A 55,863-nucleotide genomic window follows, 5' to 3' on the forward strand; every position below is an offset into this window, starting at 1 on the left:
ATCTTACCAACATAAAATGTGAACAAACACCGAAAATAAAAATAAAAATCCACTTATAAGGTTTCGAACACTCAAGGGTGTAAACCCATCGCTATCCGGAAAACCGATAATCAGGTTTCAGAAAAATTCTGATAATTCTTTAATTCGATAAATTCCGGTTCAGAAAAAAATCAAATAATTAAAACAAAAGCCCCAAAGTGCAATTCACCACTGACCACTGACCACTGACCACTGACCACTGACCACTGACCACTGACCACTGACCACTGACTATTCAATAATTATTATCCTCGGTTCATCTAACGCGGCTTCAAAACCATTATCAATATCCATATACTGTTTAAAGTTCTGTACGTCCTGATCTACCATTTTTTTGAAGATCGGATTTAAAACTTTAGCAATACCTGCTCCAACGCCGCCCGCCGGAGGTTGGTAGCTAATTACAATATCCACCACGGTACCTTTCCCATCAATAGAATCCTGGAAACGTACTTTACCGGCATTGTTAATAACCGAATCGGGCAATGAACTCCAGCCAATCATTTCATTGGGTTCGTCTTTAACAATCTCGGCGTGCCAGCTTACCGTGGCTACATCTGCAGGCAATTTTAGTACCCATTGTGAATATTGAGAATCGATAACCTCCACACTTTCCAGGTGTTTCATAAACAATGGCAGATTATCAAGCTTACGCCAAAAATTATAAACCTTGTGCCGCGGCTGGTTTACCGTAAACGACGACCGAATGTTTACATTAATTGGGCTGGTAGATAATTTACCAATGCGTTTATACAGTTCACAATGCCCTGTAATGCCCCGGTTTAAAAGATAACCGCCCGCGCCGATTTTCAAAATACTTGAAAACGGATTTGAAAAAATATTTTTAAATCCCGACCACCCCAGTTTTACACCGCCAATTACCGATGTATAACGCTCCGGCCAGTTCAGATTTATCCTGTCGTCGCCATATAATACGGGGTAGTTGTCGGTATATTCAATTATTGTGCTTGCCATGTTCGTTTAAATAGGTGTTAAATTTAAACGCCAAAAAGGGAGGTAAGTTTTGAGCAGTCGAATTTTATTTAACCATTCTGTAATTAAATTTAAATTTGATTAAATCAGAAGAGTGCTTCCTTTGTCTTTTCAGCTCATATTTATATATCACCTGGCCCAGGTTTTTCAAAAAGGGAAGGCAAACGGTAGCGTATTCGTATTTATTATCGTTGTAAACACCATCTTCGTTTGATTGTACAACTGCGGTCAGCATAAATTCTACGTTATGTTTGGTATCCACGATGTAGGCATTGTCGATATCGTAGCCATAACTATCGCCATATTTATTAAAAATCCTGATGTCGGGGTTGATCACCGCGGCGCTGTCGGCGCCATAAAAAAGCAGCTTGCTCATAGCCGGGTAATTTTGCGGCCTGTTGTAAGTTGGCTTCACACTTTCGGTAGGGTACATGCTCATGTATTTATAAATGAGTTGGTAATCATCGGGCATTAAATTAAACCGTTGCGCCTTTGGGAATATCTCCGGGAACAATAATCGTTTTAATACGGCCTGCTGATCTGCAATAGTATAAACATTTTTCTGGCTAAAGTCGAAAGGTTTGTTTACCAGGCGATCACTGCTATCTAAGTAGGCTTTTCCTTGCAGCATGTTGTCAAGGTGCATGGGATAATCCAAACTATCGTACAAGGCCGGCTTCTTGTAAGTTAATTGACTGCCATTATAAAAAGCTACCGGGTTGGTATGCCTGGTACTTTCGCCGGCGTCGCCAACGGCAAGCCTGCCCACTATACGGGTATTGGTTAGTCCGTACTTTTTTAGTTTCTGGTTGATTTCGGCGCGGCCGGTAAATTCATACAGCCTATTGTAAGCATCATTATCACTTACCAGCAATATCTTTTTGATATAATTTTCAATAGACGGAAGGCCGTTTACCGATGAGGTATCCTTGTTCACCTTAGTTTGCCCGGCAAAAGAGCTGTCGGTTATCATGGTTGACAGTTTAGTTAGACCTTCAATTTTCAATTCGTTGATCTTCTCTAAAGCAAAAATCAAAGTAGGCAGCTTTACAGTGCTGGCTGGGTAAAAATATCGTTTAGCATTAAGGCGATAACTGTATGATTTGAAATGCGGTATATTGTTTTTATCCCTGTTTACCTGGGTGTAAAGTATTTGCACTTCGTTTTGGGTTGGGTGCTTTAAAATTCCGCTAAATAATTCGGGGTGGGATTGAAGTAAGCTTTTCAACAGCACGGTATCGGTACTTTGTGCCGTTGCCGCGTAATTTATCATCATAAATAAAAAAATCAACCGGTATTTCATGCCTATATTTATATCAAATTTATTCCTTGCTACCATGATAAAAACCATTAAAGACTTTAATCCAGCTAAAATTAAAGATTTAGAGGGATTATACACTTATGGCGCATATAAAGATGGCTATAACCTAACCACCAGTCTTGATAACAAAGCAAAAGCCGACTTTGATCAGCAGATAATTAACGAGATAGTATTGTGGAAAGTAAACCGCTATGTTAACGTTGAAAATGCCGATTGGATGGATGATTTTAATAAACTCAAATTCATTGACGAACTGGATGGCAATCAAACGTTTGTTAAAAGTATTTTAAGTAAAATGCTCAAAACTCATGGCATCAGGCTACCTATGGCCAGTACTATGCTGCGGTTTCGTAATCCCAACGTTTTCCAGATTATTGATGTACGCACATTTAGGGTAATTTATGGTGATGACGCGCAAAAGAAAAAAATAATGGATGCTAATGACGATAACAGCATCGAGCTTTATTTTGAATACCTGCTCACCTTAAAAAAAGTATGTGCCGAAAAGGGAATAGTTTTTAGCGATGCCGACAGGATTCTTTATCAGTATGATATTGAGGAGAATAAATAAGAATTTTACTAATTGGAGCGAATGAGAACAAATTCGTTTAAATTGATTCGATCAGTTTTATCTCAAATCAAATTAGGGCCAATTCGCTCCAATTAGTAAAATTAATGTTTAATGAAACACCGGAGTTGCCGGGTAAAGATAACCTGTAAAAGGAATATCTTTAATTAAGGCGCTGGTGATAGGGTTATAAAATGCCAGATCGTTAACAGAATCATTTACACCATAGCCCGATTTGATGATATTAACTACCAGTTGGTTAGTTGCCGGGTTGTAAGCAACACCTGCACCATAAGTTATTTTTCCCGCTGGTAAAGTAATAAAAGGCCCGGTTAATAAAGCAGGAATGCCATCAGTGTATTTGTATATCAGGTTAGCGCCCTGATAAAGGTCGTTTTTAGCTATGTATACGGTTAGGTCGGTGGTTGAGGCAGTAATTGAACCCGGATGCCATGCGCCCCAGGTATCATTTACTGTAAACGGAAGCGCTACAGTAGTTGTGGCCAGGGTAGCACTGTTAATTTTTACCAGCGATGTACCACCCGCAGCCCAAACCGAACCATCAAAGGTTTTAGCGAAACCAACACTTAAGCCCGGGATTTTTTTAGCTACCGAATAGTCGGCCGCGTTTAAGATCACAACGCCATCAGTTTCTGTTTCGATAAAAATATAGTTACCTACTTTAATCATATCGCCGGCCTGGCCGGTTACACCTGCCAGTTTGCCACCCAATGCAAGAGTTTGCAAGGTGATAGGATATACGCCGTTACCTGTACTTACAAGGCCTTTAGTTGCATCAACACCTAAAAAAGCGCGCCAATCATTGGTTGGTGCCGAGGCTATCCTGCCGGTTTCTTTTAATGTTGAGGCATCGGTTACTACCAATGGACCACCTGATTTTGACAGCAGGTATAATTTGCTGTTATACACCGTACCAAACTCCAGAGTTGTTACAGCTGTACCAAGCTTTAAACCGCTGTTTTCGGTAGTAAAAATGCTATCGGTAGTGGTTTGTGTTTCGGTACTGTAAAAACTTACAGAACCTGTAGCGTGACCGTACCAGCCTTCGTTAACCACAAAAAAACCCTGGTCATATTTTCCATGTCCTTCGGGTACAATTTTATGATCCTTGTGACAGGAGGTTATGGTTACCAGCAGTATAGCCGGCAACATAAAAAGTAATAATCTGGAGGTAATTGATTTTTTCATATTGGTGTTAAATTAGTGAAATACTACGATAGATGGAAAAAAGTAACCGTTATACGCTACATCATTGATCAAAGCACCCGTAGTTGCGTTGTAAAAACAAAGGTCGTTAAAGCTAAAGTTAGTTGTAAAGCCAGAGTGAACGGTGTTAACAATGAGTTGATTATGAGCAGGATCATAACCAATGCCCGAGCCATATAACTCACGCCCCGTTGCAACAGTTAAAAACGGTGTGGTAAATGATGCGCTGTTAGCTGCCGTATACTTGTAAACATTGGTACCGCCAGAGCTTGTAGCGTTTTGGGCGATAAACACAGCATTTTCTGTAGTGGACGCAGTGATAGATCCCGGGTGCCAGGCCGACCATGATCCATAAATTGAGAACGGAATAGTTACGGTAGTTGTAGTTAAGGTAGATGGATCAATGCGTACAAGCTGCGTGCCGCCGGCTGCCCAAATAGCGCCATCCGGAGTACGTGCAAACGCGCAAAGCATGCCGCTTATAGTTTTGGCAACAGCATATGTTGAAGCATCCAGTACAACTACGCCATTGGTTTGCGATAATACAAATACATAGTTGCCCGCTTTAATCATGTCGCCAACCTGTCCGGTAACTGTGGTTAATTTAGTGCCAAGCGCCAAAGTTTGCAGGTTAACCGGGTAAATGCCCGAGTTGGTGCTGATTAATCCTTTAGTAGTATCTATCCCCACAAAAGCCCGGAAATCGTTACCGCTTTTAGCAGCTATGCGGTTAATTTCAACCAGGGTATGGGAGTTAGCAACCACAAACGGACCGCCAACTTTGCTTACCAAAAACAACTTATCGTTAAAAATAGTACCGTATTGCAAAGTGCTTGATGTAGGGTTAAGGTTTTTACCGGGATTCTCTTTAGTGAAAGTGCTATCGGCAATAGTACCAGTAGCAAAATTGTAGAAACTTACATTGCCGGTTCCGTGCCCGTACCAGCCTTCGTTAATAATAAAGAAGCCGTTATCATATTTGGCGGTGCCGTTAACTTTTAATTTGCTATTTGTAGCGTTGGTAATAGTTTGGGGCGCGCTGTTATCTTTTTGACAGGAGCTGATAACACTTGCCGCAAACAGCACGACAGCTAAAGGCAAGGCTTTAATAAAGTGAGATGTTTTGGTGTTCATTTATTTAGATTTGGTTTTAGATAGATTTGTGTTGTTATTATGGCTTCAATAAACTCAAGTCCGCCGCACCGGTAAATTCGGTTGATTGCTCGCCAAGCCAGCCCATGTTGGCCAATATGCCTGTTTGTACTTTTATAAAGTCGATACCCTTAAGTGTTACCGGGTTTCCTTTGGCATCAATAGCACTGGCAATATCAATTTGATCGCCGCCGGCGCTATTATCACCATAACCGTAATCAAAAGAGGCACTGGTAATATATGATGGATCATCCATGTTGATATTGCTTGATGGTAGCAAGGTACCAGTGTAAGTAGCCGTGTTGCCCTTTATGCCGAGCGGAAAGTATGGGTGTACGTTATAAATATTAGTTTGTACAACACCCGTGTTGCCTTTATTATCTTTCCATGGCACGCTGCAGGTGTCGCAAGCGGGCCTGGTATAGGTTACCGAGTAATTGCGGGTGTAGCCATCTTTGTAATAAGCACTGCCTTTTATTTCATACCAGGTATCATCGGGCTTGCCGTTACCGTTGGTATCCTGCATTACCCAAATTACACCGGGCTCAGCAAAATTTGCAAAAGCATTGCCGTAAACTACAAAGTCTTTTTTGCCGTCAACATCCATAACGGTATGGTCAAAGCCAACCACAATATAACCACCCCAGGCGCCTAAACTTACCAGGCCCTGGTCGGTTTTTAAAGTTGCTTTGGCGGCGTTTGTATCGGCAAGGGTAGTGTTAATGAACTGGCCTGGTGCAGGGTTAAAATCAAACAAGGCAGTAACATAAGCATTGCTTGAGGCCGTAGTAGGGTGGATGGTTACTGTTGGCGCAACAACGACAGGCTTATCCTTAGTACAGGAGGCCAAGGCTCCAATACCCAACAAAAGCGCTACCGCAAGATTTCTTTTTAAGTTAGTTTCGATCATTTTTGGTTGATTTTATATGTAGATGAATTATTTCTTTTTAATAGGTAACTATTGATTTAAATCCTTATTGGACAGTTATTTATATGCAAATGCAAAATGCCCAGGAATATCGCCAGTGATTGCCTGCCATTTCTTTTTACCCGATGGATCAAAAACATAAACCATACCTGGAGTTACATAGTCTTTAGCATCGGTTACCAAAACCTCTTTGGTATAGGGGTTTACAGCAATGCCGTAAGGCACTTTTATTAACGCCTCGGTGCCATCGGTAATAAATTTGGTATTGAGCACAGTCTCATCCTTAACGTTAAGCATGCTGTAAGTTGTGGTATTTTTGCCGGTTTTATAGCTAAACTCGAAGCTGTACATATAGGCAGTATCATCGTCAATCCAAAGGTTGCTCACCCCAAAATCAAACTCTTTTTTTACCGCATCGGTCTTTGTATCGATCACGAACAGTTTTGAAGGGATGTCATAATAGTCACCACGGGAGGTTACGTAGATGTCGCCATATTTATCGGCCTTAACCCGGTCAAGGTTTATCGCTACGTCTATACGCTTGATCTCGGTAAAAGAAGCCAGGTCAACCACAGATACCGTACGTTCGTAATTCGGCGGACTATAGCCACCGGAATTAGCCACATACAATTTTTCGCCCACAATAGCCATTTCTTCGGGCTGTCGGCCAACGGTAACCTTGCGGGTAATTTGCAAACTTGTGGTATCAATTTCATCTACAGCGCCATTTGGGGCTTTAGGATCGCCAACGGTACCTAAATAAGCGCTCACGTAAGCTTTACCATTATGAAAAGTAACGTACCTGCAATTGGCAATATTAACCTGGGTAATGCGCTTGCCTGTTGTAGCATTCAATACCTCAACCTTGTTTGAAACATTTACCACTACGTAAACTTTGTTCCCATAAATGCCAATGTCATTACCTACATCGCCCAGGCTTTTAACAATGTCGGGATTCAGCTCGCCATAAATGTTTTTATGGTACTTGCCGGTGGCGTAGTCAAAATAATCAAGGGAGGCTTTATTTGAGCCCATATTGCCCTCATTTAAAAGATAAAAACCTTTAATAGGATTAACAGTAGTATCCGGAGGTGCAACTGGGGTTACAACCTCTTTAACAGGGCCGGTATCTTTACGGCAGGAGCTATATGCAAGCACCAAAATGGCAGGCAGCAGATAAAGCAATTTTTGACTAATGTTTTTCATATCGATATATTAAAAACTTGAACTGATAGTAAAGCGATAATTACGCTTTGGCATAGGATAATTAAGGATTACATCATAATCCTGGTTAAATATGTTAATCACCTCGGCGGTTAGTTTTAATTTGTGTTTGTTGTAGCGCGTGCTGTAGGTGAAGCTGGCGTCGTGGGTGTAAAATGGCTGAATGTAATTTTCGGGGATGTTGGCTTTTGAGTCGTACCGCTCTCCGGTGTAAATATAACTATAGTTAAATGCCAGCTTATGCCACTCGGCACCCACCAATAGCGTGCCGCTGTTTACCGGTGTGTAGGGAATTTGCTGCCGGTAGTTAAAGTCGGTTTTATCGGTAACGTCGATAGCTTTTTGATAGGTGTAACTTATGCCTGTGTTAAGGTAGATATCTGATAGGAGTTTCCAGGTGGCTTGGGTGTTAATTTCAAGTCCTTTGATCTGTACTTTACCCAGGTTGTACATTGTCCACCGCGCAAGGTTAGTGCCAGGTACGGCTACAATTTTGTCGCTTACCTGGTTGTAATATGCATCTGTTTGAATAGCAAAATACACCAAAGCGCGTTTGTCTGAACTTTTGGTATAGGTTAAACCCAGGTCATACTGTTTAGTAAGTTCGGGCCTTAAAAAGGAGTTACCGATGAAGGTATAATACAGATCATTAAAAGTTGGCAGCCTGAAAATGTTTTTATAAAAGCCGCGTACCCTAAAATCAGGATCGCTGAGTGGTTGCCAGGAAAGGAGCAGGGCAGGGGTAAGCTTACTCTTTTTGCCGGCTGCCGATAAGGTATCCACCAAGTCTTTTACAAATGTGCCCAATAAACTTGCCTGTAAACTAAAATGTTTAAAGTGCAGATCTGTTGCCGCGGCCGTTAATATGGTGTTACGTCGTGGATGTACAAAGCGATATTGAACGGTGTCGTTTTCCAGGGCGTTTAAAGTGTTAAACTGGTAATCTGCAGATAAGCCCACATCCCAAAATGAAGTAATGCGATATTTACCAGCGGCCGAAAAGTACAGTTCCTGCTCATCGTATTGATTTTCGAGCAATCCCCGCGTGGTGGTAATGTCGGGGTCGAAATAGTGGGTATGATCGTTGGAATATTTGCCGCTCAGCATCAGGCTGTATCCTTTGCCGAAGTTTTTATTATAGGTAGATTGTACAAAAATGTTCCTGTCCCTTTGGCGCTGTTTGTTATCAAACTTATTATTGACTACCGCGCCGGGTAAGCCTCTATCAGAATTATAAAGGTAGGCTTTTGCCGTCCATGAGCTGCTGTCTTTAAGTTTGCCATATATCCCGGCCTCGATACGCTGGGCATCTATATCGGCATTATGCCTTACCGCGCTGGTATCATAAACGTGGTTGGTAGTCCTGAATTTATAACGACCATCGGCATGTATAATTTCGCCACTAATGCTGCTGTAAATGTTATCAGCTAATTTGTATTGCAATAACGCGGATGGATTAACAAGACCAAAAGAACCGGTTTTAAAACTTACTTTACCATTTACGCGACTGCCCGGTTCAAAATAAGGCTGCTTGGCTACAAGGTATATGGAACTGCCGGATGCGAAACCCTTTGCCGGTTGGAAAATGGTGCTTTTTTGGCCGTTGTATAAGGCTATTTCCTCAATATTATCTAAAGAAAACTTACCTAAATCAACCTGCCCGTTTTGCGCGTTGCCAAACTCCACACCATCATAAAATACGGCCACATGATTAGTACCCAGGCTACGTACATTGATAGTTTTTAAACCACCCACACCACCATAGTCTTTTACCTGTACACCCGAAAAAAAGCGGATAGCATCTGCAACAGAAAGGCTGTTTAGTTTTTCCAGTTCGGCACCTTTTAGCACCTGCACGGGTGTTGCCGAAGTATTGCGCGATGAAATACGACCGGCGCGTACGGATACCTCGTTAAGGGAGTGGGTTTTGATAGTGTCCTTTTTTACCCCGCTGCTATCGGCCCGATGAGATTGGGCAAACACTTTTATGCTGAACAGGCAAAAACCGGTTACAATGAAAATTAGAAATAAGTATTTGTAAAACTGCTGCAATATAATGCCCGTAAAAATCAAACAAACAGCAAACGAGGTGTGAAAAACACAGAAAATGGAAATACGCCACGGGTATTCTCATTCCAGCTTCAATCCCCGAAAGCTATGAATTAATATGTGCGATGGCAGGTCTTCTGACTTACTCCCCTTGGCCCTGTCTTCCCACCGGTTAGCTAACCGGCAGTGACTTTATGAGTGGACTTTGGTATGATGGAGCTTACAGCTGCGGGACAGTCCCGGAATTACACCGGATTCCCTTTTAATCCCGGTCGTAACTACGGGAACCAAAAGCGCAGCAAATGTAGTAAATAAGTGGGAAGTATTTTTTGGAAAAGTGGCACATTGGATTTTGCCACAAAAAACGCGCTTGCTGCCTGTGGTCGGTGTTTTCACCGCACCACAAGCATGCCCTTTACACAAATTATACCGCAGCCCCCACAAAAACCTCCATGCGCAAGGGGCTTCATCAAAGTACCTTTGACTAATAAAATTAAACTTTTATCTGATTAGTTATGGAACAAAGACATCCCTTACCGCCATTCAACCTGGAAACGGCAAAACAAAAAGTTCAATTGGCCGAAGACGCCTGGAATACAAAAGATCCTGTTAAGGTATCTCTTGCATACACCATTGATAGCGAATGGCGAAACCGTTCGGAATTTGTTAATGGCCGCCAGGAAATTGTAGCATTGTTAACTGCTAAGTGGCAAAAAGAACATCAATATAAATTAAAAAAAGAGTTATGGGCCTTTACCGATAACCGCATAGCTGTGCGCTTTGAATACGAATACCATAACAGCGAAGGCCAATGGTTTAGAGCCTATGGTAACGAAAACTGGGAGTTTGACCAAAACGGCCTGATGCAAAAACGTTACGCCAGCATCAATGACGTACCAATTGCCGAAGCTGAACGTCGTATCTTATAAACAAGTACTCACATTTATTAAAACAACAAAAGCCATTACCATGGATAGAAAAATAGCAACACCACAAATTTTACAAGCGCTTAAAAACAAAAAGATCACTTATAAAGCCGTAGCCGAACATATTGGTAAAAGCCATGTTTGGACAACGCTCGCCCTGCATGGCCAGGCTGTTATGGACGAAACCGACGCCCGTAAAGCCGGCGATTTGCTGGGTCTCGATGCCGAACTGGTTCAGTCATTACAGGAAATACCACTTAGGGGTTCGCTTGAACAAACGCCGCCAACCGATCCAACACAATATCGTTTTTATGAATTGCTGCAGGTTTACGGATCAACATTAAAAGCTATCATCAATGAAGAATTTGGCGACGGTATCATGAGCGCGATTGACTTTACCATGGATATTGACCGCGTTGAAAATCCCAACGGCGATAGGGTAAAAATAACCATGGAGGGTAAATTCCTTCCTTTCAAAAAGTGGTAAAAAATAAATATCCGAAACCACGTGGGTCTCATTTTGGTGCAGGCGCACGCGGTTAACAAACGCCTTTGTTGTATATTTAGCGCATATTACAGAATGCCATATACACGCGATGAAAAAGGAATTTCCTGTTTATGATATTTGCAAGTTTACCCATACGCAGGAAGAAGATGTTATTATAAAGCCTTTTGCGCCGTATTTGAAAGCGATGAGGAAGCTTCATTTTCCTCACCGGCACGATTTTTACCATATGGTTTTCTTTACCCGGGGCGCGGGTACCCATTCGGTCGATTTTGAAACTTTTAATATTCAACCTTATCATATCTATTTTATGGCACCCGGCCAGGTGCATGGCTGGAGCTTTGAAGGCGAAGTTGACGGATATGTGGTCAATTTTTCGGCTGGTTTCTTTAAGTCTTTTCTTTTAGATAGCCAATACCTTGATAATTTCCCCTTTTTTAGTGGTAACGTTCAATACTCGGTAATGGATATTCCGGCGGCTGAGCAATCGGCAGCAATAACCGTTATGGAAAAAGCGGTAAAGGAGGCTGACAGCCGAGGACGGTTTCGGCTGGATACGTTAAGGGTACTGTTATTAGAGTTTTTTCTGCTATTAGTTAAATCGACAGGAGCGGACAAGGCCAACAATAAAGTAGGGCATAATCACGCGCTGCTTCGCAACTATGAAAAATTAATTGAGCAGAACTACACCAATCACAGACTGCCCAAATTTTATGCAGAATTGCTTTCTATTACCCCGAGTCATCTCAACGCTATTTGTAAAGAACTTTTAGGTATTTCCGCAGGCGATATGATCAGGAACCGGATTGTGTTAGAAGCCAAACGTATGCTGGTTAACCTCGACTTGACAGTTACGCAAGTTGCTTATAGCTTAAACTTTGAAGACAACTCCTATTTCTGTAAGTTTTTCAAAAACCAGTCGGGAGTTTCGCCGGAAGCTTTTAGAAAGGGAATTTGAATTGCTTTGACAAGGCATTCTATCGTCGGATTATTTTGAGCGCAATATTTTTTATTTATTTGCACCGATAAATGAGTAATTTTACGGCATAGATAAGTTTATGAATAAAAAAGATACCATAGCCCGGAATACCATCCTTATACTGATGATCGTTGTTGCGGCCGCGTTCAGGCTTTTAGCCTTTAAATATAAAGAGCTGAGCAACTTTACCCCGGTTGGAGCAATCGCCATATTTGGCGGTGTATACTTTACAGAAAAATGGAAAGCTTACGTAACCGTATTGCTAACACTTTTTGTTACTGATATTGCTATCAACTATCTATATACCTCCAAACTGGTATTGTGGTATAGCGGCACCGAGTGGACTTACCTTTGTTTTGTACTAATGGTATTAACCGGCAGCCTTATCAAAAAGGTAAATGTTTTGAATGTATTACTGGCTTCTATTGCATCGGTATTAATCCATTGGTTAATTATCGATCTGCCGTTCCTTTACGGCTCTATGTATCCGCATACTTTGGCGGGCTACGGTAAATCATTAATTAATGCTATCCCTTTTGAACGTAACCTGGCTTTGGGTAACCTGATATTCGGTTTGGTATTATTCGGTAGCTTTGAGTTGGCTAAACGTAAATACACCTTTTTGCAAACCCAAAAACAACTGGCACTGTAACGCAATATAAAGAAATAGTAAAGCGACCTGCCGGTAAGATGCAGGTCGCTTTTTTTATGGATTGATAATTTTATCCTGATATGAAAAACCTTGTAGTATTAACCGGTGCGGGCATTAGCGCTGAGAGCGGTTTAAAGACCTTCAGAGACAGCGATGGACTGTGGGAGGGTTACAATATCGAAGACGTTGCCACGCCCGAAGCATGGCAGCGTAATCCCGCCTTGGTACAGCAGTTTTATAACGAGCGCCGTAAATCAGTGCTGGAAGCAAAGCCCAATGCCGCCCACTACGCGTTGGTTAAACTGGAGGAGCAATATAACGTAACCATCATTACCCAAAATATTGATGACCTGCACGAGCGGGCCGGCTCAACCAATGTAGTGCATCTGCATGGCGTAATTACCCGTTCACAATCCAGCATCAACCCGGAGCTGACTTACCCGATCAGCGGATGGGAGATAGGTATGGATGAAGTATGCGAATTAGGGTCGCCATTACGTGCCCATGTTGTGTGGTTTGGCGAGGCCGTGCCGATGATTGAAACGGCGGCTAAGATTTGTATGAAGGCTGAGGTTTTTATGTTGGTGGGATCGTCGTTGGCGGTGTATCCAGCGGCCGGTTTAATCAACTATGTGCGGCGCGAGGTACCCAAATATATCATCGACCCAAAGATCCCGGAGGTGAATATGAGAGGAGAATTGACACTGGTGCGCGAGAAGGCAACAATAGGGGTGCCGGAGGTAGTTAGGCAGTTGTTAGGATAGCGGTAGAAAGTAGTAAATGATGTTTAATGAATAAATAATTCAATAATTCAATAATTAATTTGAAGACCTGCATTTTTAACTGGAGCGGAGGAAAGGATAGCGCCCTGGCGCTATACCACTGCCTGCAAAATCCTGATCTTGATATCAGGTACCTGGTAACAACCATTAATGACTCCGCCGACCGTATCTCGATGCATGGTGTGCGAACAGAATTACTGATTAAGCAAGCCGAAAGCATAGGCATCCCACTATACCAGATCCGCCTGCCCGAGATGCCCGGTATGGCAGAGTACGACGATGTGATGCGCTTTCATTTAAATCACTTTAAAAATGAAGGGATTACACATTCCATCTTCGGCGATATTTTTCTTGAAGACCTTAGAGCTTACCGGGACGCCCGCTTAGCCGGAGTTGGCCTTACTGGTATTTATCCCTTGTGGAAACGGGATACAACCGAATTGATCAACGAGTTTTTAAACCTTGGCTTTGGTACCGTAATAGCTTGTACCCAGGAACGTTTAGCGCACATAGCAGGGCAGGAGTTAAGCCTTGAGTTGATAAATGCCCTGCCCCACGATGTTGACGCTTGCGGTGAAAACGGCGAGTTTCATACCTTCACTTTTAAGGGGCCTATCTTCAAAAATACCATCGCTTATAAAACGGGCATCAAGGTATTTAAAGAATACGCCGTCCCAAAAAATACAGATGATTCATGTGTTTCGTCACAGGATCAAAAACCATCCGGATTTTGGTATTGTGACCTTTTACCCGGCTAACCTCCCATTTATTTGGCAAAATATGTAACAGAATAAGATTCTTTTAAATTTTATAATAAATTATATATCAAATAAATAGCACAATTAAGTTCAACTAAAAAGTTATAGAGTAACGATTTTTTAGATGTTTTTAGTCTTTAAAAAACAACATTTACCAAATAAAATTCTGTATTGGTAGTTTTTGTTTGTTAATTTATTGAATATCAATTATTTAATGTTAAAAATTGTATCTATAATAGCTGTCCTTAAAATCGGTGCGCATATCTATAAAGCGGCTGCCAACCTTGGCTAAAAACTCCTCATCAAGCAGTTCAAAAACGCTGTTCACTCCATCAGTCAGGTCCATTTCAGGGATCTTAAAAGTTTGCTCCAATGTACCCTGTTCTATCTTGATGATAAACTTCTGGTTCATACTCAAAATCGAAATTTTAAAATCGGGGTGCGGTAATTCGGCAATAATTCTCATATCGTTATTTATTCAAAAAGTTAGTCAATGGATCTTTGCCATCCAGTGATCCAAAGCTCGCTATCGGTCTGAAACGGGCAAAAAGTTCTTCGCTATACCAGTTTTCGCTGCGGGTTAGTTTAATTACCTCGGCATGTTCGCTGCTCTTGTAGGCAAAGTTTTTTACATCATCAATGCTTTCCCATAAAGAGAAAGTCGCCTGCCTGTAAAATGGAGCTTCACCTACACCGAAAGATGTTATATATCCTTGTGCGGAACTCATGATGCTTGCCACCTCATCAACATGGCTCCAAAAGTTTCTTAGTCGGCTAATCCTGATCGTTGCCCTGGTGAGCACAGCGACCGGGCCGGTATAATTTTGTTGATCTGGTTTGCCGAACGGCTCTTTGCCATCCCATTTGCCATGGCTTTGCAAAGGTTGGCACAATACGGTGTATCCTTCGTTACCTAATACTTTCCACCAGTTGGCTATAAAAGAATGATTGTAAAAGGCTTCGAAATCCTCACGGCTTTCCCAGCAGGCTAATACCCCCCATTGCTGCCAGTCGGGTTGTAAGTCAAAGGTGCCGTTTTTGCCAGAACCAAGCAGCTTGTAAAACGTACAGCCTTTTTGCATTAACAAAGGAAGCCGGTGTATGGCCATAGCCAGCAAGGCGAACGGGATAAATAATTTACGATACCGGACTATAGTTAAGCTGACAAACATGTACCGCTAAATAAAAGATTATATATGATATTCTAAGTATATAGTATCAAGTAGTTAGTATCAAGTACATCATATCTTCATAATCCTGCCGAAGTATGATTCTGTTATTCAACAGTAAAAAGAAAAATCTTGCGGCCTGAAAATCGTTACTTGATGCTATCTTTACCAGATGGCAGAGGATTTAAACATAACTACATCAACCGATAAAACAGAACAGTATACGGCCCTGATTCCACAAATTGAAGCATTACTATATGGCGAACCTGATTTAGTAGCCAATTTGGCAAATATTTGCGCCGCGTTGAAAGAACAATTCAAATGGTTTTGGGTTGGTTTTTACCTGGTGAAAAATGGTGAATTGGTTTTAGGCCCTTTCCAGGGACCTGTGGCTTGTACCCGCATTGGCTTAGGGAAAGGAGTTTGCGGTACAGCGTGGCAAAAGGCTGAAACGCTTGTTGTACCCGATGTGGAAGCATTTCCGGGGCATATCGCGTGCAGTTCGCTTTCACAATCTGAAATTGTTGTACCTGTATTTGATAACGATGAGGTAGTGGCGGTTTTAGATGTAGACAGCGAATTATTGGATCAGTTTGATGAAATAGATGCGAAATTCATGGAACAGATTGTGAAGTTGATAAAATTTTAATGAGCCGGATTTATTTAATTGCCGGGCTGGGCGCAGACACGAGGGTTTATAACAATATCGACCTTCAAGATCACGAAGTTATAACTGTTGACTGGATAGAGCCGGCACCACAGGATACTTTAGTTGCTTACGCACAAAAGCTTATTTATCAATACAATATAAAGCCTAATTCAGTACTGATAGGCAACTCTTTAGGTGGAATTCTCTCGGTGGAGATTGCCAAATTTATGCCCATTAGTAAGGTAATCTTAATCTCCAGTATCAAAACGAGTGACGAGGCTCCAGGCTATTTTAAGTTGTTCAGGAACTTACCCATTCAAAAACTGATCCCCGGAAAATTGTTTACTTCGATGGGTTTCCTGGTAAAACCAATGTTTGGTCATATGAGTGCCGAAGATGCCTGGCTGTTTAATGATATGCTAAAACATACTTCGCCGGTATTTGCAAAATGGGCGATGAACGCTGTGTTGCATTGGAAAAATGACGTTGTCCCCCCAAATCTTTATCATATTACCGGCGATAAAGACCTGGTTTTTGATTATAAACGGATTAAAAACCCTACCATAATTAAAGGAGGAACCCATATCATGATCTTCGACAAAGCCAAAGAGATCAATAAATTATTAAAAAAGATCCTTGCTCCAAAATGAAATTGAATGAGGATTACTATTTGGGTAATGATGTAGTTGCCATGAGTAAAAACCTGTTAGGTAAGTATTTATTTACCTGTATCGACGGTGTAACTACAGGTGGCTATATAGTTGAAACAGAGGCTTATAACGGAGTAATTGACAAGGCATCCCATGCCTACGGTAACAGGCTCACCACCAGAACGCAACCCATGTTTATGCGGGGTGGTATAGCTTACGTTTACCTTTGTTATGGCATCCATGAAATGTTTAATATAGTTACTTCGGTTGAAGGCGAACCGCATGCCATACTGATACGGGCGCTTAACCCCACAGATGGCATTGACGCCATGTTGCAAAGGCGCAAGATGCAGGTTGTAAAACCCAATATCACCGCAGGCCCCGGCTCGGTTGCACAGGCTTTAGGAATTTCGAGGAATATTAACGCCATTAGTCTGCAAAGCGATACCCTTTGGCTTGAAGACAGGGGACTCAGCTTTACCGATGAGGAAATTTCCATAGGCCCAAGGATAGGCGTAAGTTATGCCGGCGAAGACGCTTTTTTGCCTTACCGTTTCTATGTGAGAGGCAATAAATTTGTAAGTAAACCCAATAAATAGGCCTTTGGGAGGATGAATTAGCCACCGGCTTTTTGTAATATTGAGCAATGGATTATCAAAATACTTTAACGTTTGCAGCGGAACAGGATGAGCAGGATGTTTTAAAAGACTTTAGAAATCGTTTTTTAATACCAAAACATCATGGCCAGGATGCCATATATCTTTGTGGAAACTCACTCGGCCTGCAGCCAAAATCATCGGCCCAGTACATTGCCGATCAAATGAAGACATGGGAGAAGCTTGCAGTAGAAGGTTGGTTTCAAGGCGATGATCCCTGGTTGGAATATCACAAACCGCTTTCATCATCCATAGCTAAGATTGTAGGGGCAAATGAAAACGAGGTTGCCGTAATGAATTCGCTTACAGTGAATCTTCACTTATTGATGATAAGCTTCTATAAACCAAGTGGTAATCGATTTAAAATCGTTATGGAAGGCGGCGCTTTTCCATCAGACCAATACGCCGTGGAAAGCCAGGTAAAGTTTCATGGCTTTGATCCTAAAGATGCCGTTATCGAAATTTTTCCAAGAGATGGCGAATTAACTTTACGCACAGAAGATATTTTAAATATTATTAACCAGCATGCAGATGAGCTGGCTTTGGTGTTATTCAGTGGTATTAATTACTACACCGGTCAGTTTTTTGATCTACAGGCTATAACCCGTGCGGCGCACCGGGCTGGTGCTTATGCAGGTTTCGATCTTGCGCACGCTGCCGGTAATGTTCCCTTAAAGCTTCACGAATGGGGAGCCGACTTCGCCTGTTGGTGTTCGTACAAGTACATGAACTCCGGTCCGGGTGGTATCAGCGGTATTTTTGTCCATGAGAAGCATTTCGCCGATACAGAAATGAACCGCTTTGCCGGTTGGTGGGGTTATCGTGCAGATAAACGCTTTTTGATGGCTCCCGGCTTTGATCCGGCAATCGGCGCTGATGGCTGGCAGGTAAGTACCAGCCCTATATTGCTCCTGGCGCTATTTAAAGCCTCTATGGCTATTTTCGATGAGGTGGGTGGTATTGATATCCTCCGGAACAAAAGTGTTGCTTTAACGGGCTATTTGGAGTTTTTAATTAATGAAATCAACAAACGGCGAGGTGATGAAGCCTTCAAGATCATTACGCCGACAGATTCCGACGCTCGTGGCGGGCAGCTTTCGGTGGTTTGCACAAAAAACGCCAAAGCTATTTTCAAGTACCTCGCAGATAATGGCGTGATTGGCGATTGGCGCGAACCTGACGTGATCAGGTTGAGTCCGGTGCCTTTATATAATTCATTCACTGATGTTTATAAAGCTGTAAAGCATCTTTCAGAAGCTTTGGAAGCCGTAAAATAATAATGCAATATGGTTTACTATAATCCTAAAGAGTGGTTTTCATTTATTTTTAAGATCAACAAAGCCGATACGCTATGGGAATTGTTCCCGCTCATTTTGTCGGTGGGCGCCTACGCGGGCGCTGTTACTTATTTGCTGATAGATTTTTGGCACCTGCCGGATACAAGTTTGCTCAGGAAGGTGAGCTATATCCATCAAACCATTGGTTTTGTATTTTCATTGCTATTGGCGTTTCGCATCAATTCGGCGTATGATCGCTGGTGGGAAGGTCGTAAAATTTGGGGTAGCATGGTAAACAACAGCCGCAATCTGGCGCTTAAACTTAAACACATGGTCAAGCCATCAGAATATGCCTTTTTCAATTATGCCATACCCATGTATTCACGCGTTTTGCGCAACCACCTTCGGGATGTATATGTACATGAAGAACAAGATTTTGTTCCCATCGATTCAAAAAAACATGTGCCTAATCAGGTAGCATCAGCCATCATTGAAAACATTTACCGGTTAAACAAACAGGGAGAAATCAACCCCGAGCAGTTGTTTAGTATAACTTCCGAAATAGGTTCATTTACAGATAATTGTGGCGCTTGTGAGCGTATCAGAAAAACACCGATACCGTACTCTTACAATGTGTTTATAAAAAAGTTTATTTTTACCTACATCATGACACTGCCTTTTACCTGGGCTTTTGAGATGAAGTATTTCACCATACCCATTATCGGTTTTGTATTGTTTGTTTTTGCCAGTATCGAAATCCTTGCCGAGGAAATTGAAGATCCTTTTGGTTTTGATCCTAACGATTTGCCGCTGGATAATATCTGCGAGAATATTCAAAAACACGTAGGCGAAATCTTCGGGTAGTTACTATGCTCAAAATAGCTTTCGATCCCATCTACGCTCATCCGTTACCCGAGGGACACCGTTTCCCGATGTTGAAATATGAGTTGATACCAGCCCAATTATTGTATGAGGGAGTTATTACTATAGACAATCTTTTTTCGCCGGGCTTGCCGTCAGAAGATGTTATTCTTAAAACACATGATCGGCAATATTGGGAACAACTACGTGATCTTACTTTACCTGAAAAAGAACAACGGCGTATAGGTTTTCCTTTATCAGCCCGGCTTATTGAACGTGAAATGAGGATTGCAAGGGGGACAATTGATGCTTGTAAATTTGCTTTTGAAAACCGCGTTGCTTTTAATGTTGCCGGCGGTACCCACCATGCAGGCTCAAATTGGGGTGAAGGTTTTTGTATGCTGAACGATCAAGCCATAGCTGCTAATTATTTACTAAACAGTAATTTATCTAAATCGATCTTAATTATAGATTTAGATGTGCACCAGGGAAATGGCACCGCTCAGATTTTTGAAAACGAACCGCGTGTTTTCACTTTCTCAATGCACGGCGATAAAAATTTCCCGTTCAGAAAAGAACGCTCTGACCTGGATGTCCCCTTGACCGACGGTGTAGAAGATGATGAATACCTTCAAATTTTAAAAAACACATTGCCAGGGTTGATCCGCAGGCATCAGCCCGATTTTATATTTTACCTGGCTGGTGTGGATATTTTAAGTACTGATAAACTGGGTAAATTAGCTTTAAGCAAAGAGGCCTGCAAAGAGCGCGACTTTTTTGTTTTTGAACAATGCATCAATAACAATATCCCTGTGCAGGTTAGCATGGGTGGTGGTTACTCACCTCAAATAAAAGATATAGTGGATGCCCACTGCAATACGTTTAAAGCCGCAATTGATCTTTATTTTTAACCCTGCGGTAAAATCGCGGAAGCTTTATCCCGATGTTTTTTACTGATGATATTAAATCGGATAAAGAGTAGGATAGAGGCGGTTACCAAACCGAGCACCAGGCCGTACCAAATGCCGCTTACCCCCAGGTTAAATACAATTCCAAGTAGGTAACCAATGGGCAAACCAATTACCCAATAGGCCAGAAAAGTAATAAAAGTTGGCACATTTACATCGCCCATGCCGCGCAGAACGCCAAGGCCCACAACTTGTGTTCCGTCAAATAACTGAAAAAACGCCGCTATGATAAGTAACTGAGCAGCAATGTCAATTACCGCTTTATCAGAAGTGAAAACCCATGGTAATAAATGCCTGCAAAGGGCAAATACAATGGCAGTAAAGGCCATAAAAACCAGTACAATATGATAATTGGAGATAGCGCCAAGGCGTAAGTTTTTATGATCGCTAACACCAAAATAGTTTCCGGATTTTATGGCCGCCGCGGCCCCAATTCCACTGGCCATCATATAAGTCATTGAGGCTAACGTAATGGTAATTTGATGCGCTGCCTGGCTAACGTAACCTATGGTGCCTACCAATAAAGCCGCGCCGCCAAAAGCACTGATCTCAAACGTGTATTGCATAGCCACCGGCGCGCCTATTTTTAATATACTTAATGAGCGCATTCTGTCGATTTTTTTTAATGCGAAGCTTTTTAAATACGCTTTAAAATTTGCCGACCTGAATACATAAATACCCATCACAGTTGCCATTAAACAACGATCAATCAGTGTGCTGTATCCAACGCCTTTAATGCCCATTGGATGCACCCCAAACAGCCCTTTTACAAATACAATTCCCAAAAAAATGTTGAGTACGTTGCCGGCTACAGATATAACCATTGCCTGCATGGTAAAGCCCAGTCCTTCGGCAAATTGTTTAAACGTATTGAACAACAACAGCGGGATAAGCGATAAGCTTAGCAGCAATAAATAGGGTTTAGCCTCCGTAACAACTGCCGGCGATTGATCAAGATGACTAATTAAAAGTGTAGTGCCAAAGTAGATACCACAAAACAAAATCACGCCGCTCAGCATATTTAAAAACAGGCTGTTTGAAAGCAATATCCCACATTCCTTGTAATCTTTTCGGCCGTTGTTTTGTGCTATCAGCGGTGTTAATCCATATGATATACCCATACCAATAACCAAAGGCATCATAAAAAGGCTGTTTACTGTTGATATTGCAGCCAAAGAAATTGTACCCGCAAAATGACCAACAATAATGGTATCTGATAGCTGCACCGTCATATGGCCAAGGTTTGATAGTACAACCGGGCCCGCCAGCTTTAAACTTTCGCTATAAAATGGTCGGTATTTTTTAAAAACGGCTTTCATAATTGATTTGCAGGGCTGCAAAAGTAACGATTAAGGCCGGGAAATTATTGGTTTAACAAGCGGTATAATACTCTTCTTTTTCGGTAGTGTTGATGCGGATCAGTCCCGAAAGTATCAAATCTACCAGGATGCGTTGCGTACGCCGGCGGCCCATTTTTAAAAGTTCGCTGCATTCTTTAATGGTGATGCGGCCTGTTTTTTCCAGGTGCCCCAGCAGTGTTTTTTCATTTTCTGAATATTCTATCAAAACACCCTCGTCACCGGCAGATCGTTTTAGAACTTCCAATACTATTTTACTGGCTAATACACTTTTGTCTTTCACCCTTACATATGCCCACCACTTGCCATCATCAGCGAGGGCGTAATGGGGTTTAAGGTCGCTTGGCAAGGTATCAACTACAAGCACAAGCTTATCATCAACGTAAACTTCCTCAAATGTTGGTTCAAGCGCTGGCCGAATAAACATATGAGCCGCGCGAGTAATCATATACCGTTCCTCGTCTTCAGATTTTACGCCTTTTATAGTACCGTCATCCGCCACGCCAATCAATAATTTTCCACCTTTGTTATTGGCAAAGGAAACCATAGTGCGCGCTATTTTTTCGCAGCTTGTAATTGTTTTTTTAAAGTCGAGCGTAACGCCCTCGCCCTCAAAAATTAGTTTTTTGATATTCATTGTAGCTCCCGGTGCTTAAACTAATTATTGAGTTTTGTATGGTGTAAATATCTCCATCCAGTTTGCAGGCTTGGCTAATGGTGTAAAACCAAAATGTTCATATAAACCATGGGCGTCGGCCGTAGCTAACGACCATCGCCTTAAACCCTGCAAATCCGGATGGTTAACAATGGTTTGAATCAGCCATTTTGATAGCCCCTTTTTTCTGAATTTTGATAAAATAAAAACATCGCAAATGTAAGCGAAAGTAGCATGGTCTGTAACTACGCGTGCAAAGCCAGCCAGTTCATTTTGAGCGTAAACTCCAAAACACATCGAACTTGCAATAGCCTTTTCCAATCTTTCGCGCTGTATACCCTGCGCCCAATACGATTCATCATTTAAGTAGTTGTATATTGTTTCAACATTTAACAGAGATTTATCTGTTGAGATCAGGAAGCCCTTTTTTATAAAAGCCTCATCATTCATAAAAATAGCCATTACTTAAAATTACAAATTTGGATCGATAAAATCCAGGTTACGCACATAAACTTCATTCATTACAGACACACACATGTCACCGCTCTTGTCATAAATGTCAACGGGGTGATGAACAGCATATTTGCCAATAGTGTTCAATATATTTTCGGCCTCTGCAATGTCTTCTTCACTCAGGCTGATTTTGAAATGCAAATCAGTTAAACCAGGTTTTAAATAATCTATTTTCGACGATTTTGACCATACCTTTAACCTGTAACCTTTTTTTGTAAGCACCTGGTAAAACAAAATAGGGTAGAAGGGATCGGCCGCGGCAAAAAGAGTACCGCCAAAAATTGATTTGTTATAGTTTTTATTCAAAAAGCTTTTTTTGATTTTTACTTCAACTCCTCTATAGTCTTTATCAAAAGCGACAACCCAAATACGCTGAAACAGGAGAGGAGGGTAGATACGCATTGCCCATTTTAAAACTACCTCTGAAACTACCATAGGCCTAAATATCCGAATTTTAACATGAAAACTGGAGTCATCTGTAAGTAGAAAATTACTATTTTCATTTTTAATAACTATAATAGATTTAAAAAGTAAATTCTGTAGAAATTATTTCAAATAATAAGCAATTCAGATAAACAATCTATAGCTAATCGGGTTAATAGTATGTTCATTTTACAACTTAAACAATCTAAAAACATATAACTATGAAAAAGCAAATTTTAAGCCTTGCACTTGTCGCGACAATGATTGGTGCAATTACTACAAGCTGCAGTTCTGAGAAAAAAGCAAGCAGCGGGTCTGATAGCACCAAAATGGATTCGGCGTCTACAACAACTCCGGCAGCGGCAACTGATACTGCTAAAACCGATACCATGAAAAAAGACACGGTTAAAAAAGATACAGCAAAGAAAATGTAATTTTCGCCATCCAATAAAAAAGGTCTGGTTTTTAAAGCCAGACCTTTTTTATTGGGAAATTTTATTTTGCATTAAAAAGCGGTTTTGATAACACCACCGTCGGCCCGCAAAGAAGCGCCGTTAGTTGCTGCTGATAATGGACTGGCTACATAAGTTACCAGGTTGGCAATTTCTTCGGTAGTGATAAAACGCTTCAAAATAGATGTTCCGCGCACGTTGGCGAAAAAGTCTTTTTCAACTTGGGTGTTTGTAACGCCTTGGTCTTTTGCCAGGGAGTCGATAAAATCACCAACTCCCTCAGAAAGTGTCGGACCAGGCAGTACAGAATTTACCGTAACCGCGGTTCCTTGGGTAAGTTCTGCCAGGCCACGGGCTACCGCAATCTGCGCTGTTTTTGTCATGCCGTAATGAATCATTTCTGCAGGGATTTGCAATGCCGATTCACTTGAAATGAAAATTATTCGGCCCCAGTTTTTGGCAATCATCTTATCAAAATAAGCACGCGATAATCTTATACCACTAAGCACATTCACCTCATAAAATTTAAACCAATCTTCATCGGTGATTGCCTTAAATTCTTTGGGCTCAAAAATACCAACGTTATTTACCAGTATATCAACTTCGGGCAATATCGCGGTTAAATTTTCGACCTGTTGCTTATTTGAAAAATCGGCAGCAATTCCTTTGATGTTTTTGTTGCCGGTTTCAGCAATTAATTTTTGAACGGTTCTGTCAACTTTATTTTGATCGCGTCCATTAACGTAAACCTGAACGCCTTCGGTCGCCAATGACTTTGCTATCGCGTAACCAATACCGGCTGTTGAGCCTGTAACTAATGCCAATTTGTTGTTTAATCTAAGGTCCATGATTTTTATTTATGATTTGTTGTTAAGTACTAAATCAATACAATCATAATACCCAAATATAGATTTGTCAGTATTTCTAAATTTAACGTTAAATAGGTTTGACAAATCTTAGGATATATTACAAACGCCTGATTTTAGAGCTAAATTCCAATCAGTTTATTTATGTCATAATTAACAGACTGTTAAATTGAATCGATGGATTCCCCTACAAGAAAAAAGCCTTTGAGAAGCTATAAAAAGGGGAAATGAAGTAGTAAAATTTTAATGTTGTGAATAAGTTTATATCGCATAAACAATCACACCACTAAAATAGTAGTTCTTTTGATAAATACAAAAATATTATATTATTTTTTTTACAAAAAAAATGAAAGCAAAGTAACCATTGTCTTTATATCGCCAAAACTCAAAGACGGTGAACGCCTAACAACGTTATTTCGTTGTGAGTTTGGCAATTCAAAAGCCCTGTACTTTTGCTGTAAATCAAAAAAGCGAGGCCTCTGATCGCCCTTAAAAGTCAAACATAACTTTTGGCCGTCAACGGCAAGAACCAATAAGTATTTTTTGGGTGAATCCGATGCAACGACAACAGACGATTCGCAACCATTAATAAGTGTATCTTTTATGGTAGATAACTTTATAACTTCTTTTGAGGTACTATTAAGATAAAATACCTCACCCTTATCGTTATCTACCGGAGGAACAATAATAGTTATATATTCGTTAAAAGCACCCTTATCAGTCGTATCAGATCGAAAGTAATCTAAAACCTGTGAATGAGACTTAAAGGGAATTACGAGCAAAAAAAGAAGTAAAACTTTTTTCATGATAAGGGTTATTTTAAATGGTGCCGACCAAAATAATGTTTATAGTCGACATAATCAAGGGCAGGAGGGGGCATCCCCTGTAAAATACTTTCAGAGGTAATACCGACCTCTTTCAACTTCTTTTGATAGTGAAAGAAAGTAGACCGGGGCAAAAGATTACTCTTTCTTAATTCGTCCAGTGAATAATATTGCGAGAGGAGCGAAAGCGTTACAATCATCGGTTTATTATAACTGTTTTCACGACGAAGCTTTTCGTTTTCCTTTCTAATATTATCCCTCGTTTCATTAAGGGCATCTACTTTCTGCATAACATCGAATATTGATAATTTTTGTGTTAATTGGTAATCCTTTACCTTTTGCCAGAAAAATTCATACATCTCTTTGAATATTTCCAAAGAGAAATGTACGCTTTGCGTTATTATGGCATCATAATGCATTACAGGCTCAAACACAAAATGTTTGCTTTGTTCTACAAAACGCATAGCGTTTTTGTAAAATTCCGGCGAACTTTTGCGCGCCCAAAGATGATTGGTTTGGTCAAACATGAACGGTACATATTTACAATGCAATTCAGCCTTTTCAAACAAATAATTAATTTGAGCGGCCCTAAAAGTTACCTCATACCGGAGTATCTTATCGGCCATTTCCTGCAAATGGTCTAACGTTTCCCCGGTATTGTTTTTCTTTAAAAGTTCTTTACGATCATTCTTTTTAAACTCTGTACCCTTATGGTAGATTTTAAACGAATATCGTTTCGTATGGTAAAATAGGGTAGTACCGTAGTCTTTACCCTCGTTTTTAGAGGACCGACCATATTTCTTTAGCAATACTTTTTGTTGTTCCAGGTATGACAGCGCATCATTTTTTGAATTGAAAAATTGATTATAACACATGTCAAGACGTGTTAACTCAATATCAAACATTTTCACAGTCTGTAAAAAATGCTTTTTTACAAAGCCCTGCAAAAAATCAACAAGGTATTGGTAAATTGTTTCAGGTGACTGACTGTAATACCTTATAAACTGAATAACATTTGTACCAAAAAGATACTTTGGTATAGCAAAATTAAAGCTTATGAAATTTTGCGCAATATTATAAACGTAAGATAAAGTATAATGACTTGAGGCAATATAAATAGAAGAACGCTTAGTAAAAGCAGTAATGTTATTAGTATCATGATGAAGAAGAGCACGAATTTTGCTATTCTCAAACATTTCGCCCGTATCTTCATCCACCAAGATAATTGTCGAACCGACCTTTGAGGTCCGTTCAAATTGAGTTTTGATAATATTGTAAGTGTCGACATTGTTAAGTTTAAATTCGATTGTGTCAATCATGAGAAAATGAAGTAATAATATAATAAAGAGATTCAAAGCCTGAATAAATCTGTACAGCCGAACCGTCAGTAAAAACAACGTCACACGTATCAAAATTTATAGTAGTATCATCTACCTGTTTACCACTAATAAATTCAGCAAACTGACTTGGAGAAAGGTTTTGGTATAATTCCATTATTTAGAAATTGGAAAATCAATAAATATTTGTTTAGCATCTAAACCAGTCGCTTTACAATGGTCGATGTAAATCTTATGGTTTCTTTCACGCTCTTTTACAAATTCATCCTGTATAAGCGTTTTACCCGCTTCTACAGCTTGATTAAGCGCACGGAAGTAATCTATTTTAATACCAAATTCTTTTTCAAAAATGGTTTGATTATAGTGTATGCCCGCACGACTTAATGATTCATAGGTTAAAGCGTGAACGATATGCGGAAGCATATCTGTAGGTATATCAAGCAAATTAAAGTCGTAAAATTCTTTTCCGTCTTTATATTCTTTTACATACCAAATTTTATGCTCTATTCTTTGTGACATAGCTAAAGATTTATAGGTTAAAAGTTATTTTAAGTAAAAATCGACTATACCGAACGATCTAAACTTTAGGCGTAGTTTATCCACCCTCATTTTTGAAGCCTTTACAAGAGCTGTATTGGCGTTAAAATCGCCTATATAAAAATGTAAACTATTGGCAGATATCATAAACCGCCTACGGCCCTGATAGGGCCTTCGATCATAAGGTTGTACCACTACGTAGTACTCCTTAGCATAAGGTGTATTAAATAATAATGGCATAAAATTCAGGTTAAAACAAAAAGCCCGGGGATACCCGGGCTTTGGAGATTAGTAAAGAAAAACGGCCACCTTATCAGGATCAAATTTGCTGTATGTTTGTACGTTCCAGAGAGAACGGTACATGCAGGACATCCTGTATAAGGATACGATTTGATAAGGATGACCGCCTTTCTTAAAAGTAAATTTCATTCCGACCATCATCTCACCGAGATACAATCGGCCGGGTGAATAATCATAGGACATAGCCCATTATTTTTTTCGGATGAAAAAGAACCATCCGGCAGCGGCTGCAGCGCCAATCAATAAAATGTTTTTCATTTTGTCGTTAATTAAAAAGTCTAAAGCCTTTTGTTTAATTGAAGTGTCGAGACGTTTATCCCATTCTTTCGCCTCTTTCGTCCGGCCTATATGCAAGCCCCATTTATAAACACCTATTTCACCCGGAGTAAAATGTGTTTTAACAGCAGCTAACAGGCCGTTTACGTCTTTTGTGGCAAGCGCAAGAGCATCACCTTTAGTGTATAACTTGCTATCTGATTGCCCGAAATTCAAAAGGTCGTATTCGGGTGAACGGTAAGAGGCCAAAACCTTAAGGTCTGTAAACGCTTCATTAGATTGAACACCGGAAAGTGTCAACAGCAATGCAACGTTTATGCGGGTATTACTTACGGGATTTGCTGTAAGCAAATCACCAAGCGTAAGACCATAACCATAAGGTTGGTATTTGAGGTTTGAAGTTTTATCAAAAACCAAATATTCGCCGTCTAAGGAAAATTTGTTTTCGATCTGATCCGCTTTTAATCGGCTTACTAATTCCTGTTTATTCATAACTAAACACTACGAACGGGTGTAATTTCACCCAAGGTTATAGTACCATACCCTTGTGTACCGCTTAAGTCAAAAGAAAGTATCAAATCACCAACAACAAGACCAAGTTTTACATCAAATACAGAGTGTAAAGAGGTAGGATTTGAGTTTAAAAAACTTAAAACACAAGTGTTGTAATTAGGAATAGCTTGTGTACGCAAGCGCAATTCTGTACAATTAGCAACCTGCAACCTACGAACACGACCAACGTCATGTATATTAATCGTAGAAATTGCGGTTTCATTTGTACCATCATACGAATAAACGTAAACAGGCCATTGCGCCAAGTTTACAATATCGATGTAAGGATCATCCGTTACCGGGTGATCTATAGGGTACTGATTATACCCATTTTGATAAGCGGCATTAACGTCGTCCGACGTTTTAGGGTTAGGGTCTGAAATTGTAATATTCATAATTAATTAGGAATAACATCAAGTGAGATAGGAACATTAGCATCAAAATCGTGATGCTCATTAAAGTTAAGAGGTATAGTATTACCGTTAACGGTTGTAGCAAATTGCCCGGCGCTACCTTGCCCACCTTGCACACTAACTACGTTAACCGTCCAAAGCCTGTTTGGAATGTTAACTACTTTAGTTTGACCGGGGTAAAGGTCTATATCAACGGTTAAACCGTCGATAGAAGATAAATGTATTATCGTATGAGCATTAGAAGTACCGTTATGCGCTGTAATAGTTCCAGAGACAGCGCAAAGGTTTGTATCAATGTGATCAGATACGTAATTAGCATCGCCCAATATATTTGGTTTGGTATCACCATTGGCTAAACCCGTAGCGGTATCGTATTTCTCTAACGTTGCGTAATGAGCATACCCTGTATTACTACCGTGGCTATCTAATACGCACGTTAAAGACGAGGCCAAAGGCCGCCAACCATAAACAACGGACGGTTGTCCGGGATCAACAACCACCGGGGCGGCAGGTGAATCACCATCGCAGCAGCGCAAATCACTAAAAGACGATTTGATAAAGTGTCCCCACTTACTCATAATAATAAACATTTATAGCCGCTAACCAACAATTCAAACTGAATTGTAGGTATAAACGAACCTGTCAAAACGGGATCAAACCCCGCCCCATTTTGCACGTAATAACTACCCGATAAACGTATATCGGTAAGGTATTGCATGCAATTACGGCTGAAAACTAAGCCTTCGGCAACTTCGTCAAATTGAGACAGAACGAATTGCTTAAAAGCGGCCATATCAGCCGGAGCGGTAAGTGTGCCGTAACACAACTGAATAAAAGTGCGGTTAACACCGCTAAGGTTAAAGGTTAAGCGGCTATAGCCAATGTTGTTGCCGACTGTTTCCAAGTCAGGCAAAAGCATATCCATATAACCGACATACACCGAATTTTGAAACTGTGTAGTCTGATGCTGATTTAATTGATGGTCTAAAAAGTCATCACTTGGAAAACGTATAACACCAACAAAAGCATTGACGTTGTCAAGCTTTCGTGATGTTACGTTTTGTAACAATTGCTTACACCATTCCTCCGTGCCATAGTCGTTGCCCTTGACAAAGACCTGACTAAGCGTGTTTTTTTGTTCTATTGGCATTAGGTAATTGAATTAAGCGGTTTTAATAGCGTCAAGCCAAGAAGTAATTTGTTTGCATTCAGAAGCATACAAAACATAGGTTAGATGATCAACAAGCTTGCCCGTCAGGACATCGTCTGAAAACAACGATTTACCCCACGTAGTGAAATTAACATTAAACACATGAATCCAACTTTTTGCATAATTAGGAAGACTCCTATTACCATAGGCAATAGAAACAAGCTTGATAGTCGGAACAGACATACCCTTAACAACTTTAATAATTTCATCATGATCAACAACCTCTCTATCCATTAGTGTATGGAGCAAATTAGCGTTTCCCTGATGCAAACTACCAACGCTATAACCTTGACTACCTAAAGAAGTTGCAGTAGCTTTAGCAGTTTTAATTTGCGAAGACTGTGTGTTAACATAATCAGCACCTACCGCCTTTTCACCATCTGAATTTGCCTTATCAATAGCGCTATTGGTCATAAAGGGCTTAAAAACTTTATTATAAAGTATAAAACCGCCCAAGCCAATAGCACCCACTATTGCTAAGTCAATTAAAGACTTAGGATTAGGCATCTTAAAAGACGGTGCTTTATAAGACTTAAAATTTGCCATTTTATAGGGATTTTTGAGGTTTTTATTAGGCTTGAAGTCTAAAACTTCGCCTGTATCCGGGTCAATATTTTGGGTCATCTGATAATATTGACGTTCACGGCGATTTAACCTTTCTTTATAATTTCCCCGTTGGGATTGGTAATCGCCAGTTCCGTCACTTTTATTAGACATACCCAATAAACCCGCTATATTTCCCTCAAATGCCATTATCCGGGCATATCATTTGGATCAAGTTCATTATCGCCCGGATTCATAAAATCCTGAATTTTGCGAACGATAATAAAGAAGCTAAAGGCTAAAATTATACGAACATACCACGAATCTAAGTGCTTAAAAACCTTGTCTTTTAGTTCAGGCTCTACGCCCTCACGCTCTTTACGTTGGTATTCTTTGACATTCTCGTCATACCAAAGTTGAGATTTATTGCTTAACTCGTTTAAGTCGGTAGGGTCGATGTCAACGGTTTTCTTTAAAACCGATGAAATCAAATTAGGTAATTTCATTAAATAATTTTGATTAAATAAATTAAGCCCGGTTAAACCGGGCCATAGTAGAAGTTTAATTAACGGCGGCGTCCGCCACCGGATGTTAAAAGAAGAAGCAAACCGCCACCTATAGCGGCAGGTAAAGCCCAAGAGGGTAAGCCGGAAGAATTTGTAGGATCGTTAGCACGACCACCTACACCAGTATTAACGTCCACTTGAGCATGCGCACGACCAGACAAAAAATCTGTAGCGGCACCAAACAAACCAGTTAAAGACTGACCTATGGACGGTGACGTATTAGACACTGCCTGTGTGCCATCAAGGGCAGACACAGGAGCGCCGCCAGTGGCGTTACTTTTATTTTTATCAAAAGCATTGCCCAAGCCTTGCACGCCAACGTAATTACCAACAACATTTCCGGCAGCTTTACCAACTCCTTTTAAAATACCAAGGTTTATTTTACCAAAGGTTTTCCAAAAAGACATACCCTAAGATTTGGCCGGAATAGCGGCAACCGCCTTTTCCTGATGTTTAGCTTGTAAGTTAGCAGCTTTGTTTAATATAGTCATATCGGTGCGATATGTCCAATAAACAAGGACATTGTTACCTTGTGTAACTTGATTAGGATTGAATTTGATATCAAATTCCACACCGTTGAAATGTTGGTGAAAATCCATCAATACAAATGATTGATCCTGTTGAAACGAAGCGCCCAAATCATAATTTGACCCGGCTGGAATCAACTGTTTACCATAACGGGAAACCTTTCCAAGGATCAAATCACCAAAAGTCAAATTTTCGCTATAGCGATCAGATGAGATTGTTATGTTTTGGATAACGTTATTGGTAAAGTTTGTTTTGTCGTAATTCAAAATTACGGCACGTTTCACATTATCACCTAAATCGTATTTGCGGCTACTTTCAGAAGCCTGTACAACTACCGATTTAATTGAAGGAATAAACTCCTCATAACCTACTGATTTTAGAGGTTTCACCTCTAAGTAGGAACTTGCAGTTATGGCAGGTACAAACAAATCTTTCATGTTTGACACTTCAACGAATAAAAAGTCATCACCTTTAAGGTTGATATGACCGCCAAAAGGAATAACAAAGGCAATCAATGAACCAAGATTGCTATTGATAGTATCCCCGTTGGAATCGAACGCATATTGCGTAAGCATATCGACATTTGACGCAAGGCCCAGCTTTTTAAAGTCGTCTTGAACAATAATATCCTGTACACCGTTTCGGTTAAGGATGACTTTTACAACTGATTGTTCAAAATCAACGTCAGAACTTACAGGCGTTCCGGTCGGATTGATAAGGTAGGCTAATACCGCTAAACCGTTAACTGTTTGGTTGCGGATATTTTCGGTTTGTGTTTCACGATTACGTATAATCATTATGCAGTATGATTTTTAAGTTTTTCTATCATTGGTTTTAATTGGTCTTTAAAAAAGTACCAAACGCCGCCAACGATTGCGGCAAGGAGGATAAAAGGCTGTAAGGCACGTGGGATTAATCGACCCACAATTGGAATGCGTGAACCGCCACCACGATACGAGCGACGATTATTAAAACGGGGTTTATTATAACGTGGTTTGTTATAACCACCGCCGTAAGATTTGCGGCCGAAACGGCCACGTTTAAAAAATGCCATGCTTTTTTGTTTTAGCTTGTTATACTTAGTTTGCAAAGCACGTAGTTTATTATTTTTGGGTTTACGTGTCTTTTTTATCATTTCGATTTGATAAAGTGTAAATACTGCATTCGCAGTAATCAGAGGTTAGAGGTATAAAAGTCCAACCCGTTGGACTGAATGTTCCGTGTTACAGACTCGGAACATACACACATCTTTATATGTTTAAAACGGGGATAAAGTGGGAAAGGGTAGAACCGCCGTTAACGTCTGCAATCTCCCTGTTAAGGAATCCCTTAACAACTTCACAGAAGGTAACACCATAGCGCAAACCAATCAATTGAAGCTGTTTAAAGTCTTCAGGATCAATTAACATACCGATCTTTTGGTCGGTTGGCTTTGGCTTTAATCGTTTAACCCTATAGCTGCCTACGACCTCATAAGGAAGTGCATTTTTTAATGCATCACCTAAAGCGCCGTCAGGCTTTGGAGCAGTATTTTTCCTACTTGCTCTATTCTGTTTTTTCGGTTGTTGCTGTGGTTGCTGTGGTTGTGACTGTACTGGTGTTGACATTGGATTTTTTAAGTTTTGAAACGATGTTAAAAAATAGATGAATTAGGGCGGAGGCAAGCAAAGCGCCACCGTAGTTAATAAGGGTATTGCCCACGCTATGCATATACGGCGTGCTTGCGGCAATAGGAAGCGCACCCGATACAACTTGTGTAACCGGGTGTGTCAATGTGTCTGTAATCAAAGTTGAATATGGATTTTTTCGATTTCGCCCCGAAACCAGAGGTTTACAAACCATGCATGTATATACGAACGAAAAATCTTTGCACGATAGCGCTGAAAAGAGCCATACGTGTACCGAGGCGTAAAAATAGACGAGTGATCTAAGTCTTTTTTACGACATTGATAAAACGGTCGAGCAGGGATAAAAGGCAGTTTTTTTTTAAGGATGTACATAATTAGAGGTTTAAGAGGTTAATAAGTTAGAAATTCGTGCATAGGAAACAACGAAAAGGCTAACAGCCCTCTTACCACCGTGCCTATTGCATAGACACGCCGATTTTAGGGCTGAAAGCCTAAATTCTATGTATTCCTGGAATTCACGATTTTGATAAAAACGGTATAGGAATAACGTATAGGTGGCTAAAGCCATCGATACATACCGTTACACTCTATGTGAGTTAGGGATGCCTACGGCGTATAATAGGCCCTGCCGGGGGCTGTTGTTTAGGACGCTACCGCTACCAAGCGGAGAAAACAACTAACTTAAAAAATAAGCAGCAGCGCCGAAACAAACGGCGGCAATAATCCCGGTTTTCACAACCGGAGGAACAGGAGGGAGGCCGCTATTAAAAACGGCAATTTCTTTGCGACGACGAGCGGCTAAATCCGGCGATGTAACTAATTCATTAGTTCCGTTTTTGTGCGTTTTATCGTATTCAAGCATCTTATCAGTTACCGTTTTGGTATTGCGGGTGCTATTCCATAAGGTAATTATCTTACCGAGCGCACCCGAACCCTCATTATAACCAAAACTAATTAATGCATCGAACTGGTTTTGTGTGGGATTTGTTTTTAAATCCCGGTTGATCTGAATTTCAAGCGGATGAATATCCGATTGCATTAACTGGACACCGTAAGCAACGGTAATAACCTGCGTACGTAACGCAGTTTCACCGATGCCGATCTGATGACCGTAACCAATGGAATATTTTTGTACGTTATTTACGTAACCATCCGGATAAGCTTTGGCGCTAAAACTTTCAGTAGATTTTAGGCGGCTAATTGCGGCAGATGATGTATTCATAATAAATGCTGTTGCGACTGTTGTTAATAAAATTAAACGTTTCATGTTGTGTATTTAAAGTAATCTCCAAGACCGCCCAGAGGTATAAAAACCTCACTTTTTGGCGCAGTATGGGGAACGTTATCCGCTTTTAGCGGAAACGTATAAATCACTTCTTTGCCATTATCAAATACAATTTCGATAAGCAGCTTTGCGCCTTTTACCATGTGAAACCCAGTTTCACCGGGCTTAAGCAGTAAGGGTTTTTCTAAAATTTGGACGGCCATTTTCGTTATTAATTAAGGGTGAATGAAATTTGTGAAGTAATATCTCAATTGACTTTATTTCGATCCGGTATTCACGGTCACGTTTCGACGCAAGCGTTTTTTTACTAACCGGCTCTAAACGTTCTTTGAAAAATCGCCAATTTTGAAACTCATTTTGATAAAGCTTTTCCAGTAACGCTATAAGCGTTTCACGCTCTTTTCTACTAAATGAGAATGTAGGTTTGATGTTAGATTTTGTCATGATTTAAAAGTTAAAAAGCTATAGAGGAAGAAGTTTCTTTAATTTCTTTATCTTTTTCTTTAATTTAAAGTTTTTACGTTCAAGACGCTCACGGTCATCGTAACAGGACCGGCGGCTATCTACGTGAAATTTTAAATCTTGCCTCATATCGTATACATAATAAAATAGCCTACGAACCGCAAGGACAAAAAGAACAGAAACTATTAAAACAACTTGTAAATAGATTATAGACATAATCAAAAATTAAAATGGATGTGAATGGTAATTACCCGACAAAAGGTTATAAACCGAAAGGCCGAAACCAATTAAAGCGGCAATAGACATAAACCAAATAAGCAGGTATATAAACCTGTAAAATAACTTATTCATAATGTTTGAGGTTTGAGATTAAAAATTGTTGTTAAACAAGTAAAGCGCCCCGAAGGGCGCTTTACAGAAATAAATATGTAGTAAACCTAAACTACCTTAATGTTATGAACAGGCTCTATTACCATAGGTTTTGAACGCCGAACAGGCGGTAAACTGTTTCCTTCTTTCAAATAATTGACTGCCTGATCTTGCATCCGGAGGTAACAACGTTCCATCCGAAGCAGAATAAAGGGTGGTCTAAAAGGGAAAGTAGGAATAATTACAAACTGTTGTTTTAATTCAATCCATATAGGCATTATCGAGCCGAGTTCATACGTAGAACCTTGATAGGTCATAGTAACTAATTGCATAAGGTTTATTATAGTTTAAGGTTGTAAGTAAAGAATTAAATTTATTAGTTGCAACATATATTGAATTGCAACCACCTGAAATATTATATTAAATTTTTCAGGGCTTTTTTAAATTTTATTATTTCTGTATAACAGTGAATGTCAAAGAACTAAACACCGCCTTTTACTTTCCATCATAATATACATTATGTTAAATATAACAACGAAATAAAGAGGCCCTTTTTCAAAGACCTCTTTATTTCGTTGTTATTTTATAGCATCAATCTCTGCTTTTAACTTAGCAGCATTGGCATCGTCTTTAACGCCCAAATAGTAGGTTCTTAAATTTGTTAATGCATCAATTGATTTTGGATTTAAATCCTTAGCTTTTTGCAAATATGGTTTCGCTAATTCAAATTGCGCTTTTGCTTTTGCAATAGCTGCATCGTATTCTTTTTGCTTGTTAGCAGGTAATTTATTAGCCGCATTGTATTCGTCAATTGCCGGGTTAATAATTACATAGCCTAAGTTTAAGTTAGCTTCAAAATAATTTGGATCAATTTCTAAAGCTTTCTTATACATATCGGCAGCTTTACTGTAGTTTTCTACTTTGGTAGCCTGTAGTTTAGCTTTAGTAGCAGCATCTTTAGCTTTCGCCTGTTCTTTGATGATAGCCTCAGCTGTTTGAGAGTACGTTAAACCTGCATAATAATAAAGTGTTTTATTTTTAGGATCAGCAGCTAAAGCAGCCTGGATTTTATCCAAAACCTCTTTTTCTTTACCTGTCTGAAGGCTGATCTCTATTTCCCTTTTACGTAGTTCAGAATTTGACGGGTATTTTGCAACACCATCAGAAACTATTTTAAGTGCGTTTGCGGTATCGGCGCTTAACAAATAAACAGATGACAGATCAAGGTAAATAGTCTGTACTTTTGAAAATTTTGTAGTAAGTAACTTGTTATAGTTTGAAATAGCCGCAGGATAATTTTTTGAATTTGCCGCAGATAAGCCAGTGTAGTAAATAGCGTTAGTATCCTCTGGTAAAATGGTGCGGTAATAATCAAAAGATTTGTAAGCCAAATCATATTTGCCGCTACCGTACTCAGCAACACCTTTGGTAAGCTGGTACTGCGCCAGGTTTAAATTGGCTGTTTCAATTATTTGTTTGTTTTCGCCCTTAGTATCCAGTTCTTTGGCCTTTTTCAGTGCCTCTTCTGCTGTTGTAAACAAAGGCAATGAAGTAGCGGCAACTGTATCAAGATTTGCATAAGTAGAATAAATAGCTCCCTTCAAAGCGTATGTTTGAGGTAACGTAGCTGTTTTTTCATTAGCTGCCGCTTTGTCAATCGATTCTTTTGCAGTTGTAAGACTTGCTTTTGCTAAAGGCGTACCTCTTAAGCTTTCATACTTTTCATATTCTGTTTGCGCAGTTTTTAACTCGCCTTTTTGTGCAAACGTTGTTGCTGAAACGAAGCCCAAAAGGCCAGCCATCAAAAGTTTGATTTTCATGTTTTGTTAATTAGTAAGCTGTTTTAATTTATTGTTTATTCTGTCTAATTGATCTTTATTATTGGTTGTAGCGTAAACCAATTTTAATGCTTCTAAACCTTTAATGTTATTGGGCGCTATTTCATTTGCTTTTTCAAGCCATTGAACAGCCATACCTAAATTTCTTCCACTCTCCCCCTCGTGTTTGCTTAAAGCGCTTTGTTTAAGGTATAATAACCCCAAATTGAATGCCGGGTCATACGCCGATCCGTTCAATTCAATGGTGCGCAGGTACAATGATTCTGCCTGATCGTATTTATTTAAATGATCATAACAGTTGGCTGCCACAAATGAAATATCGGCGTTATTTGCGTTAATGTCAAGTAGTTGACCAATTAATGGTTCTAACGACTTATAATCTTTTAAATTATTATAAATATTAGCCTCGTCAAGCAATAAAAACCTATCAGCAGGTAAAAGCTTTCTGCCTTTTTTTAAAATTTGGAGCGCTTTTGAAGTATCGCCCAATGATTTGTAAATATTAGAAGCAGTTTCGATGTACTCTGTTTTTGTACTATCAACAGCTAAAAGATTACTGTAATACTTAGCGGCATCAACCAAATTACCCATTTTATTATTTGAATACGCTATGTAGTCATTTATCTGGGTGAAATTTGGAGCGTATTTTTTTGCATTTTCAAAAGACTGCCTGCCATTCGCAAAATCAGAGTTGTTTACAAACTCAAATCCTTTACGGATATAAACGTTAGCTAAACAGCGTTTCGCATAGTCTATTTCGGGCTGGTGGTTATAAATTTTGGCGTTGCCTGATAATTTATCCACCAATGCAGATGTTTGAGGTAGTAAAGTAGCTGGTTGGCCGGTCGTATTTGCAGAATCAATATACAGTATACTTGCATTGATCAAAGCCCTATAGCTGTTCTTGGCCAGATCGGCAGAGTCTGACCTGGTAACTACTAAACTATCTGCCGACTTTTTAGCGGCACGTAAATACTTTAAATCTTTACTTTGCTTGTAAAAAGCGAGGTTATTCACCACAACTTTCAACGCTTCGGATTGAGCGAAGGCAAAAGTTGTGGTCATAAATGGTATTAAAACCGATAAAACAATTTTACGGCACTGCATAGTTTTTATTCAGTTGGTTCGTTAGTTGTTGGCTCCTCTCCTTCTTCTGTCGTTTCGCCTTCTGTGGCCGGACTAATTTCGGTGTTTTCGTCAACTTCTTTCTCTTCGTCTTCGTCGTGCTCAATTTTTGCAACTGATGCAATTTCGTCGTTTCCTTTGAGTGAAATTAACCTTACACCTTGTGTAGCCCTACCCATTGTGCGTAGCTCACCTATAGCGATACGGATAATGATGCCTGATTTATTAATGATCATCAGATCTTCCTTATCAGTAACACCTTTTATGGCAACAAGGTTTCCTGTTTTTTCAGTAATATTTAAAGTTTTTACACCTTTACCACCGCGGTTAGTTACCCTGTAGTCGTCAATATCGGTACGTTTGCCATAGCCTTTTTCAGATACTACCAGCACAGTAGTTTCAGCATCGTTAATACTGATCATACCCACTACTTCATCGCTTTCGTCATCAAGTGTAATACCACGAACACCGGTAGCTGTACGTCCCATTGGCCTAACGGTAGATTCGTTAAATCGAATAGCTCTGCCAGATTTAAGCGCCATTACAATTTCGCTGCTGCCGGTAGTTAAAGTTGCTTCTAATAATGAATCGCCTTCATTAATGTTGATGGCATTGATACCATTAGCACGCGGACGGGAATAAGCTTCTAACGAAGTTTTTTTGATGGTACCTTTTTTGGTACACATGATGATGAAGTTATTCTCCAGGTATTCTTTATCCTTAAGGCTAATTAGCTTGATGTAAGCTTTGATGTTTTCCTCTTTGGGGATATTGATAATGTTTTGGATAGCACGCCCTTTTGAGGTACGGGTTCCTTCTGGTATCTCAAATACACGTAACCAGTAACATTGACCAGATTCGGTAAAGAACAACATGTAGTTGTGGTTTGATGCCACTAACAGGTGCTCAATAAAATCGGCATCACGGCTGTTACTGCCTATAGATCCTTTGCCACCTCTACCCTGGCGGTGATATTCTGTTAAAGGTGTACGTTTAATGTATCCTTCACGTGATATGGTAATTACCACATCTTCATCCTCAATAAAATCCTCAGTTTGCATTTCTGCAGATGAGTGAACTATTTCGGTACGGCGCTCATCGCCATATTTTTCTTTGATCTCAGTAAGCTCGTCTTTAATGATCTGCATCCTTAAACCTTCATCGGCTAAGATAGATTTTAAGTAGTCTATCAATTTCATCAACGCGGCGTACTCATCTTTGATCTTATCACGCTCAAGTCCGGTTAACCGGCGCAGTGTCATATCCAATATAGCGCGGGCCTGGATATCTGATAATCCAAACTGGGCTATCAATCCTTCCCTTGCTTCATCAGGTGTTTGCGAAGCACGAATCAGGCGGATCACTTCATCCAGATGATCTAAGGCGATCAATAAGCCTTCCAAAATGTGCGCGCGTTTTTCTGCTTCGGCAAGTTCAAATTTGGTACGACGAATTACAACCTCGTGCCTGTGCTCTACAAAGTGATGTATCAGATCCTTAAGGTTAAGCATCATCGGGCGGCCATTAACCAACGCGATGTTATTTACGCTAAATGAAGTTTGTAAAGCAGTGTATTTGAATAGGTTATTCAGTACGATAGCGGCATTCGCCTCGCGTTTTATTTCATAAACAATACGGATACCTTCCCTGCTCGATTCATCACGAATGGCAGAAATACCTTCCAATTTTTTATCGTTAACCAATTCGGCAGTACGCTCAATCATCAGGGCTTTGTTAACCTGGTAAGGTACCTCGGTAACGATGATGCGCTCCCTGTCGTTTCCGTGAGTCTCAATCTCGGCGCGTGCCCGGATAACAACCCTGCCCCTGCCGGTTTCCAATGCTTCTCGTGGGCCTTCAAAACCATAAATAATGCCACCTGTAGGGAAATCCGGACCTTTAACGTGTTTCATTAGTTCTGAAACCTCAATCTGGCGGTTATCAATCAATGCAATTGTAGCATCTATAACTTCCGATAAATTGTGTGGGGCCATGTTGGTGGCCATACCTACCGCTATACCAGATGCACCGTTAACCAAAAGGTTAGGGAACTTAGATGGTAGTACAGTTGGTTCTTCTAAGGAGTCGTCAAAGTTTAATTGAAAATCGATGGTATCTTTATTGATATCGGCCAGCATTTCTTCGGCAAGTTTTTGCAAACGTGCTTCTGTATAACGCATTGCCGCGGGCTCATCGCCGTCAATAGATCCATAGTTACCCTGCCCCTCAACCAGCAAGTAACGTAAGCTCCACTCCTGGGCCATACGTACCATGGTATCGTAAACGGATTTATCACCATGCGGGTGATACTTACCCATTACCTCACCCACAATACGGGCAGATTTTTTGTAAGGTTTATTAGCATTTAAACCTAAGTCAAGCATGCCAAATAAAACACGCCTGTGTACAGGTTTTAAACCGTCGCGAACATCAGGTAATGCCCTTGATACGATAACCGACATTGAATAGTCAATGTAGGCAGATCGCATTTCTTCATCAATATTTATTGAAATTATCCTGTCTTCCTTGTGTGAATTATCGTTTTCTGTTCCTTCGGCCATTTTTGTTTATTTGTAGAACCTTCTTCTTATAATTTGCGCCTTAAAATTGATTTTTAAGCGACCTGCGAAGTTAAGAAAATAGTTGATTAATGTGACAAAACAGCATACTTGCCCCTGTTTTTTTTATGCACATTAGCTATTTTGTTACCATTGCAGCCTTGTTTTATTAATCTTCACCCAATGATCCTCAACCTTATTGCCATTAGGCAAAACGCTAAGTAATTTAAGTGTATCATTACTAATGCTATAAATGTATTTTACAGTTTTATTAAGGAGTTTAGATGGTTGCAGACTATAGGTTTGGGTTTCAAAGCAGGTATCTCCTTTGATTTCATAGTCTCCTTTTTCGTAAATAACATTCGCTTCGCCTTTTTCTTTCAGCGTAGCTTTATAATGCAATTTATCATAACTGCGCTGTAAGGTATAACCAACAGACGCGGTATCAACTTTTCCGTTAAAAAGCCCCCCTTTGTATTCCCAAACACCTTTCAGATAAATATGCCCGGTATTAAATGAGCATAAAATACAGACGAGTAAAACAGGCAAAACAAGCTTTTTCATAAGCGAAGATCTTAGGCCCAGTTAATTCCCTTTTTTAATAAAGATAATGTTTTTTCTTCCTCGCTGCCTGCGGTGGGCTGATAATTATAAACCCATTTTGCTGTGGGCGGCAAACTCATCAAAATAGATTCGATACGGCCGTTTGTTTCCAGCCCAAACCTTGTGCCCGCATCATATACAAGGTTAAACTCGGTATAACGGCTACGGCGCTGATATTGCCATTGCTGTTGATCGGCAGTGTATTCTTTAATTCTGTTACGATTCACCAGTTCTGTATAAATTGGTATAAACGAGCGGCCAAGCGCTTTTGAAAAATCAAAGATATTTTCCCAGCTCAGTTCATCGTTTGCGGTTAAGCGATCATAAAAAATACCACCTATACCCCTGGTTTCGTTACGATGTTTGACGTAGAAGTAATCATCGGCCCAAAGTTTAAAACGATGGTAAAAGTCGTGATAATAGGCATCGCAAACGTCTTTCAGTCCTTTATGGAAGTATTGAGCATCTTCTGCAATAACGTAATGAGGCGTAAGGTCAATCCCGCCGCCAAACCAACGTATGGGCTTGGCATTGCCTCCCATGGTAGAGGGCATTTCAAAATACCTGATGTTCATGTGAATGATGGGTACCATCGGGTGGTTGGGATGGATCACGATAGAAACGCCGGTAGCAAAAAAGTCATCAGAATCAACCTGCAATGCACGTTTCATGCTATCGGGAAGCTGGCCATGTACAGCCGAAAAGTTTACTCCCCCTTTTTCAAAAATATCGCCGTTTTGAATGATACGTGTGCGACCGCCACCACCACCTTCCCGCTCCCACTTTTCTTCTTCAAACTTAGCTATGCCATCAGTATGTTCCAATGCTGCACATATCTCGTCCTGTATCTCTTGGTAATCTGCCGCTATTTGTTCTTTGCTAATCATTACTGCAAATGTAATTTAATTTGAGAATTTGAAGATCTTAGAGTTTTAAGATGGCAAAACCGCCACGTGTTAAAACGCTCGATTGTTTAATTTTCAAATCAACTTATTTCTACATAGTCCAGATCTTTGCCAAACGTTTCCTTGAGCTGGCTTAGCGCAAATAACGAAATTACCGTTAAAATTATCATCATGATATATCCTGCAGAAATATAGCCGTAATGATCTTTAAATAGATTAAACACCATGATGATTGGGATAAGTAAACCGCGTACAAAATTAGGCACCGTGGTGGTAACGGTCGACCGGATATTAGTACCAAACTGTTCAGAGGCTATGGTAACAAATGTAGCCCAATAACCTACAGTACAACCCATAAAGAAACTAAGCACAGCGAATTTTTCAGGGGTAATACCCTGGCTACTCAGGTAAAAATACACGCTTACTAATGATAAAACCAGGAAAACAACCATAGTTAATTTTCTTGATTTTGTAAACTGGGCTAAAAGACCTGCAACAATATCGCCAACAGCGATTCCGATATAGCTATAAAAAATACCATCTCCTGGTTTAATAGCCGCTGTTGCGCCTAAAGCCACTCCAAACTTATCTGAAAAGCTTATTAAAACGCCCACAACATACCATAACGGCGCCCCTATCAATATGCAAAACAGATATTTCTTTAATCTTTCCCAACTGGTAAATAATATAAGCATGTTGCCCCTTGAAACGCTGCTGTTTTTTTCATTTTTAAACATTCCGGATTCAAAGGTGCCAATACGAAGTAATAAAAGTAAAATACCTAAACCACCACCTACAAAATAAGCGTTTCGCCATCCAAATTTGGCAACAAAATATGCCGCCGTAGCCCCAAACAAACCAATTACAGCAACCATCATAGTGCCATAGCCCCTGTTTTCTTTGCTCAGTGTTTCGCTTACCAAAGTAATACCGGCACCAAGTTCACCCGCAAGGCCAAGGCCGGCTATGAAACGTACCGCGGCGTAGGTATTTACATCATGTACCAGGCCATTGGCAAAGTTGGCAATAGAGTAAAGTAATATTGAGCCGAAAAGAACTTTAATGCGGCCAAGTTTATCGCCTACAATGCCCCATATAATACCGCCAAGCAATAGCCCAAACATTTGTACGCTTATGATAAATTGACCTTTATCGGTTATTTGCTCGGGTGTTAATCCAAGATCTTTAAGACTGGATATTCTTACTATCGAAAAAACTAAAAGATCATATATATCAACAAAATAGCCAAGGGAAGCAACAAGAACCAGGAAAATCATGTTCCGGGTAGCTTTGGCGTGGGTAGTATCAGTCATAGTTTATAGATAATTGGTTGGCTAAAGTAGCAGAATTTTATATATAAAATCAAAAAAAATGGCACAAAAAAACCCCCGCATCATGCAGAGGTTTCTTGCGAATAACTTTGGTTAACTATGCTTTTTTAACATTTACTGCCTGTAATCCTTTTCTGCCTTCTTCCACTTCGTAAGTAACGCTATCATTATCTTTAATGGCATTTACGCCGCCCTGTACATCTTTAAAGTGTACAAAAAGATCTTTACCATCTTCGGTAACGATAAAGCCATAACCTTTTTGTGTGTTAAACCATTTTACTTTTCCAGTTTTCATAATTATTGTATTAAAAATTTGTTGTGAGATTAATAACTAAAGCCAAACTGAAAATAAAATGGTTTTAATGTTCAGACGGAATAGATAACCCTATCTTTTTCAAATATATAAAATAATTAATAAACCAAATAAAATTATTTATTAGGTTGTGGAGTGGTGCGTAAATAGGGTTTAATGAGTGTAAAACCTTTTGGAAATTTGGCCGGGATGTCTTCCGTCTTGGTTGCCGGTACTACAACTACGTCTTCACCGTCTTTCCAATCGGCAGGGGTTGCCACACCGTAATTCGCGGTTAATTGTAAAGAATCGATAACCCTTAAAATTTCCTGAAAATTACGACCTGTAGATGCAGGATAAGTAATGATCAACTTAACAGCTTTATCCGGGCCGATGATGAACAACGAACGTACGGTAGCATTTACCGAAGCATTGGGATGGATCATATCATAAGCTTCAGAAATTTTGCGGTCTTCATCTGCAATAATCGGGAAGTTTACCTCCACTCCTTGCGTTTCGTTAATGTCGTTAATCCAGCCGGTGTGCGATTCAACCGAATCTACGCTAAGGGCCAGCACTTTAACATTGCGTTTGGCAAACTCATCTTTAAGGGCTGCTGTTTTACCTAATTCGGTAGTACAAACTGGTGTGTAGTCGCCGGGGTGCGAAAATAATACGGCCCAGCTATCGCCAAGGTATTCGTAAAAATCAATATCTCCTGCAGAGGTTTTTGCTTGAAAATTGGGGGCTTTATCGCCTAATCTTAAACTCATGACTTAATTTATTTAGTAGATTTATAGTCTACTAAGTTAATATGCATTATTTGAAAAAACCAAATTAAACAGAAATTATGCAACAATTTACGCCAACATTACACAAGGTATATTGTTGAACTGTTTTATACGCTACAAAAGCAATATACACATGGAACGACATACCTACGATACCGGAATAATTGGAAACTGTGCTTTTTTGGCGCACATTAATAAAAACACCAACGTGGAGTGGCTTTGCTGGCCGCGTTTTGACAGTACCTTCATTTTTGGCGGTTTACTGGATAAAAAGAAAGGTGGCGAGTTTTCTATACTACCCGAGGGGGAATACACCTCGCACCAATACTACCTTGAAAATACCAACGTACTCATCACCGAAATAAGCCCTGCAAGCGGCGGCATGTACCGGGTTACAGACTTCGCGCCCCGTTTTCACCAGCATCAGCGCTATCACAAGCCTTTAATGTTGTTCAGAAAAATTGAGGCTATCGCTGGCTCACCAAGAGTTAAGGTTAAGTGCGAACCTGTTTCTGAATATGGTGCAGTTAAGTTAAAGGTGAACCGCGGCAGTAATCATATTCAGTATTTAGGTGGCGAAGAGAACATCAGGCTTACCACAAATATTCCTATCAGTTATGTATTTGATGAGCATCCATTTGTACTTAACGAGATAAAGTACCTTGCCCTCACTTACGGCGAACCTTTAGAAGCCCCCTTGAATTCAACAGCCGAACATTTTCTGGCAGAGACTATTCAGTATTGGCGTACATGGATCAAGCACTCCTCTATAGCTACCTATTTTCAACCCTATGTGATCCGCTCGGGCCTGGCCCTTAAAATACACCAGTTTGAAGACACTGGAGCCATTATAGCTGCGAGTACCACCAGTTTGCCGGAATCGCCTGGAAGTGGGCGCAATTGGGATTACAGGTACTGCTGGCTGCGAGATACTTACTATGTGATTACTGCGCTAAACCACATTGGTCATTTTGAAGAAATGGAAAAGTACTTTAGCTATGTAACTGATATTTCATTTTCCGAGGATGAGCGGTACCAGCCCCTTTATGGAATCACCGGTAAAAAAGACCTTGTGGAAGAGATTCTTACCGATTTAGCAGGCTATATGGGCAATCAACCGGTACGTATTGGTAACCAGGCATCAGAACATATTCAAAACGATATATACGGGCAGGTAATGATCTCCTTGCTCCCGCTTTATACAGATCATCGTTTCGTTTTTTCGGAGCGCAAAGATTCGGTTAAATGGATTGAGTTTTTGCTTAGTAAAATAGAGCATACCATTGATGAAAAAGATGCTGGCATCTGGGAATTCAGAAATATGGCCAACATCCATTGTTACAGCAATCTTTTCCAATGGGCAGGCGCTTCGGCTGCCGAAAAAATGGCGCGAACAATTGATAACAAAGAATTAATTGATAAAGCTATCGCCCTTAAAGATCGGGCGGCGGCGCATATTGAAAGCTGTTATGATCCGGTTAGAAAAGTTTATACCAATTCGGCAGGCAGCTCAAACCTTGATGCCAGTACGTTGCAGCTGATCATGATGAATTACCTCGATCCAAATTCGCAAAGAGCTAAAGATCATTTAATTGCATTGGAGAAGGAGCTAAAAGCCACTAATGGGTTATTTTACAGGTATTTATATAAGGATGATTTTGGTAAACCCAAAACCACTTTCCTTATCTGCGCCTTTTGGTATGTAGAGGCCCTGGCCAGCGTTGGCCGCATTGAAGATGCTCAACGTGAGTTTGGAAACCTGCTTAAATATTCAAACCACCTGCTTTTATTTAGTGAGGATGTTGATGAAAACGATGGCAGCCAATGGGGTAATTTCCCACAAGCCTACAGCCACGTAGGATTAATGAATGCAGCCTACCGGATAGCTATGAAACTGGATAGACCGATCTTTTTATAAGGTGTTGTAATGTTGGAAGGTTGTAATGTTTGAAAGTTTTAAGGTTGAAAAGTTGTAACGTTTTAAAGTTTTTTAACATTCTTAATATTACAACTTTTCAGCTTTTAAAGGTAAAATATTGCGACCTGTTAACTTTTCAACCTTCCAACATTATAACCTTTCAACTTTAAAACCTTCCAACACCTCAACAGCCGAATGCTTAGTAAAGCTGGTTAGTAGCTTACGAACCTCCTGTGGGTTGCGCAGGTAAAATTTAGCCGCAGATAGGTTGCTGCCCACCTTTATGGTTATAGCGCTATCCGGCAAAGCCTTAAAGATATCCTCATCGGTATAATCATCGCCAAAGGCTATAATAAAATCATAGTCTTTATCTTCTGTAAGTGTTAGGGCAGCTTTGCCTTTGTTGATATCCATATTCTTTACTTCCAGTACCTTATCCCCTGCCAGTAGTTGTAAGCCTTTATCACTTGCCAGGTATTTTAGATTATTGATTAATTCATTGGCCCTAAGCTCGCCTAAGCCGGCCGGAGCTTTGCGGTAGTGCCAAACTAAGGAATATGTTTTTTCTTCAATAAAGGAGCCCGGAGTACGGTCTACGTAGGTTTCCAGTATGGGATAGATATCATGTTTCCACTGATCGGTTAAGCCTGCTATTTTATGCCAGGATGTACCATTTTGTTTAAACCACGAGCCATGCTCGGCAATAAGGTACATATTGGTATGGCTAAACCATTCATCAAGGTTTTCGTGTTTACGCCCACTGATCAATACAACCTGGTTGGCGGGATCTTCCGTTAGTTTCTGAATAATGCTATACAGCTCCCTATCGGGGCTTGCCTGTTCAATGTTTGATCTGAAGCCAACCAGAGTGCCGTCGTAATCTAAAAAGATGATTCTCTTTTTGGTTTTCACGTAGCGGTTAATGATGGATTGCTCAGTTGTAGTTCCAGCATGGCGTGCCTGCATGGAGCGCTGCATCAATTTAACCTCCTTCAATCTATCCATAAAAATTTTAACCCAGTGACTGATATTAAATTTAGCCACTAACTGCCGCATCGGAATCATCCTGCGACGCTGCTCATCCAAAGGCATATTGATAGCCTGTAAAATGGCCCTGCAAACCTCGCCGGTATTATTGGGGTTTACAATAATGGCATCAATTAACTCCTTAGATGAGCCGGCCATCTCGCTCATAATCAATACACCATCATTATTCACCCGGCTTGCTACGTACTCTTTGCTTACCAGGTTCATGCCATCACGCATCGGCGTTACCAAACATACATCGGCTGTGGCATACAGGGCCGAAAGTGTTTCTATCGGGAATGATCGGTAATAATAATGAATAGGGCTCCAATCCATAGTGCGATAGATGGAATTGATGTTGCCCACTTTTTTATCAATTTCTTCCCTTAAATGCGCGTACTGCGGCACAGTATCACGGGATGGTACTACAATCATATAAAGGGCGATTTTTTCAATACACTCGGGGCATAATTGCAACAATAATTCAAATGCCTGCAAACGCTGCAAAATACCCTTACTGTAATCAAGCCTATCTACAGACAGGATGAGTTTAGTATGTTTAAAATTATTTTTGATCAGTTCAACCTGTTCTTTTACGTCATCCTGTAAAGGTAGCGAAGCATATTTCTTTTCGTCAATTCCCATCGGGAATGATTCAACCACTATAGAGCGCTCACCCGTGGTTATGATATTTGACGATGTGGTAACAGGTAAAATGCGGCTGGTTGCGCCTAAAAAGTGCCGTACATCATCAAAAGTATGGAAACCTATTAAATCGGCACCAAGCATACCTTCCAATAATTCAGACCGCCAAGGGATTAGTCTGAACATTTCGTGCGAAGGAAATGGGATATGCAGGAAAAAGCCGATGGAAACATCGGGCAAATCATGTCTAACCAATCCGGGTAAAAGTAATAGCTGGTAATCATGAATCCAGATCACGTCGCCAGGTTCGGCAACGCTCAGGATCACATCCCTGAATTTTTTATTAACGGCCTGGTAATAATCCCAGTTTGATTGTTTGTAATTGGCGTAGGTAGATGAGTAATAATGAAAAACCGGCCAAAGCACTTCATTTGAAAAACCTTCGTAATATTGGTTAATTTCTTCCTGATCTAAAAATACAGGAATCAGGCTCAGGTCCTTTAATTGCTCTGTAACCCTATCCTTATCATGCTGTTCGGCAATTTCAACTCCCGGCCAGCCTATCCACACATTGTTATCTTGTTTATATATTGAACCTAAACCGGTTGCTAATCCCCCCTCGCTTGATGATAAACTATATTCGTCATCAGTTTTAGAAATTTTCACAGGTAACCGGTTAGATACAATTATCGTTTTGGGCATATTGAGTATATTTATTAAACTAATACTTAATAATGCTTAAACAGCTAAGTTGTTTGCTGAAATGCGATAATTGCAAATTTTGTAAAACAAAAAAGCCGTTCGGGTAGTTCCGAACGGCTTGTATTTTTGATGATTCCCTTGGAATTATTTTACTTGTTGAAAAAATTCAAGGTTAGCTTGTTGGGTTATCCTTACAAGCACTTCGTGAGTATCATTTTTCAAATCAACGAAGTATGAAGTAGCATCGATGTTTGAGTTAAGATCTGTATTAGCCTGGTAAACAATTACCTCGCCAATTTGGTAGCCAGCGTAATCTTTGTTAATCTCTTTCATTGTTTTAGCTGGGATAGCTTTAGGATCAACACGTTGAGTTACACCAAGGTACTCGCCGCTAAGATTGTAAAAAGCTGTTTTCCTTACGCCATCTATGGTAAAGCTCGCTTTTTGGCAGTTTTTAGTAACTGTCCAGTTAACGTCTTTTGCATCGGCAAAATCAACTGTGAAACCGTGTAAAGCTACGTATGATACGTTAGCACCACCATCATTTTTTTTACCGCCATCGGCAGCGAATACATTAACGCTTAATAAAGCGGCAATTGCAGTTGTTAAAAATATCTTTTTCATGTTGTGTTAAATTTTAAATCCATAACAAAAATAAGTAATTGTTGATTATTTGGCAATTAAAATTGAACTTTTGTAATTATTTGATAATTAATAAGCCATTAAGATGCTAAATTTTCACTTTTATAATTAAGGTGGTGTAATAATTACAATATCGTAAACGCCAAAAGATTAAAAAAATTCATTTAAATGAATCTAAACCGTTTTAATAACATTTAATTACCTTTAATTTAACACTATAACACGGTATTTAAACTATTCAAATCCCTATAAGGTATACCCTAATTATAAGGCGTCTTACTATCGCCCTGATTGCAGATTTGATAAAACAAAAAAGCCGCCCGGAAAATCCGGACGGCCTGTATTTCTTTTAATTCCCCTGGAATTATTTTACTTGCTGAAAAAATTCAAGGTTGGCTTGTTGAGTTATCCTTACAAGCACTTCGTGGTTGTCATTTTTCAAATCAACGAAGTATGAAGTAGCATCGATGTTTGCATTGATATCGGTATTAGCCTGGTAAACAATTACTTCACCAACTTCATAACCAGCGTAGTCTTTGTTGATTTGTTTCATTGTTTTAGCAGGGATAGCTTTAGGGTCAACGCGTTGAGTTACACCAAGGTACTCGCCATTAAGGTTGTAAAAAGCTGTTTTCTTTACACCATCAATAGTGAAGGTTGCTTTTTGGGTATTTTTAGTAACTGTCCAGTTAACGTCCTTTGCATCAGCAAAGTCAACAGTGAAACCGTGTAAAGCTACATATGATACGTTGGTACCACCATCATTTTTTTTGCCACCATCAGCAGCGAATACATTAACGCTTAATAAAGCGGCAATTGCGGTTGTTAAAAATATCTTTTTCATGTTGTTTTAAATTTTAAATCCGCAACAAAAATAAGTCTGAATTAACGATTTGGCAAATAAAAATGAATTTTTGTAATTTTTTGATAATAACAGTCAGTTTGACGTATAAAATTTAGATTTTCGTAATTTACTTAGTGTATAAATTACAATATCTATAAGCGTAAATTACATAAAAAAACGGATTAGAGCAATCTAAACCGTTTTAATAATATAAAATTGCACTGGAAATCAACCATTATCGGCAAAACCAGGATATAAGGTCATGCCTCCATCCATAAAAATAGTAGTACCTGTAATATAATCGGCCTGATCGGATGCCAGCCATGCTGCAAGTTGCCCTATATCAGCAGGTTTACCTATTCGGTTGTAGGGTATTAGGGTAAGTAATTTATCCAGTGCTTCGGGTGTATCCCATGCCGATTTATTAATTGGTGTTTGTATGGCACCTGGCCCGATACCAACCACCCTGATCTTATGCGGAGCCAATTCCTGCGCTATGCTTTTCATAAACATACTGATGCCGCCTTTGCTGGCCGCGTAATTAACATGGCCGGCCCATGGAATTACCTCATGTACACTGCTCATACAAATGATTTTTCCTGCGGCCTTACTTCGCTCTTCAACTACTCCCCTGCGAATGAATTCTTTAGCGGCTTCGCGCGAGCATAAGAACTGACCGGTTAAATTGATACTGATTATGGTATTCCAATCCTCCAGGGTCATATCAACAAACCTGGAATCCTTTTGCAGGCCTGCGTTGTTTACCAGGATATCGAGCGTGCCGTACTTTTCAAATATTTGAGCAAACATGGCTTTTACCTCATTTTCATGACTTACATCGGCTTGTATGGCAAAAGCTTCACCACCATCGGCAATTATGCCTTTAACGGTATCATCGGCTGCATCATGATTATGAGCGTAGTTGATCACTACCTTAGCACCGGCTTTAGCTAATTCCTGTGCTACGCCCCGGCCTATTCCGCTATCGGCACCGGTAACCAGCGCTATTTGTCCTTTTAATGATGGTGTTTGGTTCATATTAGCACTTTTTTTGTTTTAATATAACCAATGAAAATGAAAGAGTAATTGTTTTAACACGATTTAAGGATTTTTCCTCAACGTTAATACAGTCCTCATTGATAAAGCCTTCACATAATCCAAACATAATAGTGCCTTTTCCGTTGATTTTGAAAAGGAAATTCAATCATGGAAAAAATATATACAGCTGTAGTAACAGCAAAAGGAGGTCGCGACGGCCACATAAAATCTGAAGATGGTGTAGTAGATATGGAGCTGAAAGCGCCTAAAGTTATGGGCGGCGAAGATGGTTATGCCAATCCCGAATTGTTATTTGCTGGTGCCTGGGGCGCATGTTATCTGGGTGCCCTGGGCTCGGTTGGTACAAGGGATGGCGTAAATGTAACGCAGGCGACGGTTGATGTGCATATTACATTCAATAAAGAAGGATCGTCCTCTTATGCCCTATCTGCCGAATTGCATGTACACATTCCCGGCATAGATTGGGATGTTGCCCAGAAACTGGCCGAGGCGGCCCACAAAGGCTGTCCTTATTCCAAAGCAACAAGGGGCAATATTGATGTTAAAGTAATTGCTGATTAGTTTGTCAGTTTGCAGTATCCAGTTTGCAGATAGCAGTGGGCAGTTTTGCAGTTATTAGATTTGATGCTTACTGCAAACTGATAACTGCCCGCTGCTATCTGCAAACTACTCTTTACTGACCAACACGCTCCACTCGCTGCCGCTGCCTATTTTGTATACATCTGCAAAACTGCCCTGGTTTAAGGCGAAGGATAATTGAAGCAAACTGTTCAAATAGGCCAGTGGTTTACCTTTGGCAACCTGGCCGAAGGTTGAACTGTAAGGCGCGTCGCCTTCGTAGGCTTTTTTACCGTTGTGGTAAATCGTAAGGTGTAGTACGTCGCCTACTTTAAGGTTTAGCGGTTTTATCAAATCATCGCTAATGTTTGTCCACAAGTTGCCGTATTGCACATCCAATATATCAATGGTGCCTTTTAATTTGCCATTTTCTAATACTGCTTTTTGGTAGGGTAGTTTTACCACTTGTTTAGGTAATTCGGGGCCAACCTGCTCATAAGTGATCACACCGGCAGCCAGGCGCGCGGCGGTGTAAGCATACACATCGCGGCCATGAAATGTATACGATTTCTCGGAGCCGTGCCTGCGGTTTACATTTTCATCTATCTGCCTTATTTCGGCTATACCGAGTGATTCTGATATCAATGTTAAAGTTCCGTTATCTGGCGTAACTATATATTGCCCGGTATTTGTTTTTAACACAACAGATTTGCGGGAGGTCCCTACACCGGGATCAACAACCGATACAAACACGGTACCGGCGGGCCAATAGGTAACTGTTTGAAATAACCGGTAAGAGGCTTCCCATATGTTGTAAGCCGGAATTTCGTGCGTAAGGTCATATAATTTCAAATCCGGCGATACGCCAATAGCCACACCTTTCATGGCAGATACGGCGCCGTCCTTCAAGCCAAAATCCGACTGGAAAACAACAATTTTGTTTTGAGCGTAACCGCAATAGGAAATAAATAAGGAAAGTATAAGGAGTAGTTTTTTCTTCATGGTAGCTAATATAATGATTTAGCGGTGCTTTTGGAATAATTGCCCCAAAGTAAATAAGCACAAAAAAGGCCGCCCCAATTGGGAACGGCCTTCAAACCAAACTAACTACTTTATGAAAACAGTCTTAAATTATTTTACAGCTATTTCTCTTGATTGAAATTTAGCTTCTTCTTTTTTAGTGATGGTCAATTTCAAAACACCATCAGTGTAATCGGCTTCAATTTTTGATTGATCGGCACTTTCTGGCAAGGTGAACGACCTGCTGAATGAGTTGTAGCTATACTCGCGTTTGCTGAATTTTTTACCTTCAACGGTTTCGGTTTTCTTTTCGGCCGATACTGTCAAAATATTTTTATCCAAGGCTATTTTAAGGTCTTCTTTCTTTAAGCCGGGTACAGCAAGCTCAACTTCAAATTCATTTTCGGTTTCGGCAATGTTTACAGCAGGTATACGGGCAACCAATTTATCGCCTAAAAATGAATCGTTCAAAATTGAATCGAATACATCGTTAAAGAATGGGCCTCTCGCGTTATTTTTTAATCCGTTGTTAAATTTTACTAATGTCATGATATGTATTTTCTAAGTTTTTGTTTTTGTTAACTTCGTGATGTATTAATCAACTGTTATACCAACCCGTAAAGTCAATATCTATAGCGACATTTTGTCGCTTTGATATATTTTATACAGACAAATTGACGCAAATGGCTGAAAAACTTACCGATTACAAGTTCAAAACGGACATCCACATCCGTTTTTCAGATATAGATTCCCTTGGGCATGTGAACAATGCCGTGTATTTAACCTACTTTGAAACCGCGCGTACCAGCTACTGGAAAGAGGCTATTGGCTGGGATTGGAATAATGCCGGCATTATCATTGGCCGGTCGGAGATCAATTATTTAAAGCAAATTACCATTAATGATAAAATTGCCTGCTACGTGCGTACCATTCGCATAGGCAACAGTAGTTTTGATGTAATGCATGTATTGGTAAAAGTTACCGCCGAAGGCGAAGAAATTGTAACCACCGGCAAAACCGTGTGCATTAGTTATGATTATAACGCCAGTAAATCGGTATCCATCCCCCCGCACGAGCGGCAGAGTATGATAGCCTTTGACGAGCCAAGATTGATTTTGAATACGAATTGAGGATGTGCAGATTATAGATTTCAGATGTGGAGATGAACCGTGCGCTGCCGGAATAAAAATACGCGTATCCACGCCACCAGCAAGAACAACATAACCTTTATAACCAAACCTTAAATAATAAATTATGGCTGTAGGATTTACACCAAAATACGTAGAGGAATATTCTCTTGAAAATTTTTCGCCCAGACATTTTCTTGTGGTAGCCAACGAAGCCGTTAAAGAACTAACCTGGCAGGTAAACTACATAAGCCCAACGGGCTTAATTGCCTACACAGATAATGGTGTATTCAGCTGGAACGCGACCATAAGTATTGTAATTGAAAATGACATAGCCACACTAAAAAGTTCATCAGCAGGTAACGAGATGATTGATCTTGGTCGCAATAAAAAACGGGTATTGGAGCTTGTTTATGAATTAAATACAGCTAAAACTAAATACAGCGCCGAAGAACTTGAGGCAAATTATCAGGAATTGAAGGCCAGCTTCCCTCCTGCCGAAGACGATTATTTACAGCAACCACCAGCCACTACTGCCGATCAGATCAATAGCTTTCTTTCTGTATTTAAGCCTACCACCGGCTATTTTGTTACGCCTATACTGGTTATTGCCAACATTTTGGTATTTGTGTTAATGGGGATAAAAGGTGTGGGCATTTTAATGCCGGAAACTAAGGACCTATTAAATTGGGGTGCCGATTTTGGCCCATACACCTTAAATGGACAATGGTGGCGTTTGCTCAGCAGTGCATTTTTACACGGTGGAATTATGCATTTACTTTTTAATATGTACGCCTTGATTTACATTGGTTTACTGTTAGAGCCATACCTGGGCAAGCTGAGATTTATTACCGCGTATATATTAACAGCGTTAACGGCAAGCATGACCAGTTTATGGTGGCATCCCGAAACCGTTAGCGTAGGTGCTTCGGGCGCTATTTTTGGGATGTATGGCGTTTTCCTGGCTATGCTTACCACCAATTTAATCGAAAAATCTACCCGTAAAGCTTTGCTTACCAGTATAGCTGTATTTGTAGGATATAACTTACTTTATGGTGTTAAAGCCGGCATTGATAACGCGGCGCACATTGGCGGCCTGGCTGGTGGTTTAGTAATTGGTTATTGCCTTATTATCAGCCTGAAAAAACCGGAAGATGATCGTTTAAACTACCGCATTTGCGGAATCCTGGCCGCTGTAATTATAGGTACCTGCGGTTGGCTATATCAAAACATGCCAAATGATTTAGGGCAATACGATACTTATATCAAGGAGTTTTCGCAAAACGAAGTTAACGCGCTTGAGATTTATAAATTGAAAAATGCATCGAACCCACAATTACTTACTGCCATTAAAAGTGGGATTAACTATTGGGATAAGGATGTGAAAATATTGGATAAAATTGATAGACTTAAATTACCCGATGTGGTAAAATCAAACAACAAAAAACT

General features: G+C 40.1%; 65 protein-coding genes and 1 riboswitch (1 of these 66 only partly in view). Of the genes, 18 read left to right on the top strand and 47 right to left on the bottom strand.

The window, feature by feature from the left end; genetic code table 11:
- Positions 1 to 270 precede the first annotated feature (270 nt).
- Both QWZ17_RS27870 and QWZ17_RS27875 read right to left on the bottom strand, forming a co-directional pair.
- Positions 271 to 1,014: an SRPBCC family protein gene (locus QWZ17_RS27870; protein ID WP_290308636.1), complete on the bottom strand. Its 744-nt coding sequence runs from the start codon at positions 1,012 to 1,014 to the stop codon at positions 271 to 273.
- A gap of 64 nt (positions 1,015 to 1,078) precedes the next feature.
- Positions 1,079 to 2,308 (bottom strand): serine hydrolase, encoded by a 1,230-nt coding sequence (locus tag QWZ17_RS27875; protein WP_290308637.1) that lies wholly within the window; start codon positions 2,306 to 2,308, stop codon positions 1,079 to 1,081.
- Positions 2,309 to 2,369: 61 nt separating this feature from the next.
- Between QWZ17_RS27875 and QWZ17_RS27880 the strand changes: the two genes are divergently transcribed.
- Positions 2,370 to 2,924 (top strand): hypothetical protein, encoded by a 555-nt coding sequence (locus tag QWZ17_RS27880; RefSeq protein WP_290308638.1) that lies wholly within the window; start codon positions 2,370 to 2,372, stop codon positions 2,922 to 2,924.
- Positions 2,925 to 3,032: 108 nt separating this feature from the next.
- On the opposite strand, the gene QWZ17_RS27885 is transcribed toward QWZ17_RS27880, so the two are convergent.
- From QWZ17_RS27885 to QWZ17_RS27905, 5 genes are all read right to left on the bottom strand, one after another.
- Positions 3,033 to 4,130, bottom strand: a complete 1,098-nt coding sequence (locus QWZ17_RS27885; protein ID WP_290308639.1) for a DUF5074 domain-containing protein — start codon at positions 4,128 to 4,130, stop codon at positions 3,033 to 3,035.
- 12 nt (positions 4,131 to 4,142) lie between these two features.
- Positions 4,143 to 5,282: a DUF5074 domain-containing protein gene (locus QWZ17_RS27890; RefSeq protein WP_290308640.1), complete on the bottom strand. Its 1,140-nt coding sequence runs from the start codon at positions 5,280 to 5,282 to the stop codon at positions 4,143 to 4,145.
- A gap of 37 nt (positions 5,283 to 5,319) precedes the next feature.
- On the bottom strand, positions 5,320 to 6,210 hold the full coding sequence (locus QWZ17_RS27895; protein WP_290308641.1) for a cell surface protein: 891 nt from the start codon (positions 6,208 to 6,210) through the stop codon (positions 5,320 to 5,322).
- A 75-nt stretch (positions 6,211 to 6,285) separates the two neighbouring features.
- The gene (locus tag QWZ17_RS27900) at positions 6,286 to 7,434 is read right to left on the bottom strand and encodes a YncE family protein (RefSeq protein ID WP_290308642.1); all 1,149 of its coding nucleotides are present in this window, start codon (positions 7,432 to 7,434) and stop codon (positions 6,286 to 6,288) included.
- 9 nt (positions 7,435 to 7,443) lie between these two features.
- On the bottom strand, positions 7,444 to 9,435 hold the full coding sequence (locus QWZ17_RS27905) for a TonB-dependent receptor (protein WP_290308643.1): 1,992 nt from the start codon (positions 9,433 to 9,435) through the stop codon (positions 7,444 to 7,446).
- A 176-nt stretch (positions 9,436 to 9,611) separates the two neighbouring features.
- A riboswitch (cobalamin riboswitch) is annotated at positions 9,612 to 9,809 on the bottom strand.
- A gap of 207 nt (positions 9,810 to 10,016) precedes the next feature.
- Here QWZ17_RS27905 and QWZ17_RS27910 point away from each other — a divergent pair.
- From QWZ17_RS27910 to QWZ17_RS27935, 6 genes are all read left to right on the top strand, one after another.
- Positions 10,017 to 10,430 carry a nuclear transport factor 2 family protein gene (locus QWZ17_RS27910; protein ID WP_290308644.1) on the top strand — a complete coding sequence of 138 codons (414 nt, stop codon included), beginning with the start codon at positions 10,017 to 10,019 and terminating at the stop codon, positions 10,428 to 10,430.
- Between the two features lie 40 nt (positions 10,431 to 10,470).
- Positions 10,471 to 10,914 (top strand): cyanase, encoded by a 444-nt coding sequence (gene cynS, locus QWZ17_RS27915; protein ID WP_290308645.1) that lies wholly within the window; start codon positions 10,471 to 10,473, stop codon positions 10,912 to 10,914.
- Positions 10,915 to 11,023: 109 nt separating this feature from the next.
- Positions 11,024 to 11,890 (top strand): AraC family transcriptional regulator, encoded by an 867-nt coding sequence (locus QWZ17_RS27920; RefSeq protein ID WP_290308646.1) that lies wholly within the window; start codon positions 11,024 to 11,026, stop codon positions 11,888 to 11,890.
- Between the two features lie 100 nt (positions 11,891 to 11,990).
- Complete coding sequence (locus QWZ17_RS27925; RefSeq protein WP_290308647.1) at positions 11,991 to 12,563, top strand: DUF6580 family putative transport protein; 573 nt, start codon at positions 11,991 to 11,993, stop codon at positions 12,561 to 12,563.
- A gap of 80 nt (positions 12,564 to 12,643) precedes the next feature.
- A complete protein-coding gene (locus tag QWZ17_RS27930) occupies positions 12,644 to 13,327 on the top strand; it encodes an SIR2 family NAD-dependent protein deacylase (RefSeq protein ID WP_290308648.1) in 684 nt (227 codons plus the stop codon).
- 59 nt (positions 13,328 to 13,386) lie between these two features.
- Positions 13,387 to 14,103: a Dph6-related ATP pyrophosphatase gene (locus QWZ17_RS27935; protein ID WP_290308649.1), complete on the top strand. Its 717-nt coding sequence runs from the start codon at positions 13,387 to 13,389 to the stop codon at positions 14,101 to 14,103.
- 217 nt (positions 14,104 to 14,320) lie between these two features.
- Here QWZ17_RS27935 and QWZ17_RS27940 read toward each other — a convergent pair whose 3' ends face one another.
- Entirely contained in the window at positions 14,321 to 14,569 is a 249-nt protein-coding gene (locus QWZ17_RS27940) for a hypothetical protein (RefSeq protein WP_290308650.1), read from the bottom strand.
- Between the two features lie 4 nt (positions 14,570 to 14,573).
- Positions 14,574 to 15,275, bottom strand: a complete 702-nt coding sequence (locus QWZ17_RS27945; protein WP_290308651.1) for a DUF3291 domain-containing protein — start codon at positions 15,273 to 15,275, stop codon at positions 14,574 to 14,576.
- Positions 15,276 to 15,444: 169 nt separating this feature from the next.
- On the opposite strand from QWZ17_RS27945, the gene QWZ17_RS27950 reads away from it, so the two are divergent.
- The 6 genes from QWZ17_RS27950 to QWZ17_RS27975 are packed head-to-tail and all read left to right on the top strand — an operon-like array spanning position 15,445 to position 20,276.
- Complete coding sequence (locus tag QWZ17_RS27950; protein ID WP_290308652.1) at positions 15,445 to 15,921, top strand: GAF domain-containing protein; 477 nt, start codon at positions 15,445 to 15,447, stop codon at positions 15,919 to 15,921.
- Positions 15,921 to 16,571 carry an alpha/beta hydrolase gene (locus tag QWZ17_RS27955; RefSeq protein WP_290308653.1) on the top strand — a complete coding sequence of 217 codons (651 nt, stop codon included), beginning with the start codon at positions 15,921 to 15,923 and terminating at the stop codon, positions 16,569 to 16,571. The genes QWZ17_RS27950 and QWZ17_RS27955 overlap by 1 nt, the downstream gene beginning before the upstream one ends.
- Entirely contained in the window at positions 16,568 to 17,170 is a 603-nt protein-coding gene (locus QWZ17_RS27960; protein WP_290308654.1) for a DNA-3-methyladenine glycosylase, read from the top strand. Before QWZ17_RS27955 ends, QWZ17_RS27960 begins: the two co-directional genes overlap by 4 nt.
- A 47-nt stretch (positions 17,171 to 17,217) precedes the next feature.
- The gene (kynU, locus tag QWZ17_RS27965) at positions 17,218 to 18,504 is read left to right on the top strand and encodes a kynureninase (protein ID WP_290308655.1); all 1,287 of its coding nucleotides are present in this window, start codon (positions 17,218 to 17,220) and stop codon (positions 18,502 to 18,504) included.
- 9 nt (positions 18,505 to 18,513) lie between these two features.
- A complete protein-coding gene (locus QWZ17_RS27970) occupies positions 18,514 to 19,368 on the top strand; it encodes a bestrophin family protein (protein WP_290308656.1) in 855 nt (284 codons plus the stop codon).
- Positions 19,369 to 19,373: 5 nt separating this feature from the next.
- A complete protein-coding gene (locus QWZ17_RS27975; protein WP_290308657.1) occupies positions 19,374 to 20,276 on the top strand; it encodes a histone deacetylase family protein in 903 nt (300 codons plus the stop codon).
- Here the strand turns inward: QWZ17_RS27975 and QWZ17_RS27980 are convergent.
- Genes QWZ17_RS27980 through QWZ17_RS27995 form a run of 4 tightly spaced genes read right to left on the bottom strand, consistent with a single transcriptional unit; the run spans position 20,273 to position 23,294 of the window.
- On the bottom strand, positions 20,273 to 21,652 hold the full coding sequence (locus QWZ17_RS27980) for an MATE family efflux transporter (RefSeq protein ID WP_290308658.1): 1,380 nt from the start codon (positions 21,650 to 21,652) through the stop codon (positions 20,273 to 20,275). The genes QWZ17_RS27975 and QWZ17_RS27980 overlap by 4 nt on opposite strands.
- Before the next feature lie 52 nt (positions 21,653 to 21,704).
- A complete protein-coding gene (locus QWZ17_RS27985; RefSeq protein WP_290308659.1) occupies positions 21,705 to 22,328 on the bottom strand; it encodes an AlbA family DNA-binding domain-containing protein in 624 nt (207 codons plus the stop codon).
- Between the two features lie 24 nt (positions 22,329 to 22,352).
- On the bottom strand, positions 22,353 to 22,808 hold the full coding sequence (locus tag QWZ17_RS27990; protein ID WP_290308660.1) for a GNAT family N-acetyltransferase: 456 nt from the start codon (positions 22,806 to 22,808) through the stop codon (positions 22,353 to 22,355).
- Positions 22,809 to 22,817: 9 nt separating this feature from the next.
- Positions 22,818 to 23,294: a DUF4442 domain-containing protein gene (locus QWZ17_RS27995; RefSeq protein WP_290308661.1), complete on the bottom strand. Its 477-nt coding sequence runs from the start codon at positions 23,292 to 23,294 to the stop codon at positions 22,818 to 22,820.
- 209 nt (positions 23,295 to 23,503) lie between these two features.
- On the opposite strand from QWZ17_RS27995, the gene QWZ17_RS28000 reads away from it, so the two are divergent.
- Positions 23,504 to 23,716, top strand: coding sequence for a hypothetical protein (locus QWZ17_RS28000; RefSeq protein ID WP_290308662.1), 213 nt, complete (start codon positions 23,504 to 23,506; stop codon positions 23,714 to 23,716).
- A gap of 71 nt (positions 23,717 to 23,787) precedes the next feature.
- Here the strand turns inward: QWZ17_RS28000 and QWZ17_RS28005 are convergent, their stop codons facing one another.
- The 28 genes from QWZ17_RS28005 to QWZ17_RS28140 form a co-directional block, all read right to left on the bottom strand.
- Entirely contained in the window at positions 23,788 to 24,582 is a 795-nt protein-coding gene (locus QWZ17_RS28005) for an SDR family NAD(P)-dependent oxidoreductase (protein WP_290308663.1), read from the bottom strand.
- A 353-nt stretch (positions 24,583 to 24,935) separates the two neighbouring features.
- A complete protein-coding gene (locus QWZ17_RS28010; RefSeq protein WP_290308664.1) occupies positions 24,936 to 25,406 on the bottom strand; it encodes a hypothetical protein in 471 nt (156 codons plus the stop codon).
- A gap of 8 nt (positions 25,407 to 25,414) precedes the next feature.
- Positions 25,415 to 26,743, bottom strand: coding sequence for a phage/plasmid replication domain-containing protein (locus tag QWZ17_RS28015; RefSeq protein ID WP_290308665.1), 1,329 nt, complete (start codon positions 26,741 to 26,743; stop codon positions 25,415 to 25,417).
- Positions 26,736 to 26,918 carry a hypothetical protein gene (locus tag QWZ17_RS28020; RefSeq protein ID WP_290308666.1) on the bottom strand — a complete coding sequence of 61 codons (183 nt, stop codon included), beginning with the start codon at positions 26,916 to 26,918 and terminating at the stop codon, positions 26,736 to 26,738. The genes QWZ17_RS28015 and QWZ17_RS28020 overlap by 8 nt, the downstream gene beginning before the upstream one ends.
- Positions 26,918 to 27,280 (bottom strand): hypothetical protein, encoded by a 363-nt coding sequence (locus QWZ17_RS28025; protein WP_290308667.1) that lies wholly within the window; start codon positions 27,278 to 27,280, stop codon positions 26,918 to 26,920. Before QWZ17_RS28025 ends, QWZ17_RS28020 begins: the two co-directional genes overlap by 1 nt.
- A gap of 24 nt (positions 27,281 to 27,304) precedes the next feature.
- Positions 27,305 to 27,538, bottom strand: coding sequence for a hypothetical protein (locus tag QWZ17_RS28030; protein ID WP_290308668.1), 234 nt, complete (start codon positions 27,536 to 27,538; stop codon positions 27,305 to 27,307).
- Between the two features lie 249 nt (positions 27,539 to 27,787).
- A complete protein-coding gene (locus QWZ17_RS28035) occupies positions 27,788 to 28,366 on the bottom strand; it encodes a hypothetical protein (protein ID WP_290308669.1) in 579 nt (192 codons plus the stop codon).
- 2 nt (positions 28,367 to 28,368) lie between these two features.
- Positions 28,369 to 28,821: a hypothetical protein gene (locus tag QWZ17_RS28040; RefSeq protein ID WP_290308670.1), complete on the bottom strand. Its 453-nt coding sequence runs from the start codon at positions 28,819 to 28,821 to the stop codon at positions 28,369 to 28,371.
- A 2-nt stretch (positions 28,822 to 28,823) separates the two neighbouring features.
- A complete protein-coding gene (locus tag QWZ17_RS28045; RefSeq protein ID WP_290308671.1) occupies positions 28,824 to 29,417 on the bottom strand; it encodes a hypothetical protein in 594 nt (197 codons plus the stop codon).
- A complete protein-coding gene (locus QWZ17_RS28050) occupies positions 29,414 to 29,989 on the bottom strand; it encodes a hypothetical protein (RefSeq protein ID WP_290308672.1) in 576 nt (191 codons plus the stop codon). The genes QWZ17_RS28045 and QWZ17_RS28050 overlap by 4 nt, the downstream gene beginning before the upstream one ends.
- Positions 29,990 to 30,001: 12 nt before the next feature.
- Positions 30,002 to 30,802: a hypothetical protein gene (locus QWZ17_RS28055; protein ID WP_290308673.1), complete on the bottom strand. Its 801-nt coding sequence runs from the start codon at positions 30,800 to 30,802 to the stop codon at positions 30,002 to 30,004.
- Positions 30,802 to 31,098 carry a hypothetical protein gene (locus QWZ17_RS28060; protein WP_290308674.1) on the bottom strand — a complete coding sequence of 99 codons (297 nt, stop codon included), beginning with the start codon at positions 31,096 to 31,098 and terminating at the stop codon, positions 30,802 to 30,804. Before QWZ17_RS28060 ends, QWZ17_RS28055 begins: the two co-directional genes overlap by 1 nt.
- A 59-nt stretch (positions 31,099 to 31,157) precedes the next feature.
- Positions 31,158 to 31,565 carry a hypothetical protein gene (locus tag QWZ17_RS28065; protein WP_290308675.1) on the bottom strand — a complete coding sequence of 136 codons (408 nt, stop codon included), beginning with the start codon at positions 31,563 to 31,565 and terminating at the stop codon, positions 31,158 to 31,160.
- A gap of 3 nt (positions 31,566 to 31,568) precedes the next feature.
- The gene (locus QWZ17_RS28070) at positions 31,569 to 32,483 is read right to left on the bottom strand and encodes a hypothetical protein (RefSeq protein ID WP_290308676.1); all 915 of its coding nucleotides are present in this window, start codon (positions 32,481 to 32,483) and stop codon (positions 31,569 to 31,571) included.
- Positions 32,483 to 32,821, bottom strand: a complete 339-nt coding sequence (locus QWZ17_RS28075) for a hypothetical protein (RefSeq protein WP_290308677.1) — start codon at positions 32,819 to 32,821, stop codon at positions 32,483 to 32,485. The genes QWZ17_RS28070 and QWZ17_RS28075 overlap by 1 nt, the downstream gene beginning before the upstream one ends.
- A gap of 115 nt (positions 32,822 to 32,936) precedes the next feature.
- On the bottom strand, positions 32,937 to 33,293 hold the full coding sequence (locus QWZ17_RS28080) for a hypothetical protein (RefSeq protein WP_290308678.1): 357 nt from the start codon (positions 33,291 to 33,293) through the stop codon (positions 32,937 to 32,939).
- A 697-nt stretch (positions 33,294 to 33,990) separates the two neighbouring features.
- Entirely contained in the window at positions 33,991 to 34,581 is a 591-nt protein-coding gene (locus QWZ17_RS28085) for a lysozyme (protein ID WP_290308679.1), read from the bottom strand.
- Entirely contained in the window at positions 34,578 to 34,742 is a 165-nt protein-coding gene (locus tag QWZ17_RS28090; RefSeq protein WP_290308680.1) for a hypothetical protein, read from the bottom strand. The genes QWZ17_RS28085 and QWZ17_RS28090 overlap by 4 nt, the downstream gene beginning before the upstream one ends.
- Before the next feature lie 22 nt (positions 34,743 to 34,764).
- Positions 34,765 to 35,043 (bottom strand): hypothetical protein, encoded by a 279-nt coding sequence (locus QWZ17_RS28095; RefSeq protein WP_290308681.1) that lies wholly within the window; start codon positions 35,041 to 35,043, stop codon positions 34,765 to 34,767.
- Between the two features lie 243 nt (positions 35,044 to 35,286).
- Positions 35,287 to 35,412 carry a hypothetical protein gene (locus tag QWZ17_RS28100; RefSeq protein ID WP_290308682.1) on the bottom strand — a complete coding sequence of 42 codons (126 nt, stop codon included), beginning with the start codon at positions 35,410 to 35,412 and terminating at the stop codon, positions 35,287 to 35,289.
- Between the two features lie 596 nt (positions 35,413 to 36,008).
- On the bottom strand, positions 36,009 to 37,250 hold the full coding sequence (locus QWZ17_RS28105; protein ID WP_290308683.1) for a tetratricopeptide repeat protein: 1,242 nt from the start codon (positions 37,248 to 37,250) through the stop codon (positions 36,009 to 36,011).
- A 6-nt stretch (positions 37,251 to 37,256) separates the two neighbouring features.
- Complete coding sequence (locus tag QWZ17_RS28110; protein ID WP_290308684.1) at positions 37,257 to 38,375, bottom strand: tetratricopeptide repeat protein; 1,119 nt, start codon at positions 38,373 to 38,375, stop codon at positions 37,257 to 37,259.
- Positions 38,376 to 38,380: 5 nt separating this feature from the next.
- Complete coding sequence (gene gyrA, locus QWZ17_RS28115; protein WP_290308685.1) at positions 38,381 to 40,954, bottom strand: DNA gyrase subunit A; 2,574 nt, start codon at positions 40,952 to 40,954, stop codon at positions 38,381 to 38,383.
- Positions 40,955 to 41,098: 144 nt separating this feature from the next.
- Positions 41,099 to 41,515: a hypothetical protein gene (locus QWZ17_RS28120; RefSeq protein ID WP_290308686.1), complete on the bottom strand. Its 417-nt coding sequence runs from the start codon at positions 41,513 to 41,515 to the stop codon at positions 41,099 to 41,101.
- A gap of 11 nt (positions 41,516 to 41,526) precedes the next feature.
- Positions 41,527 to 42,441, bottom strand: coding sequence for an oxygen-dependent coproporphyrinogen oxidase (gene hemF, locus QWZ17_RS28125; protein ID WP_290308687.1), 915 nt, complete (start codon positions 42,439 to 42,441; stop codon positions 41,527 to 41,529).
- Between the two features lie 98 nt (positions 42,442 to 42,539).
- On the bottom strand, positions 42,540 to 43,772 hold the full coding sequence (locus QWZ17_RS28130) for an MFS transporter (RefSeq protein WP_290308688.1): 1,233 nt from the start codon (positions 43,770 to 43,772) through the stop codon (positions 42,540 to 42,542).
- 115 nt (positions 43,773 to 43,887) lie between these two features.
- Positions 43,888 to 44,085, bottom strand: a complete 198-nt coding sequence (locus tag QWZ17_RS28135; protein WP_090650362.1) for a cold-shock protein — start codon at positions 44,083 to 44,085, stop codon at positions 43,888 to 43,890.
- A gap of 134 nt (positions 44,086 to 44,219) precedes the next feature.
- Positions 44,220 to 44,855 carry a peroxiredoxin gene (locus tag QWZ17_RS28140; RefSeq protein ID WP_091142655.1) on the bottom strand — a complete coding sequence of 212 codons (636 nt, stop codon included), beginning with the start codon at positions 44,853 to 44,855 and terminating at the stop codon, positions 44,220 to 44,222.
- Between the two features lie 151 nt (positions 44,856 to 45,006).
- Between QWZ17_RS28140 and QWZ17_RS28145 the strand changes: the two genes are divergently transcribed.
- Positions 45,007 to 46,791, top strand: coding sequence for a glycoside hydrolase family 15 protein (locus tag QWZ17_RS28145; protein ID WP_290308689.1), 1,785 nt, complete (start codon positions 45,007 to 45,009; stop codon positions 46,789 to 46,791).
- Between the two features lie 150 nt (positions 46,792 to 46,941).
- Here the strand turns inward: QWZ17_RS28145 and QWZ17_RS28150 are convergent, their stop codons facing one another.
- From QWZ17_RS28150 to QWZ17_RS28165, 4 genes are all read right to left on the bottom strand, one after another.
- Positions 46,942 to 49,164 carry a bifunctional alpha,alpha-trehalose-phosphate synthase (UDP-forming)/trehalose-phosphatase gene (locus QWZ17_RS28150; RefSeq protein ID WP_290308690.1) on the bottom strand — a complete coding sequence of 741 codons (2,223 nt, stop codon included), beginning with the start codon at positions 49,162 to 49,164 and terminating at the stop codon, positions 46,942 to 46,944.
- A 144-nt stretch (positions 49,165 to 49,308) separates the two neighbouring features.
- Complete coding sequence (locus tag QWZ17_RS28155; RefSeq protein WP_290308691.1) at positions 49,309 to 49,788, bottom strand: hypothetical protein; 480 nt, start codon at positions 49,786 to 49,788, stop codon at positions 49,309 to 49,311.
- Positions 49,789 to 50,170: 382 nt separating this feature from the next.
- A complete protein-coding gene (locus QWZ17_RS28160; protein WP_290308692.1) occupies positions 50,171 to 50,650 on the bottom strand; it encodes a hypothetical protein in 480 nt (159 codons plus the stop codon).
- A gap of 228 nt (positions 50,651 to 50,878) precedes the next feature.
- Positions 50,879 to 51,688, bottom strand: coding sequence for an SDR family oxidoreductase (locus QWZ17_RS28165; protein ID WP_290308693.1), 810 nt, complete (start codon positions 51,686 to 51,688; stop codon positions 50,879 to 50,881).
- Between the two features lie 168 nt (positions 51,689 to 51,856).
- On the opposite strand from QWZ17_RS28165, the gene QWZ17_RS28170 reads away from it, so the two are divergent.
- The gene (locus tag QWZ17_RS28170) at positions 51,857 to 52,270 is read left to right on the top strand and encodes an Ohr family peroxiredoxin (protein ID WP_290308694.1); all 414 of its coding nucleotides are present in this window, start codon (positions 51,857 to 51,859) and stop codon (positions 52,268 to 52,270) included.
- A gap of 105 nt (positions 52,271 to 52,375) precedes the next feature.
- Here the strand turns inward: QWZ17_RS28170 and QWZ17_RS28175 are convergent, their stop codons facing one another.
- Together QWZ17_RS28175 and QWZ17_RS28180 are read right to left on the bottom strand one after the other, a co-directional pair.
- Positions 52,376 to 53,269 carry an SAM hydrolase/SAM-dependent halogenase family protein gene (locus QWZ17_RS28175; RefSeq protein WP_290308695.1) on the bottom strand — a complete coding sequence of 298 codons (894 nt, stop codon included), beginning with the start codon at positions 53,267 to 53,269 and terminating at the stop codon, positions 52,376 to 52,378.
- A 129-nt stretch (positions 53,270 to 53,398) separates the two neighbouring features.
- Positions 53,399 to 53,836 (bottom strand): Hsp20/alpha crystallin family protein, encoded by a 438-nt coding sequence (locus QWZ17_RS28180; protein ID WP_290308696.1) that lies wholly within the window; start codon positions 53,834 to 53,836, stop codon positions 53,399 to 53,401.
- Positions 53,837 to 53,970: 134 nt separating this feature from the next.
- Here QWZ17_RS28180 and QWZ17_RS28185 point away from each other — a divergent pair, with 134 nt between their 5' ends.
- Together QWZ17_RS28185 and QWZ17_RS28190 are read left to right on the top strand one after the other, a co-directional pair.
- Positions 53,971 to 54,417 carry an acyl-CoA thioesterase gene (locus tag QWZ17_RS28185; RefSeq protein ID WP_290308697.1) on the top strand — a complete coding sequence of 149 codons (447 nt, stop codon included), beginning with the start codon at positions 53,971 to 53,973 and terminating at the stop codon, positions 54,415 to 54,417.
- Between the two features lie 124 nt (positions 54,418 to 54,541).
- Positions 54,542 to 55,863: the 5' portion of a rhomboid family intramembrane serine protease gene (locus QWZ17_RS28190; RefSeq protein WP_290308698.1), read on the top strand. The gene runs 142 nt beyond the window's last position; only the first 1,322 of its 1,464 coding nucleotides appear in the window; its start codon is at positions 54,542 to 54,544; the stop codon falls past the right edge of the window.

It is taken from the genome of Mucilaginibacter flavus, from assembly GCF_030409315.1.
GTDB lineage: Bacteria > Bacteroidota > Bacteroidia > Sphingobacteriales > Sphingobacteriaceae > Mucilaginibacter > Mucilaginibacter flavus.

Coding starts and splice junctions, on each gene's coding strand:
- QWZ17_RS27870 (WP_290308636.1), bottom strand. CDS start 1,014: ATGGCAAGCACAATAATTGAATATACCGACAACTACCCCGTATTATAT.
- QWZ17_RS27875 (WP_290308637.1), bottom strand. CDS start 2,308: ATGATGATAAATTACGCGGCAACGGCACAAAGTACCGATACCGTGCTG.
- QWZ17_RS27880 (WP_290308638.1), top strand. CDS start 2,370: ATGATAAAAACCATTAAAGACTTTAATCCAGCTAAAATTAAAGATTTA.
- QWZ17_RS27885 (WP_290308639.1), bottom strand. CDS start 4,130: ATGAAAAAATCAATTACCTCCAGATTATTACTTTTTATGTTGCCGGCT.
- QWZ17_RS27890 (WP_290308640.1), bottom strand. CDS start 5,282: ATGAACACCAAAACATCTCACTTTATTAAAGCCTTGCCTTTAGCTGTC.
- QWZ17_RS27895 (WP_290308641.1), bottom strand. CDS start 6,210: ATGATCGAAACTAACTTAAAAAGAAATCTTGCGGTAGCGCTTTTGTTG.
- QWZ17_RS27900 (WP_290308642.1), bottom strand. CDS start 7,434: ATGAAAAACATTAGTCAAAAATTGCTTTATCTGCTGCCTGCCATTTTG.
- QWZ17_RS27910 (WP_290308644.1), top strand. CDS start 10,017: ATGGAACAAAGACATCCCTTACCGCCATTCAACCTGGAAACGGCAAAA.
- cynS (WP_290308645.1), top strand. CDS start 10,471: ATGGATAGAAAAATAGCAACACCACAAATTTTACAAGCGCTTAAAAAC.
- QWZ17_RS27920 (WP_290308646.1), top strand. CDS start 11,024: ATGAAAAAGGAATTTCCTGTTTATGATATTTGCAAGTTTACCCATACG.
- QWZ17_RS27925 (WP_290308647.1), top strand. CDS start 11,991: ATGAATAAAAAAGATACCATAGCCCGGAATACCATCCTTATACTGATG.
- QWZ17_RS27930 (WP_290308648.1), top strand. CDS start 12,644: ATGAAAAACCTTGTAGTATTAACCGGTGCGGGCATTAGCGCTGAGAGC.
- QWZ17_RS27940 (WP_290308650.1), bottom strand. CDS start 14,569: ATGAGAATTATTGCCGAATTACCGCACCCCGATTTTAAAATTTCGATT.
- QWZ17_RS27945 (WP_290308651.1), bottom strand. CDS start 15,275: ATGTTTGTCAGCTTAACTATAGTCCGGTATCGTAAATTATTTATCCCG.
- QWZ17_RS27950 (WP_290308652.1), top strand. CDS start 15,445: ATGGCAGAGGATTTAAACATAACTACATCAACCGATAAAACAGAACAG.
- QWZ17_RS27955 (WP_290308653.1), top strand. CDS start 15,921: ATGAGCCGGATTTATTTAATTGCCGGGCTGGGCGCAGACACGAGGGTT.
- QWZ17_RS27960 (WP_290308654.1), top strand. CDS start 16,568: ATGAAATTGAATGAGGATTACTATTTGGGTAATGATGTAGTTGCCATG.
- kynU (WP_290308655.1), top strand. CDS start 17,218: ATGGATTATCAAAATACTTTAACGTTTGCAGCGGAACAGGATGAGCAG.
- QWZ17_RS27970 (WP_290308656.1), top strand. CDS start 18,514: ATGGTTTACTATAATCCTAAAGAGTGGTTTTCATTTATTTTTAAGATC.
- QWZ17_RS27975 (WP_290308657.1), top strand. CDS start 19,374: ATGCTCAAAATAGCTTTCGATCCCATCTACGCTCATCCGTTACCCGAG.
- QWZ17_RS27980 (WP_290308658.1), bottom strand. CDS start 21,652: ATGAAAGCCGTTTTTAAAAAATACCGACCATTTTATAGCGAAAGTTTA.
- QWZ17_RS27985 (WP_290308659.1), bottom strand. CDS start 22,328: ATGAATATCAAAAAACTAATTTTTGAGGGCGAGGGCGTTACGCTCGAC.
- QWZ17_RS27990 (WP_290308660.1), bottom strand. CDS start 22,808: ATGGCTATTTTTATGAATGATGAGGCTTTTATAAAAAAGGGCTTCCTG.
- QWZ17_RS27995 (WP_290308661.1), bottom strand. CDS start 23,294: ATGGTAGTTTCAGAGGTAGTTTTAAAATGGGCAATGCGTATCTACCCT.
- QWZ17_RS28000 (WP_290308662.1), top strand. CDS start 23,504: ATGAAAAAGCAAATTTTAAGCCTTGCACTTGTCGCGACAATGATTGGT.
- QWZ17_RS28005 (WP_290308663.1), bottom strand. CDS start 24,582: ATGGACCTTAGATTAAACAACAAATTGGCATTAGTTACAGGCTCAACA.
- QWZ17_RS28010 (WP_290308664.1), bottom strand. CDS start 25,406: ATGAAAAAAGTTTTACTTCTTTTTTTGCTCGTAATTCCCTTTAAGTCT.
- QWZ17_RS28015 (WP_290308665.1), bottom strand. CDS start 26,743: ATGATTGACACAATCGAATTTAAACTTAACAATGTCGACACTTACAAT.
- QWZ17_RS28020 (WP_290308666.1), bottom strand. CDS start 26,918: ATGGAATTATACCAAAACCTTTCTCCAAGTCAGTTTGCTGAATTTATT.
- QWZ17_RS28025 (WP_290308667.1), bottom strand. CDS start 27,280: ATGTCACAAAGAATAGAGCATAAAATTTGGTATGTAAAAGAATATAAA.
- QWZ17_RS28030 (WP_290308668.1), bottom strand. CDS start 27,538: ATGCCATTATTATTTAATACACCTTATGCTAAGGAGTACTACGTAGTG.
- QWZ17_RS28035 (WP_290308669.1), bottom strand. CDS start 28,366: ATGAATAAACAGGAATTAGTAAGCCGATTAAAAGCGGATCAGATCGAA.
- QWZ17_RS28040 (WP_290308670.1), bottom strand. CDS start 28,821: ATGAATATTACAATTTCAGACCCTAACCCTAAAACGTCGGACGACGTT.
- QWZ17_RS28045 (WP_290308671.1), bottom strand. CDS start 29,417: ATGAGTAAGTGGGGACACTTTATCAAATCGTCTTTTAGTGATTTGCGC.
- QWZ17_RS28050 (WP_290308672.1), bottom strand. CDS start 29,989: ATGCCAATAGAACAAAAAAACACGCTTAGTCAGGTCTTTGTCAAGGGC.
- QWZ17_RS28055 (WP_290308673.1), bottom strand. CDS start 30,802: ATGGCATTTGAGGGAAATATAGCGGGTTTATTGGGTATGTCTAATAAA.
- QWZ17_RS28060 (WP_290308674.1), bottom strand. CDS start 31,098: ATGAAATTACCTAATTTGATTTCATCGGTTTTAAAGAAAACCGTTGAC.
- QWZ17_RS28065 (WP_290308675.1), bottom strand. CDS start 31,565: ATGTCTTTTTGGAAAACCTTTGGTAAAATAAACCTTGGTATTTTAAAA.
- QWZ17_RS28070 (WP_290308676.1), bottom strand. CDS start 32,483: ATGATTATACGTAATCGTGAAACACAAACCGAAAATATCCGCAACCAA.
- QWZ17_RS28075 (WP_290308677.1), bottom strand. CDS start 32,821: ATGATAAAAAAGACACGTAAACCCAAAAATAATAAACTACGTGCTTTG.
- QWZ17_RS28080 (WP_290308678.1), bottom strand. CDS start 33,293: ATGTCAACACCAGTACAGTCACAACCACAGCAACCACAGCAACAACCG.
- QWZ17_RS28085 (WP_290308679.1), bottom strand. CDS start 34,581: ATGAAACGTTTAATTTTATTAACAACAGTCGCAACAGCATTTATTATG.
- QWZ17_RS28090 (WP_290308680.1), bottom strand. CDS start 34,742: ATGGTAAAAGGCGCAAAGCTGCTTATCGAAATTGTATTTGATAATGGC.
- QWZ17_RS28095 (WP_290308681.1), bottom strand. CDS start 35,043: ATGACAAAATCTAACATCAAACCTACATTCTCATTTAGTAGAAAAGAG.
- QWZ17_RS28100 (WP_290308682.1), bottom strand. CDS start 35,412: ATGAATAAGTTATTTTACAGGTTTATATACCTGCTTATTTGGTTTATG.
- QWZ17_RS28105 (WP_290308683.1), bottom strand. CDS start 37,250: ATGAAAATCAAACTTTTGATGGCTGGCCTTTTGGGCTTCGTTTCAGCA.
- QWZ17_RS28110 (WP_290308684.1), bottom strand. CDS start 38,375: ATGCAGTGCCGTAAAATTGTTTTATCGGTTTTAATACCATTTATGACC.
- gyrA (WP_290308685.1), bottom strand. CDS start 40,954: ATGGCCGAAGGAACAGAAAACGATAATTCACACAAGGAAGACAGGATA.
- QWZ17_RS28120 (WP_290308686.1), bottom strand. CDS start 41,515: ATGAAAAAGCTTGTTTTGCCTGTTTTACTCGTCTGTATTTTATGCTCA.
- hemF (WP_290308687.1), bottom strand. CDS start 42,441: ATGATTAGCAAAGAACAAATAGCGGCAGATTACCAAGAGATACAGGAC.
- QWZ17_RS28130 (WP_290308688.1), bottom strand. CDS start 43,772: ATGACTGATACTACCCACGCCAAAGCTACCCGGAACATGATTTTCCTG.
- QWZ17_RS28135 (WP_090650362.1), bottom strand. CDS start 44,085: ATGAAAACTGGAAAAGTAAAATGGTTTAACACACAAAAAGGTTATGGC.
- QWZ17_RS28140 (WP_091142655.1), bottom strand. CDS start 44,855: ATGAGTTTAAGATTAGGCGATAAAGCCCCCAATTTTCAAGCAAAAACC.
- QWZ17_RS28145 (WP_290308689.1), top strand. CDS start 45,007: ATGGAACGACATACCTACGATACCGGAATAATTGGAAACTGTGCTTTT.
- QWZ17_RS28150 (WP_290308690.1), bottom strand. CDS start 49,164: ATGCCCAAAACGATAATTGTATCTAACCGGTTACCTGTGAAAATTTCT.
- QWZ17_RS28155 (WP_290308691.1), bottom strand. CDS start 49,788: ATGAAAAAGATATTTTTAACAACTGCAATTGCCGCTTTATTAAGCGTT.
- QWZ17_RS28160 (WP_290308692.1), bottom strand. CDS start 50,650: ATGAAAAAGATATTTTTAACAACCGCAATTGCCGCTTTATTAAGCGTT.
- QWZ17_RS28165 (WP_290308693.1), bottom strand. CDS start 51,688: ATGAACCAAACACCATCATTAAAAGGACAAATAGCGCTGGTTACCGGT.
- QWZ17_RS28170 (WP_290308694.1), top strand. CDS start 51,857: ATGGAAAAAATATATACAGCTGTAGTAACAGCAAAAGGAGGTCGCGAC.
- QWZ17_RS28175 (WP_290308695.1), bottom strand. CDS start 53,269: ATGAAGAAAAAACTACTCCTTATACTTTCCTTATTTATTTCCTATTGC.
- QWZ17_RS28180 (WP_290308696.1), bottom strand. CDS start 53,836: ATGACATTAGTAAAATTTAACAACGGATTAAAAAATAACGCGAGAGGC.
- QWZ17_RS28185 (WP_290308697.1), top strand. CDS start 53,971: ATGGCTGAAAAACTTACCGATTACAAGTTCAAAACGGACATCCACATC.